Here is a 46,278-nt window from a genome sequence, read left to right on the forward strand (position 1 = left end):
AATCCGCACCGACGATTTCGACCGGGTGAAGGCATGCCTCCTCAAGGTGACCGAGGAGCGCGCAGCGATCGTGCGCGATCCGGATTTCGACTGTCTCGCGGCCAACACCGCAGCGGGTGCGCTGGTCTGTGCGGACCCGTCGCTGGCGCTTGCCGAGACCGAATTGAACAGCCAGGTGCTCAGACTGATCGGCAAGCTCGATCCGACAGCGGCACGCTTTGCCTTCGCCGAATATGGCCGGTGGACGCGGGAGCGCGATCGCAAATGCAATCTGGTCGGCAAGGAGAACGTGCCGCTCGGGGAGCTCGAGTCGGCGGAGGACTGTCTCGCCGGCTATCTCAAGCACAAGGCCGGCGAGATTGGCGCGGCGAAAGGCGATCCGAAAAAGGTGTTCGGCCGACAGGTCGTAGCCCGCTTGCCCGACACCGACGCCGTCGACTTCTGCGCCGCGCGAATCCACGCGGCCAATTCCTGCGGCAACTTCCTCCGCATCAACCGCGTCTACGCGCTCGACAGCCAGGTGACCGAGCAGGAGGCGCAGGTCACGGGCGAGATCGAGATGGTTGTGCTGGCGCCCTTCACCATGTGCAGCAAGGTCGCGTCCGCCTGCACGGGCACCTGCTGGGACGCCAGGACGGGTCGTCCACAGCCTGGCGGCGGCAACAAGGAGCGCTCCTCAGACGCCTTCAACGTCACACGCCGCCTCAGGATCCAGCGCACTTTTGCGTTTGTGAAAGCCGCCGACGGCTGGCGCTGCCGGGAAGACGAACTGGCCCCGGTGAATTCCGGCACCGCGGGTGGGGGATCGTGAATCGTCCTTAAAGAACGCCGACGCTTCGCATCGGCTATGGTGCCGGATGAGGGCAAGACTGTTCGCGAGGAGGGAACCTCTCACCCGGCTCGCCGCTTCGCGGCGATCCACCCTCTCCCGCAAGGGACGAGGGTGCACCGTTAGCGCCGCAAGAGCGATCCGATCAAAACATCAGATTGTCCTTCACCAGGACCCAGCGGCCGCCCTTGACCTGCTGCACCTGGGTGATGGTGTTGGCGAGGTGGTCGGTCTTGGAGAACTTGGTCGGCGGCGAGTTGAAGATGTCGAGGAACTTGTCGCCCGATTCCAGCGCGTCCAGCATCTTCTGGCCGGTCAGATCCTTGCCCGCCTTGTTGGCGTAGAACGCAAACGTCGTCACCGCGTTGTAGCCGATGATCGCCTGGGTGTTGGCATCGGTGTTGAACATCTTCTTGTAGTTGACGAGCCAGTCGTGGACCTTGCCCTTGGCGGTGTCCTCGTAGGGAATCTCGAAGCCTGACGCTGCATAGAGGCCCTCGACGGCGTCCTTGCCGAGTGCCGGCACTTCCAGCACGTTGGTCGGCGTCGCCCCCAGGAAGGTGACGTCCCAGCCGAGCTTCTTCGCCTCCGTCATCGCGCCGATGGTTTCGCGGATCACGGTGCCGAGCACGACGAGGTCGCAGCCGTCCGACTTCATCTTGGCGATCTGCGCGCTGAAGTCGGAGGCGCCGCGCTTGTAGCTCGTCACCGACGCCGGCTGCAGCTTCATGGCCGTCAATTGCTGGGTGAACCCGTCGAGAACGTTCTTTCCGTACTCGTCGTCCTGATGCATGATGCAGGGCTTCCCAAAATTCTTCCACTCCACCATGTACTTCAGCGCGGCGCGCGTGCTCTCGACGTAGGGCAAGAGGTTGTTGAACTTCAGCCGCTCCTGCGGCTTGGCCGGGTCGAACTTGAAGGTGAACTCGGCGGCGGTCAGCGGGAAGAGCTGGAGCACGCCGGCATCGAACAGGATGTCCTGCGCGGCCAGCGTCGGCGCCGATCCCATCGAGCCGATCATGACGAAGATCTTGTCGCGCTCGACCATCTTCTGCGAGGCCAGCACGCCCTTCTTCGGATCGTAGCCGTTGTCTTCAAGGATCATCCTGATCTTGCGTCCCTGGACGCCACCGGCCGCGTTGATTTCCTCGACGGCCATCTTCATGCCGTTGGAGACCGGCACGCCCCAGACCTTGATCGGCCCTGAAAGATCCTGATGGGTCCCGATGACGATCTCGGAGGCCGAGATGCCTTCATTGGTGACCTTGGTCTGCGCTGCGGCGGGCAGACTGGTGAGCACCACCGCGCCTACCGCAAAGCCGAACGCTCTCGACGATCTCGACATTGACGTCTCCTCTCCTTGGGGCCCGCATGATGCGAAGGGTGGGGGCCATCACTCCTTCGCTGTTTTTCGAACGAGATTGTTCAAGCCACCGCCCGCGCGAGATACATCGCCTCGATATCGGCGGCATAGCGCTTGTTCACGAAGCCGCGCTTCAGCTTCATGGTCGGCGTCAGCTCCTCGTCCTCCGGAGTGAGCTGGCGTTCGATCAGATAGAATTTCTTGATGGTTTCGACGCGGGCGAAATTGGCGTTGACCGCTTCGATCTCACGCCAGATCAGGTCCTGGATCTCCGTCGCGCGGCACAGGCTAGCATAATTGGTGAATGGGATGTCGTGGTCCTGGGCGAATTTCTCGACATTCTCCTGGTCGATCATCACGAGGCAGGTGAGGTACGGCCGCTTGTCGCCGATCACCACGGAATCCGAGATGTAGGGCGAAAATTTCAACTGGTTCTCGATCTCGGAAGGCGTGATGTTCTTGCCGCCGGAGGTGATGATGATGTCCTTCATCCGGTCGGTGATGCGGACGAAGCCTTCATTGTCGATGGTGCCGACGTCGCCGGTATGCAGCCAGCCGCGATGGTCGATGGTCTCGGCTGTCCTCTCCGGCTGGTTCAGATAGCCCATGAACAGGAAGTCGCCCTTGATCAAGATCTCGCCGTCGGGCGACAGCGCGACCTCACCCCACGACACAGCCTTGCCGACCGAGCCAAGCTTGATCCGCTCCGCCGGCATCATGGTCGCGACGCCGCAATTCTCGGTCTGCCCGTAGAGCTCGTGGATGTCGATTCCGAGCGCGAGATACCAGCGGATCAGATCCGGTGCGATCGGCGCCGCGCCGGTGAAGGCGACGCGGCAACGGTCGAGCCCGATCATGCGGCGGATGTTGCGGAATGCGAGCCGGTAAGCGATGCCGTTGGCGATGCGCAACGACAGCGGCGGCGCCTTTCCTTCGATCCTGCAATCGACCATGCGATAGCCGATGCCGATGGCGCGGCGGTAGACCCATTGCTGGAACGGCGTCGCATCCTTTAGCGCGATGGTGATGGCGGAATAGAATTTTTCCCAGATGCGCGGCACCGCGAGGAAGATGGTCGGCTGCACCTCGCGCAGATTGTCAGGCACGGTCTCCGGACTTTCGGCAAAGTTCATCACCGAGCCGAGCGCGACCGAGATGTAATAGCCGCCGATCCGTTCGGCGACGTGGCAGAGCGGCAGAAAGATCAGCCGATCGTCGTCCTCCCGCGCCGGGATGAAATCGTTGGCGTGCCGCATCTGATGCGTGACGCTGCGGTTGGCGTGCATGGCGCCTTTGGGCGGCCCCGTGGTGCCCGATGTATAGACGAGAACCGCGAGATCGCCCGCGTTGCGGCTGTCGACCATCTCCTGCCACAGCGCCTCGCGGCCCGCCATGTAGTTGCGCCCGAGCGCGCGAAACTCGTCGAGCGACATCACCATGTCGTCGGAGAACCCGCTGAGGCCCTCCATGTCGAACACGATGACCTTTTGCAGAGACGGACAGCGCGCGCGGCAGGCCAGCACCTTGTCGAGCTGCTCCTCGTCCTCGGCGAAAATCACTTTGGTCCGGGAATCATTGACGAGGTATTCGACCTGGGACGACGCGTCGGTCGGATAGATTCCGGAGGAGACGCCGCCGGCGCATAGAATGCCCATGTCGGCATGGACCCATTCCGGCACGGCGTTGGCGATGATGGAGGCGACGTCGCCAGGCGTGAAGTCGATGGCGTGCAGCGCGTAGGCGATCTCCTTCGAGATCTCCAACCATTCGCGCCAGCTCGTCGGCTGCCAGATCCCGAATTTCTTCTCGCGTATAGCCGGCCTATCGCCCCGCGTCTCCGCGGCGCGCAAAAAGCTTTTCGCGATGGTGTCAGCGACCGTCAGCACCGCCTGTCGGGCCATGCACGTCTCCTCCTTGTCGCGCTCCCCTCCGCTGCCTGCCTTGCCGGCGGTCTATTGTTACGGGCGGGTATCCTGATCTAACGCCAAGTCTTGCTCTAACACCAAGTCTTGCTCTAACGCCTGCTTTAACGCCAAGTCTTCTTCTTTTTCCAGCGCCGCTCGCCTCGCGCGCCCGCTTCCTTGGCGCCAAGGTAGAATTCCTGGATGTCCTGGGAATGCATCAAGCGGTCGCAGGTGTCGTTCATCACGATCCGGCCGATCTCCAGCACATAGCCGTAGTGCGCCGTCTCCAGCGCAACCTTGGCGTTCTGCTCGACCAGCAGGATCGACATGCCCTGCTCCTCGTTGACCCGGCGGATGATGGAGAAGATCTCCTTCACGAGCAGCGGCGACAGGCCGAGCGAGGGCTCGTCGAGCAGCAGCAGCGTCGGCCGGTTCATCAGCGCGCGGCCGATCGCGAGCATCTGCTGTTCGCCGCCGGAGAGCTGTCCGGCCGGTTGGTTGATGCGCTCCTTCAAACGCGGGAAATAGCCGTAGACACGCTCCAGATCTTCCGCAACGCCCTCACGATCCCTACGCGGATAGGCGCCCATCATCAGATTCTCGCGCACGGAGAGGAACGGAAACACCTCGCGTCCCTCCGGCACGTGGCTGAGGCCGAGCCGCACGATTCTGTCCGCCTCCATGCGTTGGATCGGCCTGCCCATGAACTCGATGGCGCCCTTCTGCGGATCGAGAATGCCGGAGATGGTCTTCAGCACCGTGGTCTTGCCAGCGCCGTTGGCGCCCAGCAGGGTGACGATACGGCCGCGCGGCACCTCCAACGAGATGCCGCGGATCGCCATGATCGGCCCGTAATAGCTCTCGATGTTGGAGAGCTTCAAGATGATATCGGGCGTGACGGCGGCGTCCATGCGTCAGGCTCCCAAATACGCGGCGACGACGTCAGGGTGCTGCTGCACTTCGGCGGGGGAGCCCGTGGCCAGCACCCGGCCGTAGTTCAGCGCAATGACGCGGTCGGAGACGCGGTTGACCAGCGACATGTCGTGCTCGACCATGAGCACGGTGACGCCGAGATCGTTCTTCAGGTCGCGGATCCAGAACGACATGCCGTCGGTCTCCTCGACGTTGAGGCCCGAGGACGGCTCGTCGAGCAGGATCAGCTTGGGCTCCGAGCACAGCGCACGCGCAAGCTCGATCACCTTGCGCACGCCATAGGGAAGGCCGGAGATCAGCTTGTCGCGATAAGGCTCGAGATCGAGGAACTCGATCACCTGCTCGACCCGGCGGCGATGCAGCTTCTCGCCCGCGCGCACGCTTGGCAGGAACAACAGCTCCTGCCAGAGCTGCGTGGTTGAATGCCGGTGGCGGCCGACCAAAAGGTTCGACAGCACGGTGGCATTCTCGAACAGCTCGATGTTCTGGAAAGTGCGGGCGATGCCGAGCCTTGCGATGTCGTAGGGCGGCTGCTCGGTGATGTCCTGGTCCTCGAAGAAGATGCGGCCCGAGGTCGGCCGGTAGATCCGCGAGATCAAATTGAAGATCGAGCTCTTGCCGGCGCCGTTGGGTCCGATGATCGAGAGGATCTCGCCCCTCTCCACCGCGAACGACACCGCATCGACCGCCTTCAGCCCGCCGAAATGCAGCGACAGATTCTCTGCGCGAAAATAGCTCATCGGTTGCGCTCCGACTTCACATAGATCTTCTGCCGCTTGAAGGTGGCGCGCTTGTAGAGTGGGAACAGCTGGAAGAAGAGTTTTATCTTCAGCCAGCGGCCGTAGAGCCCGAGCGGCTCGAACAGCACGAACAATACGATAATGATGCCGTAGATCGCGCCTTTCAGGCCATTGAGCGAGGCGAAGGCCGCGACCTTGGACTGAATGTTGGCCGCGCCTTGCGTGCCTGCTCCGAACATCGCGGCAATGCCGGCGATGATGCCGGGCATGTCGTCCTTGAGGTAGGTCAGGAACGGATCGATCATCACGATGAAGATCGCCCCCAACACCGCGCCGTGCAGGCTGAAGGTGCCGCCGATCAGGATCACGATGATGAACTCGATCGAGAGCTGCAGCGTGAACATCTCCGGTGAGATGAAGGAGAGCTTGTGCGCGAACAGCACGCCGGCGAAGCCGGTGATCGCCGCCGAGATCGCAAAGGATTTGACTTTGTACAGCGCGACATTGACGCCCATGCTCCGCGCCGCGGTCTCGCTGTCGCGGATCGCGACGAAGGCGCGCCCGGTCGGCGAACGCAGCAAATTGAGCGTGCCGACGATGGTCAGCACCAGCAGGGCAAGGCAGAGGAAATAGAAGGTCGGGCTGTCGCGCGAGACTGTGACGCCGAACAGCGCCACCGCCTTGATCCGCATGCCCTCGTTGCCGTTGGTGACGCTCTCCCAGCGCGCCAGGATCTCTTCGACGATGAAGGCGAAGGAGATGGTGGCGATGACGAGATAAATGCCTTGCAGCCGCAGCGCGGGGAAGCCGACCAGCGCACCGATCAGACCGGTCAGGAGCCCGGCCGCGAGGAAATAGACCGGGAACGGCACTCCATATTTCTGCAAGTACGCCGCCGTATACGCGCCGATCGCGAGAAACGCCGCATGGCCGAGCGAGGCCTGCCCGGTGAAGCCCGTCAAAATCAGCAGCGCCACACCGACGGTCGCATAGATGCAGACGAAGACGAGTTGGCTCATCAGATAGCTGGAGAGCACATAGGGCGCGATCAGCAGCACGGCCAGCAGGAGACCGTATGAGACGAAATAGCCCGAATGCGGGAACAGCTTGATGTCGTCTTCATAGTCGGTCTTGAACAGGAAGCGCATGGCGTTCAGACCTTCTTGCGGACGTGACGGCCGAACAGGCCTTCGGGCTTCAGCAGGAGCACGGCGAGCAGCACGATGTAGGGCGCGACGTCCTTCCAGCCCTCGACCAGATAGAAGCCGGCCATGCTCTCGATGACGCCGATCAGGACGCCGCCGACGACGGCGCCGGGGATCGAGCCGAACCCGCCGAGCACGGCGGCCGGGAACGCCTTCAGGCCAAGCACCAGACCGACATTGGAATGGATGAAGGTGATCGGCGCCAGCAGCACGCCGGCGCAGGTCGCAACCGCAGCGCTGATCGCCCAGACGATCGACACCACGCGCTTGACCGGGATGCCCATGTAATAGGCTGCCAGCATGTTCTCGGAACTGGCGCGCATCGCGGTGCCGAGCATGGTCTTGTTGAAGAACAGCCAGAGCAACGTGCAGAGGATGACGGTGGCCGCGATCACCGAGAGCTTGTCGTAGGCCAGCACCAGCGCGCCGATCCGCAGCACGCCCTGGCTGAACGGCGTGTCGATCTTGAAATCGTCGGTGCCCCAGATCATGCCGGCGACCGAGCGCAGGAAATAGCCGAGCCCGATGGTGGCCATGATGATGGAGAATTGCGGATAGCCGAGGATCGGCCGCACCACCACGCGCTCGGCCAGCATACCGAACAGCGCCATCGCCGCCACCGCGCCGGCAAAGCCGACCCAGTAGTTCAGGCCCAACATGCCGATGAAGGTGAAGGCAAAGAAGCCGCCCAGCATCATCAAATCGCCCTGGGCGAAATTGACGACCTCGGTGGCCTTGTAGACGAGCACGAAACCGAGCGCGATCAGGCCGTAGACGCAGCCGAGCGCAACACCGCTGACCAGCTGCTGAACGAAATCCAGCATCGCCGCGCATCCTCCCGATACAACCGGCGGTTCTTCCTGACCGCCTTGCCGCATCTTGTGTTCAGTCGCTACGCAGTCGTTTTCGCGCCATTCGTCCCTTGGCCAATTCAGCCTGAACCGCCAAGCGCTGTCAACAAACGGTGACTTGCCTTTAGTCCAATCCGGATGACGGAATTTGCGGCAGCGCGATTCACGGTGCCGAAACATCTTCGGATCATGGTCGCGGGCGATGCAAAACCGCAAGGTGTGGCCCATGAAGCCGGACGACTCGGCGCTCGAAGTCCTGGGGTTAACGAAGCGTTTTGACCGCCTGGCGGTCGATAGCCTCGATCTCACCATCCATGCCGGCGAATTCTATGCGCTGGTCGGCCCCAACGGCGCCGGCAAGACCACCACTTTGCGCATGATTGCCGGCTTGCTGCGGCCCGATGCCGGCGCGGTCTCGATCTTCGGCATCGATGCGCTCCAAAACCCCGTCGCCGCCAAGCAGGTGATGGCGTGGGTCTCCGACGAGCCCATGATCTACGACAAGCTCACCCCGCTCGAATATCTCGAATTCGTCGCCGGTCTGTGGGGCATCGCACCGTCGGTCTCGGAACCGATCGCCGAGGGGCTGCTCGCCTCGCTCGGGCTCGAGCCGCACCGGCACGAACGCTGCGAGGGCTTTTCCAAGGGCATGCGCCAGAAGGTCGCTCTCGCCGGCGCACTGGTGCACGATCCCCGCCTCATCATTCTCGACGAGCCGCTGACGGGACTGGACGCCGTCTCCGCCCGCCACGTGAAGGGATTGCTGAGCGATCGCGTGCGCAGCGGCTGCACCGTCATCATGACCACGCATATCCTCGAGGTCGCCGAACGCATGGCCGACCGCATCGGCGTGATCGCAGCCGGGCGCCTGGTCGCGGAGGGCACGCTGACCGAGCTGCGCCAGCAGAACGGCCACGCCGATACCAGCCTGGAAGATCTCTTCATCGCGCTGGTGACGCTGCAGGAAGCCGCATGAGTTCGGCCACCGCGCTCTCCTGGTTTGCCCGCCACGAGCTCCGGCTCGCCTGGCGCGAATGGTTCGCCATGATGACCGGCGGGCGGCGCAAACGGGCGCGTGTCGCGGTGATCGGCCTGCTGTTGTTCGCGGCGCTGCTGCACGTGCCGGCCTGGGCGGTGATCGGCCGCTTCGCGGACCTGGAACTGCCGCTCGACAAATCCTCGCTGATCGTGATTTCGGCGACCATCTTTCTCGCCTGGACGCTGATGCTGTCACAGGCGATCGAATCGGTGACGCGGGTGTTTTACGCCCGCGCCGATCTCGACCTCATCATGTCCTCGCCCGCGACGCTGGCCAATCTGTTCTCGGTGCGCATCGCCGCGATCGCACTCACCGTCACGGTGATAGCGCTGCTGTTCTCGACGCCCTTCATCGACGTGCTGGTGTTCGGGGGCGGCGCACGCTGGCTTGCGGCGTTCGGCCTCGTCGTCGCCATGGGCCTGTCGGCTGCGGCGATCGCGATTGCCGTCACCATCCTGCTGTTCCGCCTGATCGGCCCGGCGCGGACACGGTTCGTCGCGCAGATCCTCGCCGCGATCATCGGCGCCGGCTTCGTGATCGCGCTCCAGGTCGCGGCAATCATGTCCTACGGCACGCTGTCGCGCTTCACCATCCTGACCTCGGGTAGCGTGGCTGACCATGCCCCCGACGTCGACAGCATCTGGTGGTGGCCGGCGCGCGCGGCCATAGGCGACAGCGAAGCGCTGCTGCTGCTTCTGGCGCTCGGCCTCGTGCTGCTCGGGAGCGTCATGGCGATCTTCTCGGGCCGCTTTGCAGACACCGCGATCGATGCCGCCGCCTATGGCGCGTCCGGCCGCACAAGCGCGAAGGAGCGCCCGTTCCGCGGCGGGTCGCGGCAGCACGCGCTGCGGCGCAAGGAGTTTTCGCTGCTGTGGCGCGATCCCTGGCTGATCTCGCAGACCCTGATGCAGCTGCTCTATCTGGTGCCGCCGGCGCTGCTGCTCTGGCGCAGCTTTGCCGACAGCTCCGCGGCGCTGACGCTGATCACGCCCGTCATCGTCATGGCGGCGGGACAACTCGCCGGCGGGCTCGCCTGGCTGACGATCTCGGGCGAGGACGCGCCTGATCTGGTCGCGACCGCGCCGCTAACTTCGTCCAGCGTCATCCGCGCCAAGATCGAAGTGGTGCTGATCGCGATTGCCGTCATCTTCTGCCCGCTGATCGCCGCGCTCGCTTTCATCTCGCCATTCCAGGCCGCGGTCAGCGCCGGCGCGGTCATCGTCAGCGCGGCGTCCGCGACCGCGATCCAGCTCTGGTTCCGGGTGCAGGCCCGGCGCAGCCAATTCCGCCGCCGCCAGACTTCCTCCCGGCTTGCGACCTTCGCCGAGGCGTTCTCCTCGATCGGCTGGGCTGCCAGCGCAGCGCTGCTGCTCGCGCTGCCCATCGCCGGTCTCGTCAGCGGCCTGATCACCGCTAGCCTGGTCGCCATCACCTGGAAGTTCAGCCCAAGGCGGGAGTAGAGCCGGCTTGGCCTACCTAGCGCTCACTTGAAAGTAAGGCGATATTGCCTTACTTAAGCTTATCAGCGAGCGAGGATCCCCCATGGGCACGCTTACCGTCACGGTAAAGGGACAGGTCACGTTGCGGAAAGACCTCCTGGAGCACCTTGGTGTGCATCCGGGCGACAAGATTTCGATAGAAAAGCTTCCTGGGGGGCGAGTTGAGGTGAAAGCAGTTCGGCCCACCGGGAAGATCTCGAATGCCTTCGGCTTCCTGAAAGGAAAGACGAACGGTCGATCGCTCTCGATCGAGGAGATGAACGCGGTCATTGCTGACGGCTGGGCCGGCAAGCGATGAAGATAACACCCGACACCAACGTCTTGGTGCGGGTGTTGGTCGGAGATGATGCCGAACAGGGCAAGTTGGGCGAAGCCCTTCTGGAGAACGCGGACCTAATAGCCATCTCGATCCCCGCATTATGCGAGTTAGCTTGGGTCCTCTCACGAGGCTACAAAACCTCTGCTGGAAATATCGCGGCTTCGATCCGGCACTTGATCAATGCCTCCAATGTAGTCGTCAACCGGCCCGTAGCTGAGGCTGGATTAGCGCTCCTCGACGCCGGGGGCGATTTTGCCGATGGCGTCATCGCCCACGAAGGCAACTGGCTTGGGGCCGATACTTTCGTGTCGTTCGACAAAAAAGCCGTGAAACTGATCGAAGCGAGCGGCGGAATGGCGCGGCTCGCCAGCACCACATGACGCGAGGATAATTCGTAGATACACTCATCAGATCGTCGATAAGCGGCGGACGGTTCCTGATGTCTCGACTATTGCTGACGGTCTGTGCGCTTCTCGGTTGGCTGGTAACACCTGCCTTCGCCCAGCAGCCTCAGCGCAGCGAATGCCTGGCGATGGCGAATGCGGCCCCCCGCGTGACGCCTGTCGCGTTGCGGCAGGCCGCGGCCTCGGCTGAAGTCCAGATCACCTATGCCGGCCATTCCACCTATTTCATCGACACGCCCGGCGGCTTGCGCATCGCCACCGATTATAGCGGCGCCTATCAGGTGGGACGGCGCCCGATGTCGCCACCATGAACCGGGCCCACAGCACGCATTATTCTCTATATCCCGATAGGCGCATTCCTCATGTGCTGCATGGCTGGGGCGAGGACGGCAAGCCGGCGCTGGTTTCGGAGCGCATCGGCGACACCTTCATCCGCAATGTCACCACCGACATCCGCCGCTATTTCGGCGACGATTCCGGCGCCGACATGATCCGCGACGGCAATTCGATCTTCATCTTCGAGGTCGCGGGCCTCTGCATCGGCCATCTCGGCCATCTCCACCACAAGCTCGACGACAGCCATTTTGCCCAGATCGGGCGGCTCGACATCGTAATGGTGCCGATCGACGGCACCTACACTATGTCGCTCGACGGCGTCTCCGAGATCACCAAGCGGCTGCGCGCCTCGGTGGTGCTGCCGATGCACCGCTTCGCGACCCCGCTCGACGAGTTTATGCGCCTCATCGGCCAACAGTTCGAGATCGACCGGCGCATGGAGCGAAGTTTCCGGATGTCGCGGGATGCGCTGCCGTCGAAGCCGACGGTGATTATCCTCGACGGCGTCTGACGCGCAATTTTCTCCAAGCCGGCCATCGGCCGGCCGTGCTGGTCTCCTGAGCAGAGGAGATCGACATGACAGACTTTGCGAGATTATTGCATGCGGACGGACCGAACCCCGAGCACGCGGCGGCGCTCCAGCTTTATGGCCGCTTCGTCGGCGATTGGGACGCCGAGATCAGCGCCCATGGCCCCCACGGAACGAAACACACCGCGCCCGGCGAAATCCATTTCGGCTGGGTGCTGGAGGGCCGCGCCGTGCAGGACGTCTGGATCATCCCGCGCCCGACAGGCAGCCCGGCCTTGCCGATCGCCGGCAATTGGTACGGCACCACGCTGCGGGTCTACGATCCGACCATCGACGCATGGCGGATTTCCTGGTTCGATCCCGGCCGTAGCGTGTTCCGCCAACAGATCGGCCGTCCGCGCGGCGAGGACATCGTGCAGGAAGGCACGACCGAAGCCGGCGACCTGACGCGCTGGAGTTTTACGGAGATCACCGAGGATTTCTTCCACTGGCTCGGCGAGGTCAAGCCGGCCACCGCAACCGACTGGCGGCTGGTGGTCGATGTGAGGGCGAAGCGGCGCAAGGGCTGACGACAGCGCCGCTGTGCCCGCGATGACGGGTGCGGTTGCGCAACGCGCGCTGCTACGTGCGAGGACGAGGTGCTAGGCTCCCAGAACAAGAAGCATACATCAGGGGAGCGAACGCCGATGGCTGCAAGCAGTCTGCCCGCCAACACGAGCGGGCTATTCGTCGAGCCGCGCGAGGACTGGCTCGCGCTGCATCAGGAGGAGATCATCGATCCCTTACGGCCGATCGTCGATCCCCATCACCATCTCTGGAATCGTGGGCACCGCTATCTGATCGAGGAGATGGCAGCCGATGTCGCCTCCGGCCACAACATCATCGCCACCGTCTATGTCGACTGCCGCTCGATGTATCGCGCGCACGGGCCGGAAGCATTCCGGCCCGTCGGCGAGGTCGAGTTCGCCAACGGCGTGGCCGCGATGAGCGCGAGCGGCGGTTACGGCAAGGCCGCGATCTGCGCCGGCATCGTCAGTCACGCCAATCTTCTGCTCGGCGACGCCGCAAAGCCGGTGCTGGAGGCCGAGATCGCCGCGGGCAACGGTCGCTTCCGCGGCATCCGGCATTCCTCGGCCTGGGACGAAGACCCCGCCGTCGCCGGCATGTATGCGAACCGGCCGAAGGGATTGTTGCAGGACCCGACGTTCCGCAAAGGCTTTGCCTGCCTCGCGCCGCTGAACCTCAGCTTCGATGCCTGGCTGTTTCATCCGCAGATCGGCGAGCTGACCGAACTTGCCCGCGCCTTCCCCGACACCAGGATCGTGCTCGATCATTGCGGCGGTCCGGCCGGAATCGGCCGCTTTGGCGGGCGGCGCGAGGAGGTGTTTCCGCAGTGGCGCGCCTCGATCCGGGAGATCGCGAAATGCGAGAACGTGGTGGTGAAGCTCGGCGGGCTCGCAATGTGTTTGCTCGGCCACGACTTCCATTTACGCGACAAGCCACCGTCGTCCGAGGAGCTTGCCGCGGCATGGCGGCCCTATGTCGAGACTTGCATCGAGTCATTCGGGGTGAAGCGCGCAATGTTCGAGAGCAATTTCCCGCCGGACAAAGGCCAGTGCAGCTACCAGGTGATCTTCAACGCCTTCAAGCGCATCGCCGCGCCCTTGAGCGAGACCGAGAAGACGGCGCTGTTCTCGCAGACCGCGAGCGACTTCTACCGGCTCGACTTGCCTTGAAAAGGTTTGTGTCATGACGGAAAGAGGGGCCGGGATGTTGATCCCGACCCCTCTTCCGTCGTAGCCGCTGGGAAGCGTCCTTGAAACTGTTTGAGCTCTAACCGGCGCCCATCAGCGAGGCGGGGCGGCGCTCGCCGGCGGAGACGAACATCCGCTTGAGCCTGTTGACGACGCGGATCAGGAAACCGATCATCGCGGGATTGGTCTTGCGGCAGAAGGCGATCTTCTTGACGTGGCCTTCGACGTGCCACTTGGCATGCGCGCCGTCGCGGAAGAAAATGACGTCGCCTGGGCCGTAGCGCTTCGGCGGCATGCCGTCGCTTTCGAGCACGATCGATCCTTCCATGATCATGATCGTCTCGTCGATATCGTAGTACCAGTTGAAGCGCCCTTCGGTGCAAGCCCAGATGATGGTCGAAGCGGTACCATCGGAGCTGGTGGACAGGACGCGCGAGCGCGACACCGGATTGCCCTCGATGATCCAGGACGGCTCGATCGGCCGCAGCTCGAGGTCCACACTGCAACTACCGATTTCAATCAATGAGCGCGACATCTTTTCCTCTGGGATAAAATATGACCGGCCGGGGCTCGGCCCGGATTGTTTCAAAAGATGTTGGAACGCTAATAGCCGGCTTTTAATTCTTTCTTACGCGGGCCTCGACAATCAGCCGCAAGTTGCAGACCCGAAGCGGTTAACGTCGCGATTCCCCTGCATTTTCGTGCACATGAACCCACTTTTTCCGGGGTGCGACAAAGTGCGCGAACGTGACAATCGAAGGAGCCATGCCGATGCCCCTCACCCCGGAGGTCCTGATAGCCCAAGGCGAAGCCGTCGCCTGGCTCGGCAGCCTCGACGTCTCCTTCACAACCGACGAGGAGCCCTGGTTCACCGTCGACGGCATCGACAGCCCCCGGCAGATCGGCAGTGACGGCTCCGGCGGCGCGTTCGTGCTGCTGCCGTCGCAGAATGTGCTCTACGTCTCATCGGAATGCCGCGCGGGAATTATCGCGGAGAGTTTCGAGGCTTTCGTGCAGCTCGTCATCGCGCGCCCCTATTGGCTCGACATCCTCAAATTTTCCGCCGGCGGCGATCTCCCGGAGATGCGGCGTGCGGCCGATGAGCTGGAGGCGACGCTCGACGACCAGGACGACGTCAACGAGGCCCGCGAGGAAATCCGCAGGGGCCTCGACCTGCCCGACTCGAGCGATCCGGTCGGTGCGCTCTACGACGCGGTGGCGGCTTCCGACGCCATCGTCCGGGCCACCGACGGCAGCCCGTTCACGCCGCTGTTCAACCGCTTCAGCATCGACAACAGCCCGATGCTGCGCAACGCGGCGGCGTGAGAGAGGCTTGAGGGTACTTGTCCGGCCTGCATGGTTCGAGACGCGCCGTAACGCGGCGCTCCTCACCATGAGGGTCTAAGATGTCGCAACGAAGCAAGACCTCATCCTGAGGAGCCCGCCAAAGGCGGGCGTCTCGAAGGATGGGCCGCAAGACGCGTTACTTCGCCCATTCGCCCTTGCGAAACACCGGCACCTTGCTTCCGTCGGCGAGAATGCCGTCGATGTCGGTCTCGGCCGAGCCGATCATCCAGTCGATATGGATCAGGCTCTGGTTGCCGCCCTGCGCGGCGATTTGCTGCGGCGTGAGCTGCGCGCCGTTGACGAAGCACTTCGAATAGCATTGGCCGAGCGCGATGTGCGAGGCCGCATTCTCGTCGAACAGCGTGTTGTAGAACAACAGCCCGCTCTGCGAGATCGGCGACGAATGCGGCACCAGCGCGACTTCGCCGAGACGGCGCGCGCCCTCGTCGGTGTCCAGCACCTTGTTCAGCACCTCCGCGCCGCGCGAGGCTTTTGCGTCGACGATCCTGCCGTCCTCGAAGCGCACCGCGATGTTGTCGATCAGCGTGCCCTGGTAGGACAGCGGCTTCGAGCTCACGACATGGCCGTAGACCCGCCGGCAATGCGGCGTGGTGAAAACCTCTTCAGTCGGAATGTTGGCGTTGCAGCTGATTCCGTTCTTGGACAGCGAGGCGCCGCCCTCCCACTCGTGTCCGTCGGCAAGCCCGATGGTGAGGTCGGTGCCGGGACCTGAATATTGCAGCGCGCGAAAATGCTGGCCATTGAGCCAGTTGGTGCGTTCACGCAGCACCGCATTGTGGCTCGCCCAATTGCCCATCGCGTCCTCGCGGTCGACGCGCGAAGCGGCAAAGATCGCATCCGCCAGCTTGCCGATCGCAACGTCTTCGGGATCGTTCGGAAACACCTGCTTCGCCCAGGACGGGCTGGGATAGGCGATGATGTTCCAGTTGGTGTCGAAATTGACGATTTTCTCCAGCGCCGGCTGATAGGCCATCGAATTGGCCTTGCTGGCGCGCGCCACCTTGGACGGATCTTCGTCCGACAGCAGCATCGGATTGTCGCCGACGATGGCGAGCCGCGCCGTGTTATTGGAGAATGCCTTCGCCATGCCATCATAGAGCCAGTTGGCGGCGCGATCGAAGCTGTTGTCGTGGCCGTGGCGGTAGCGCGCCAGCGTCATCTCTTCGTCGGAGAGTATCGGCGTCACAATGCCGGCGCCGGCTTTGTAGGCATGCACGGCGATCCGCCGCACCAGCGGCAACGCGATCGCGGGCGCCGTCAAGAGCACATCCTGGCCCGGCCGCAAGCCCAGGCCCACCTTCACCGCCACCTCGGCCAGCCGGTCGAGCTTCACGGGATCGATGGGAGAGGAGGTGATGCGTTGATCAGTCATGCCAGATCCTCTGCCGAACGTCTCTCACTCAATCTAAGTCTAGCATTGCGAGACACAAGTGTGCGAGTGCCTTGCGACACGCCAAAGATACGCAGTTTCATGCATTTTGGTTTTCAACGCGTTGCCGATTTCAGCACCCGGTCGACCATGGCGGGAGCAAGGCCGAGGTAATTTTTCGGTGATGTGAGCGCCTCGATCGTGGCACGGTCGATTCTGGCAGCGACACGGGCGTCGGACGAGAGCGCGTCCGCCAGCGTCAGGCCGTTCTCATTGGCGAGCCGGCAGGCGTCATAGACCACGTCATGCGCCTCCTGCCGCCCGATCTGCGGCGCGAGCCCCATCATGACCGCTTCGGCCACGATCAGACCGCGGCTGACGCCGAGATTCTCGTTCATCTTGCTTTCGTCCACGATGAGGCCGGCGAGCGCGAACTTCGCCTGGTACAAGGCGCCGGCGGTCAGCACGAAGCTTTCCGGGATCGCCATCCATTCGGCGTGCCACGGCCCGGTGGCGCGCTCGAAATCCTGCACCATGGCATCCAGCATGAGGCCGGCGTGCTGGCGCACCGCCTTGGACGCAGCGAGCATCAGTTCCGAGGAGATCGGGTTGCGCTTCTGCGGCATGGTCGAAGAAGCGCCGCGCCCCTTGACGAAGGGCTCGTAAACCTCGCCGAATTCGGTCGAGGCCATGATCATGATGTCGAGCGCGATCTTGCCGAGCGAGCCGGTGACGAGTGCGAGAAAGTTCACGGTCTCGGCAAAGCCGTCGCGTGCGACGTGCCAGGTCGAGGCGGGAACGCCGAGCTTCAGCTCGGCGCAGAGCGCTTCCTGCACCTCAAAGCCCTTGTCGCCGAGCGAGGCCAGCGTGCCGGCCGCGCCGGCGAACTGGCCGACCAGGACGCGCGGCTTCAATTGTGCCAGACGTTCGGCGTGGCGGTCGAACATCGCAAGCCAGATCGCGGTCTTGTAGCCGAAGGTGACCGGCAGTGCGTGCTGGAGATGGGTGCGGCCCGCCATCGGCGTGTCGCGGTAGCGCTTCGAGATGTCAGCGAGGATCTTGCGCAGGGCGGCGACGTCCTGTTCGACGATCTCAAGCCCGGCGCGCAGTTGCAGCACCACGGCGGTGTCCATGATGTCCTGCGTGGTCGCACCCCAATGCACATAGCGGCCGGCCTCGCCGCATTGCTTCACCATCTGATGCACCAGGGGCAAGATCGGATAGCCGACGACATCGGTCTCCTGCCGCAACAGGTCGAAATCGAGTGCGGCAACATCGGTCTGCGCCGCGATCTGATCGGCGGCATCCTGCGGGATCACCCCGCACTTCGCTTCCGCCTTCGCCAGCGCCACTTCGACCTCGGCATAGCGCGCGACCGTCGCAACGTCGGAAAACACCTCCCGCATCTGCGGCGTACCGAAGGCATCGCGGAACAAGATGGAATCGAGCACGGTGGTCGAGGCGGGAAAAGCGGGCATGAGCGTTTCTTCGTGGTTTGTGTTCTGTGTGAGGCAGCTTACGCAGACGGAGCTGTTCGGCAATGGACAAAGCCCCCTACTCCCGTCATTCCGGGGCGGGCGTAGCCCGGTGCATCCGGTCGCGACCATCCGGCTTTAATCGCCACATTCTCGTTGAAGTTGCATTCCTCCTCATAAACCGCATGGCAGCCATCACGCGATCGTGGTGAACCGGGCAGGCCCCTCGGCGGACTCACAGACTTCAGTCAAATCCGTTTTGATTTTATTATTGCCGATGTCATTGTAAGGTCTGAGTCTTCGACGTGCAGTTTCTGTTCCGGGATCATCTGCTCGATACCGACTTGCGCGAACTGAGCCGCGAGCAGGTTCCAGTTGCCGTGGAGCCGCAGGTCTTCGATCTCGTCGTCCACCTCATGGAGAACCGCGACCGGGTGGTCAGCAAGGACGAGCTTATCGACAAGATCTGGCACGGGCGCAGCGTCTCCGAATCCACTCTGACCAGCCGGATCAATGCGGCACGCAAGGCGGTCGGCGACAGCGGCGCGAGCCAGGCACTGATCCGTACCATCTCACGCAAGGGTTTTCGTTTCGTCGGCGATGTCGAGACCAAGCGTGGGGCGACCGCTCCGGAACCCGGTTTCGGCGCGAAGGTTCTGCAGGCCCCGCTCGCACTACCGGACCGGCCGGCGATCGCGGTGCTGCCCTTCACCAACATGAGCGGCGACCGCGAGCAGGATTATTTCTCCGACGGGATCAGCGAGGACATCATCACAGCGCTGTCGAAGCTGCGCTGGTTCTTCGTCGTCGCGCGCAACTCCTCCTTCGTCTACAAGGGCCGCGCCGTGCACATGCACGAGGTCGCGCGAGATCTCGGCGTGCGCTACGTGCTCGAAGGCAGCGTGCGGCGGAGCGGCGATCGCGTGCGCATCTCCGCGCAGCTCAACGACGTCTCGACCGGCAGCCATCTCTGGGCCGAACGATACGATCGCGAGCTTGCCGACATCTTCGCCGTGCAGGACGAGATCACCGAGGCGATCGTCGCCGCGATCGAGCCGCAGCTCTATACCGCCGAAAGTTTTCGCGCCCAGCAGAAGCCGCCGGGAAGCCTGGATGCCTGGGACCTCGTGATGCGCGCCTTGTCGCATTACTGGCGCATCACCCGCGAGGACAATGCCGCCGCGCAAGAACTGCTCGAAAAGGCCGTCGCGCTCGATCCCGCCTATGGCAAGGCGCTCGGCCTGCTCGCGACCAGCCACATCTTCGGCGCGCATATGGGCTGGGCCGGCATGGCCGCGACCGTGCCGGTCGCCGAGCGCGCGGCGCTCGCGGCGGTGGAGGCCGATCGTGAGGATGCCTGGGCCCATCACGGCCTCGCTTATACTTATCTATTCCGCCGCCGTTTCGACGACGCGCTGGCGGAATTCGAGCTGACGCTGGAGCTCAATCCGAACTTTGCGATGGCGCACGCCTTCCACGGCGTGACGCTGTGCTACGCGGGACGATGGCAGGACGGCGATGCCGCCGCGCGCCGCGCGCTGCGGCTCAGCCCGCGCGATCCGCTCGCGGCGATCTATTGCGGCGTTGCCGCCTATGCCCGTTTCATCGGCCACGACTACGAAGGCGCCACGCAGATGGCGCGCGAATCGATGCGGCAGCGCGCCGATTTCGTCGGCGCGCATCGCGTGCTGACGGCCGCCGCCGGAATGTCAGGGGATCCCGCGCTCGCGGCTTCCGCACTGGAAGGCCTGCGCCGCGCCCAACCCGGCATCTCGCTCGCCTGGGTCACGCGCGAGCTGCCGATGCTGCGGGAAGTGGATCGCGAGCATTACCTCGAAGGATTGCGGCGCGCAGGGATGAGGTAGCTAACCTCTCCTCTCCCGCTCGCGAGGAGAGGAGAGGAGAAGGGCACCGCTACTCCTGCATCATCTCGCCGCTGCCGCCGAACTCGGCCGGAAAATCCTTCAGCTTGGGCAGGCCGTCGCGCATCGGCAGCACCGTCTCGGCGTAATTGACGTGAACGCCGGGCGCGAATGCCAGCGTAGGGATGGTGGCGGTGAAGACATCGACCAGGCCGAGCGGCGGATGGTTGGTCATGAGATGGCCGCCGCACTTCCGGCAATATTTGCGCTGGCTGAGCGGTGTCTTGGTAAAGGTCTCGACGTTCTGTGCGCCTTCGGTGATGCGCACGGCTTCGGGCTTCCACAGGCTGAAGGCGTTCACCGGTCCGCCCGACCACGAGCGGCAGGAGCGGCAATGGCAATAACCCATCGCCTCCGGCGCGTCCGTGACCTCGATTGTAACCGCGCCGCAGAAGCAGCTTCCGACATGTTTCATTTGGTCGTCTCCGTTGATGAAGGTTTAAATTCCTCTCCCCGCTCCTGTTTGCCGGTAACTCGGCAGAACGGATGCGGGGCCGCGACGAGCTTTGCTCGCACTGATAGCATCGGGGTGGGGGGGATTCACCCCGAGAAACGTTGAAGGCCGGGTCGGCAAGCTCCGTTACGCGCCTCGGCGCCGCCGCGCATCCTCCGTTCGGCCGACGCGGCGGAAATGCGCGCCAACTATACTGACTTGCGCCAGGGAATAAGCATCGACACACGTTGTTTGTACTGCCGATACTCGTCGCCGAAGAGATCGACGAGGTCGTGCTCCTCCAGCGCAATGCCGACGAAGATGTAGAGCGTGGTCACGGCGGCGAACAGCAGATGGCCCGCGGTCATGACCGGCGCCGCCCAGAACGCGATGATGAAGCCGAGATAGATCGGATGGCGAACGAACTTGTAGAGCAGCGGCGTCTTGAAGCGCGCCGGCGACGCCTCCCTGCCGACGAGATGATTGGTCACCTGATGCAATCCGAACAACTCGAAGTGATTGATGATGAAGGTCGAGGTGAACACCAGGACCCAGCCCGCCAGCGACAGCGTGACGATCGTCACAGCAAGATCCGGGTTCGCGACGTCCCATATGACCGTGGGCAGCGGACGCCACTGCCAGAACAGGAGCAGCAATGACAGGCTCGCAAACAGCACATAGGTGCTGCGCTCGACCGGCTTGGGGACGTACTGCGTCCACCATGCCTTGAATTGCTGCCGCGCCATCACGCTGTGCTGGACCGCAAACAGGGCCATCAGGAGCAGATTGATGATGACGGCCTCGGCCGCGGGCGTGTCGGTCCCGGTATCGATGGTCTTCGGCACCACCAGCCCCATGACGAAGCCGATGGCGTAGAGAATGGTGACGAAAAACACGAGATACGCCGCAATTCCGTACAGAAAAGCGATGAACCTGAAAATGCGTGAGCCCGCAACCGGGCCGACGGGATGAACTTGATGATCAATTTGGGTCATAAACAGCTCCGTTGTGCCAAAACGCCGGCACTTCATTGGTCGCTGCACCATGCCGCATCGGAGTGCCGAAGACTTTTGCGGACGGTTGATTTTCGCCTGAGACGACTTTGATTTTTGCTTGAGACGACAGAAACGTGCGATTTCGCTTTGAAAACAACCTGCTCGACGGCGACCTGCGGGAACTGACCTGCAGCGGAGCCGCCGTTCCGTTGCAGCCGCAGGTGTTCGATCTCCTGCTCTATCTGGTGGCGCAGCGCACCCGTGTGGTCAGCAAGGATGACCTGATCAGCCAGATCTGGAGCGATCGGATCATTTCGGACTCCGCCCTGAACAGCCGGATCAACGCCGCGCGCAAGGCGCTCGGTGACGACGGTGCGAGCCAGCGGCTGATCAAGACCATTCCGCGCAAGGGCTTTCGTTTCGTCGGCGAAGTCCGGGAAGAATTGGCAGTCGCCCCGCCGTCCGCTGAGCCCGTCGCTGCCCTGCCGCGTGCCCAGACGGAGCGTCCGGCGATTGCAGTGCTCGCTTTCGAGAACATGAGCGGCGATCCCGCACAGGACTATTTCGGCGACGGGATCAGCGAGGACATCCTCACCGCGTTGTCGAAGCAACGCTGGTTCCTGGTGATCGCCCGCAACTCGTCCTTCACCTACAAGGGACGCGCGGTCCACATCCGGCAGATCGCCCAGGAGCTCGGCGTCCGCTACATCGTCGAAGGCAGCGTGCGCAAGGCGGACAACCGGGTGCGCATCACCGCGCAGCTCAACGACGCCACAACCGGCAGCCATCTCTGGGCCGAGCGCTACGACCGCGAGCTGGTCGATGTGTTCGCCGTGCAAGACGAGATCACCAACGCGATCGCCGCGGCGATCGAGCCGCAGATTCACGCAGCGGAAAGTTTTCGCGCCCATCGCAAGCCCCCTGCGAGCCTGGACGCCTGGGACCTGCTGATGCGGGCGCTGTCGCATTACTGGCGCGTGACGCGGCGGGATCACGAGACCGCGCGGACGCTGCTGGAGCGTGCGGTCGAGATCGACCCGAACTACGGCCAGGCGCTGTCGGTGCTCGCGGCGAACCACATGTTCGGCGTGCATCTCGGCTGGACCGAGCTTGCCGTGGTGGCGCCGGCGGCGGAGGCCGCCGCGCTCGCCGCGGTGCGCGGCGACCATGAGGATGCCTGGGCGCATGCCGCGCTCGGCAGTGTCTGCTTCTCGACACGAAGACTTGCGGACGCACTGTCCGAGTTCGAGCAGGCGCTCGCGCTCAATCCGAACTTCTCGCTGGCGCAGAGCTATTACGCGCTGGCGCTGTCCTATGCCGGGCGGCCGAAGGAATCGTTCGAGGCAGCGCAGAGGGCAATGCGGCTCTCGCCGCGTGATCCGTCCCTGGCGATCTATCACGGCATCGCCGGCTATGCCCGCTTCACGGAGCGGCGCTATGGCGAGGCCATCGCGCTCGCGCGCGAGGCGATCCGCCACCGCGGCGACCTCACCGGCGCCTACCGCGTGCTCGCGGTTTCTGCCGGCATGACCGGCGACGGCGTGCTTGCGGAGATGGCGCTGAGCGAGCTCCGCCGCACCCAGCCCGGCATCTCGCTGCATTGGATCGCGACGCAATTGCCGTGGGCCAACGAGGCCGATCGCGAGCACTATATGGAGGGATTCCGGCGAGCGGGCTTGCGTTAGACGATCCGCATGCCGGGTCTACGTCGGGCTTCCGGCGCAGATGGACGACGACGTCGAGAGCCGCGCAATCTCGTGGCCCGGGAGCGCCTCGGGCATTTTGGTGAAGGTCTGGCCCTGGCCTGAGGCGCAGATGCGCTCGCGCGACGGCCCGCAGCGCTCGAGCCGGATGCGGGCGCGGCCGTCCTCGACCAGCCGGGTCCCGCCCGGATCGGGCGGCGCTGCGGCGCCGGCTTGGCCGCCAAAGGCCATCACGGGACGCGCTGTACATTTTTTGTGCGAACACTGTCGAGACTTTCATCTTGCGGCGCCGAATGGGACTATGTGAGCCTCGATAGCGGATGGGGACTGGGATGGGCCGGCCGCAGCTTAGCGCGCCACGACGTGCGAAGCGTTCGCGGCTGGTCTCGCTTGAGAAAGATACGACATGTCGAAACGAGTGTTGCTTGGACTCCTCCTGGCCTGCGGCCTCACGGCCCCGGCGCTGGCGCAAGAGCCGAAAACAGGGGGCGCGATCAATGTCGTGATCCAGCCCGAGCCGCCCGGCCTGATGATGGCGATGGTCCAGAACGGCCCGGTGCAGATGGTGGCGGGCAACATTTTCGAAGGCCTGCTTCGCTACAGCCCCAAGCTCGAACCGCAGCCGGAGCTCGCCGAGAGCTGGAGCGTCAGCGAAGACGCAAAAACCTACACCTTCAAGCTGAGGAAGGGCGTGACCTGGCATGACGGCAAGCCCTTCACCGCCGCCGACGTGCTGTTCTCGGTCGAGATGCTGAAGCAGACTCATGCGCGCGCCCGCAACAACCTCGCGCAGGTCGACAAGGTCGAGGCACCCGACGACACCACGGTGGTGTTCACACTGAAGCAGCCGTTCGGTCCGTTCCTCGGCATCTTCGAGGTCGGCTCGATGCCGATGGTACCGAAGCATCTCTATGAAGGCACCGACTGGAAGACCAATCCCTACAACAACGCCCCTGTCGGCACCGGCCCCTTCATGTTCAAGGAATGGCAGAAGGGCTCTTTCATCCGCCTGGTCAAGAACCCGAACTATTACGAGAAGGGCAAACCCTATCTCGACGATATCTACTGGCAGATCATTCCCGATGCCGCGGCGCGCTCCGTGGCGTACGAGACCGGCAAGGTCGACGTACTGCCCGGCGGCTCGGTCGAGAATTTCGACGTGCCCCGTCTCTCCAAGCTGAAGGACACCTGCGTCACCGGCGCCGGCTGGGAGTTCTTCTCGCCGCTGGCCTGGCTGTGGCTCAACAACCGCCAGGGTCCGCTCGCGGACAAGCGGGTGCGGCAGGCGATCATGTATGCGATCGACCGCGAGTTCGCCAAGGACGTGATCTGGAACGGGCTCGGCAAGGTTGCGACCGGCCCATCGGCCTCGACCATCAAATATTACACCGACGACGTGCCGAAGTACCCCTACGATCCCGCCAAGGCCAAGGCGCTGCTGAAGGAAGCCGGCTACAAGGGCGAGAAGATCCGCCTTCTGCCGCTCGCCTATGGCGAGACCTGGCAGCGCTGGGGTGAAGCCGTGAAGCAGAACCTCCAGGACGTCGGCATGAACATCGAGACTATCGCCACCGACGTCGCCGGCGGCAACCAGAAGATCGGCGACTGGGACTACGACATCGCCTTCACCTATCTCTACCAATATGGCGATCCCGCGCTCGGCGTCGGCCGAAACTACGTCTCAAGCGCCATCGCCAAGGGCCAGGTGTTCAACAACGTCGAGGGCTACTCCAACCCGGAAATCGACAAGCTGTTCGCCGACGGCGCGGTGGCGACGCCCGACTCCAAGCGCAAGGAGATCTACGAGAAGGCGCAGAAGATCCTGGTCGAAGACGTGCCGGTGGCCTGGATGCTCGAGCTGCAATTCCCGACCATTATGCGCTGCAAGGTCAAGAACCTGATCACCACGGGCATCGGGGTCAATGATGGCTTCAAGGACGCGTGGCTCGACAAGTGAGGAGACGCGCTCCGAACTCCCCTTACCTCTCCCGCTTGCGGGAGAGGTCGCTACGCTCGAAGAGCGTAGCGGGTGAGGGTTCTCTCCACTTGGCAATCCCTCTGCGGAAATACCCTCTCCCCTACCCTCTCCCGCGAGCGGGAGAGGGGGCGCACCGCTGTTGCCGCTGCGTTCAACCTGATCTGATCGCCATCTAACAATGCTCTCTTTCATCGCTCAGCGTGTCCTGAAGGGCGTGATCGTCCTGCTCGCGATCGTCGTCCTCAATTTCTTCCTGATCCGGCTTGCGCCCGGCGACCCCGCGGTCGTGATGGCCGGCGAGGCCGGTGCAAGTGACCAGATCTTCGTCCAGCAGCTCAGGCAGAAGTTCGGCCTCGACAAGCCGCTGCCCGAGCAGCTCTTCGTCTACGTCAAGGGCGTCGTGACGCTCGACCTCGGCTTCTCCTTCCGCCAGCAGGCACCAGTGTCGAAGTTGATCCTGGAGCGGCTGCCGGCGACGCTGTTGCTGACGCTGACCGCGTTCGCGATCTCGCTGATGCTCGGCATCCTGTTCGGCACCTTCGCGGCGCGCTTCGCGGGGACGTGGCTCGACACCGCCATCACGATCTTCGCGCTGATCTTCTACGCCATGCCGCTTTTCTGGGTGGCGCTGATGGGCATCCTGTTGTTCTCGGTCGCTGTCGATTGGCTGCCGAGCTTCGGCTACGAGACCGTCGGCGCCAATTTCACCGGTCTTGCCCATGTGGTCGATGTCGCAAGGCACCTGATCATGCCGGCGATGACGCTCGGCCTGTTCTTCATGGCGACCTACACCCGCATGACGCGCGCCTCGATGCTGGAGGTGAAGCGGCTCGACTTCGTCAAGACCGCGCGTGCGAAAGGCCTGTCCGATGCCGTGATCCAGCGCCGCCACGTGCTCCGCAACGCGCTGCTGCCCGTCGTGACGCTCGCCGGCGTCCATTCCGGCACGCTGATCGGCGGCGCCGTCATCACCGAGACCGTGTTCGCCTGGCCGGGCATCGGACGGCTGATGTACGACGCCCTGCTGCAGCGGGACTACAATCTACTGCTTGGTGTCTTCGTGATCTGCTCCGCCATGGTCCTGACATTCAATCTCATCACCGACCTGGTCTATCGCCTGGTCGACCCGCGCATCGAATTCACCGCATGAAACAGTTCTGGAAATCGATGCTGAGGAGCCCGAGCGGCGTCATCGGGCTCATCATCCTGCTTCTTGCGATCGCACTCGCGGTGTTCGGTCCGATGCTGTTCCCGAACTCGCCCTGGCGCATGGTGCAGCGGCCGTTCCTGCCGCCGTTCACGCTCTCGACCGTGCCGCTCGGCACCGACGCGCTCGGCCGCGACGTGTTCGCCGGCATGATCTTTGGCGCTCGCGTCTCGCTGCTTGTGGGCCTTGTCTCCACACTGGTGGCTCTGGTCGTCGGCCTGCCGATCGGCGCCATGGCCGGCTATTTCGGCGGCAAGGTCGACGACGCCTTGATGCGCTTCACCGAATTCTTCCAGACCATTCCGAGCTTTGCGCTCGCGATCGTGCTGGTCGCGATCCTGCAGCCCTCGATCTATTCGATCGTCGCCTCGATCGCATTGGTGAGCTGGCCGCCGGTCGCGCGTCTCGTCCGCGGCGAGGTGCTGTCGCTGCGCACGCGGGAGTACGTCCAGGCCGCCGTGGTGACTGGCCAGAGCAACACCTGGATCATCCTGCGCGAAATCCTGCCGAACACGCTGTCGCCGGTGATTGTGCTGGCCTCGCTGATGGTGGCGACCGCGATCCTCCTGGAATCCTCGCTGTCGTTCCTCGGCCTTGGCGATCCCAATCTGATCTCCTGGGGCTACATGGTCGGTGCCGGCCGCACCGTGATCCGCCAGGCCTGGTGGATCACCGTGTTTCCCGGCGTCGCGATCCTGATCTCGGTGCTCGGCCTCAATTTGATCGGCGAAGGCCTCAACGACGCGCTCAATCCGCGCTTGTCGCGGGAGGGACGCTAGAGATGACCGCACCGCCCGCCGTCTCCATCAAGAATCTGCGGATCGCGCTGCCCAAGGGCGCCGAGCGTCCCTTCGCTGTCGACGGCGTCTCGCTCGACCTGCGGCCCGGCAAGATCGTCTGCGTCGTCGGCGAGTCGGGCTCCGGCAAATCGATGTGCGCGCATGCGCTGATGGGTCTGTTGCCGGACACGGTCTCCGTCACCTCCGGCGAGATCCAGTTCGAAGGCCGCGACCTGCTCAAGCTGGATGACGACGGCTGGCGCGATCTGCGCGGCCGCCGGCTCGCGATGATCTTTCAGGAGCCGATGACCGCGCTCAATCCGTTGATGCGGATCGGCGACGAGATGGCGGAGATGTTCGAGGCGCACGGCCTGCTCACCCCGAGGGAGCGGCGCGCAAGGGCACTGGCGCTGGCGCGGGAGGTCGGCCTGCCCGACCCCGAGCGCATCGTGCGCGCCTATCCGCACCAGCTCTCCGGCGGCCAGCGCCAGCGCGCCATGATCGCGATGGCGCTGGCGCTCGAACCGGCGGTGCTGGTCGCCGACGAGCCGACCACGGCGCTCGACGTCACGACGCAGGCACAGATCCTGAAGCTGATCCGCAACCTCCAGCGCAACCGCAACATGGCGGTGATGTTCATCACCCATGATTTCGGCGTGGTCTCCGACATCGCGGATCAGGTCGTCGTGCTCCGCCACGGCAAGGTCGTGGAGGAAGGTCCCGCTGCAACCGTTTTCAACGCGCCGCAGCACGACTACACCAAGGCGCTGCTCGCCGCCGTGCCGTCGATGGATCCGCCGGCGCGCGCGCCGCTGGACGATCAGGCCAGAGCGGTCGAGGTGATCGGACTGGACAAGACTTACGTCACCTCGGGCGGCTGGTTTCGCGAAGACCGCCGCGTCGATGCCGCGCGCGCGGTCAATTTCAACATCCTCAAGGGCGAGACGCTCGGTCTCGTCGGCGAATCCGGCTCCGGCAAATCGTCGGTGGCGCGGCTCGCGATGCGGCTGATCGAAGCCGACCGCGGCACGGTACGGATCGGCGAGACCGATCTCACCTCACTCTCGGGCAAAGCGCTGCGCGCCGAGCGACATCGCATCCAGATGATCTTTCAGGATCCGTTCGCCTCGCTCAATCCGCGCCGCAAGGTCGGTCACATCATCGCCGACGGTCCTATCGCGGCGGGCACCGATCCGAAAGTGGCATTCGACCGCGCCCGCGATCTGCTCAGGATGGTCGGCCTCGATGCCGGCGCGCTCGAGCGCTATCCGCATGAATTCTCCGGCGGCCAGCGCCAGCGCATCGGCATTGCGCGCGCGCTCGCGCTCGAGCCTGAGATCATCGTCGCCGACGAAGCCGTCTCCGCGCTCGACGTCTCCGTGCAGGCGCAGGTCTTGAAGTTGCTCGAAGACCTCAAGGCACGCCTCGGCCTCTCGATGCTGTTCATCACCCACGATCTGCGCGTCGCAGCCCAAATCTGTGACCGGATCGCGGTGATGCAGCGCGGCGCCATCGTCGAGTTGAAAACGACCGCGCAGCTGTTCGCCGCGCCCGAGCATGCCTATACGCGCGAGCTGCTGGCGGCGGTACCGGGACGCGAGGAGCGCACGCCGGCGGCGTGAGACGAGCGGTATTCCGCTCTGGCGCCGATACTCGGCCGGATCGTCCTAGGAACAGGGCAGTCACGCGCTTGTTATTGCTCCATCAGCGTTGCTCCGGCTTCAAAGCGGCAAGCGGCGTCCTACATGCATGACATGACACACGTCATCTAATGATGACGTACCGACCAAGTTTTGGAGCGATCATGGGCGAAGTCATTCAGTTTGTCTCGAAATCGGAGCGCGAGCGAGAGCGCCTCATTCGAGAAGCACGCGCGATCTACGACAGCATCTTCCCGCCGGCTGATCCGGTCAGCGACCAGTCGAGCGGAGGTACTGCGCGTCGCAGCGACGGAGGCAATTTCGCGTGATCAAGATCATCGCCGTGCTCTGCAACCTCGCCTCTCCGGCGAATTGTCATGAGCAAACCGTCACCACGTCCGATTTCGCCGAGGTCTCGATGCAGTCCTGCCTGATGGGCGCACCGCAGCTCGCCGAATGGATGAACCAGCATCCGGCCGAGCGCCTCGCCGGATGGCGCTGCGTGATCGGCCAACAGGGCCGCAGGGGCGCCTGAGATCGCAGGGACCGGATCGAACGCCGCGGTCCGGTTGAACCGTGACGGCGGCGCATCTCCAAGCTAGGATGGCATTTATCTGCCTGGCCAAGGGGAAGCCGGATGGAGGTCGCAAGCCTCGTTCTTCCTGTTTTCGCGATCATCGTCACCGGCTGGCTCGCCGGAGAACTCGGCTATCTCTCCCGCTCGCTTGCCGATGCCCTGGTGCATTTCGCCTACAACGTCGCGATGCCGGCGCTACTGATCGTGACGATCGCCCAGGAGCCGGCACGCAATCTGCTGGAATGGCGCTTCCTGCTCGCGTTCGGCGGCGGGTCCCTGATCTGCTTTGCGCTGGTGTTCCTGGTGGTCCGCACGGGTGGCAAGCGCGATCTCGCCAGCAGCACCATCCATGGCATGGCCGCGGCGATGACCAATACCGGCTTCGTGGCCCTGCCGATCCTGCACGCGATCTACGGCCAGCCCGCCGTCCTGCCCGCAGCGGTGGCGACGGTGTTCGTGGCCGGCGTGATGTTTCCGCTCACCGTCGTCCTGCTGGAGAGGGACGCGCGCGGCCCCGCACATTCCGCCGGACTGGTGAAGCAAATCCTGCTCAATCCGATGGTCCTGTCGACCCTCATTGGTCTCGCATGGGCGATCACCGGCCTGCCAATTCCAGCGCCGGCCATCGCCTATCTGAACATGATTGCCGCCGCGCTCACGCCCTGCGCGCTGTTTGCCATCGGACTAGGTCTGTCGGTCGAGGGACTGCGGTCGAACCTGAAGGCATCGTTCGCGCTCGCCGCCGTGAAACTGGTGGTGATGCCGCTGATCGTCTACGGACTCTGTGTGGTTTTGAGCCTCAGCCCGCTCGACACGGTCGCCGCCGTCATCTGCGCGGCAGTACCGACGGCGAAGACCGTGTATGTGCTGGCGCACGAACACAAGGTCGAGGAAAAGCTGGTCGCTGCCACGGTCTCGGTCACGACGATGCTGTCGGTCGCGACATTGCTGGTCGCGCTCTATCTTCTCTCTGGCCTCGCGACCGGCACACGGTGACCGGTATTGGACGTTCCCTATCTGAGGGGCGGGTTGGTGTTGTTCCAGGTCGGGACCGTGTTGGTGACGCCGACCGATGGCGTATTATACGTGCCGATTGACGGCGCCGTGACCGTCCCGACCGACTGCCCGGTCGACCCATAGGTCCTGGGCTGTGCCGCCGGCGATCCGGCGCTCCCATAGGTCGGAGCCACCACGCCGGTACTGTAAGATCGGCTCGAGCGGTGCTTTTTGGCTTCAGCCGCAAGCGGCGCGGCAAGCAGCCCGATCGCGACGAGTGCCGCAAGGGCGGGTTTGATGCTTGTCATGGCTGATCCCTTCATACGCTGCCGGCCCCTTGTGCCATTTGTTCACTCAATGGACGATTTCCATAGGCTCCCGTTCATAACTCCGTGCGCGGGCGAAGGTGCCGGAGCGCGACTGCCGTTTCCGCTCAGATCAATGCCGAACGTCCTGCGCAAGCTCGCTCCAGTCCAGGCATGGACGGCAGAAGATTCGCCTGCTAGCGGATTTCGGTGCCAGCACCGCGCCGAACGCGAAGAGGAAGTGCAATGTCTATTGCACGCCGGATCCCGCGCATTTCGCCACGTTCAACGAAATCTACGCCCGGCCCGGGCCGTTTGACATCGAGGTCGATTGCGTCGCGCTGGCGAGGTCACATGGATGACATCAGGGGCGGACTGCCTCGCCTTCGGATGGACCCGAATCAGCGCTAGTGCATTGACCTCAACGACTTCGCGCATTGAGGTGACATGACCGGCCCCGAACTGAAGCAACTCCGCAACGACCTCTCCGAGGCGCTTGAGCGCAAGCTCACCGCGGCCGACATGGCCCGGCTTTGCGGATTGCCGGAGCAGGGCGGCGTCGACACCATCCGACGCTGGGAGGTGAGCGGCCCGACACCATCGGCAACCAAGGTGCTGCGCGTGCTCGCGATGGCGAGCGAGCGCCATCCGATTCTGGAGAAGTTCGACGTCTTCGATCGCCATGACGTGCGCGAGCAAGACCGGCCCGCAAAGCGCGCTGCATTCCGCGAACAGATGCGCGATGAGGCGCGGCGCCGTCTTGGTTAATGAGACACGCGCGCAAGTTACCGGAACAGCGCTGGATTAAGTCTTCCTTCACCACTTCTTAAGCCGGCATTAAGCACGAAAATCATTTACAGGCCAATAAGTTAGGTTGGCTGCCGCTGTGCCATGCATGTGACAGCATTTTCGTCAAAAGCGAGCTATCTGCAAAACCAACGACGGCGCGGAAAGCGCGCCTGCCGGGGACCGAAGTGTTGGAGTTTGGACTATGAAGAAGATTCTGTTTGCGACCGTTGCGCTGCTCATGGTGGGCGCTGCTGCGCCGGCGATCGGTGCCGATCTCGGTAACCGCAATTATTACAAGGCGCCCGCGCCGGCCTATGCCGCGCCGATCTACAACTGGACCGGTTTCTACATCGGTGCGCATCTCGGTGGCGCATTCTCCAGCGACAACAATTTCAACGGCCTCTCCACCGGCAACAACGGTAACGGCCGTTTCCTCGGCGGCTTGCAGGCCGGTGCGGACTGGCAGTTCCACCCGAATTTCCTGGTCGGTGTCGAAGGCCAGTATTCCTGGCTCTCCGGTAGCGTCGGCGCGGTGTTCCCGGGCGGCGTCGCCTACACCAACGACCAGCGCGGCCTCGGCTCGATCACCGGCCGCGTCGGCTACACCTGGGGTCCGGGCCTGCTCTATGTGAAGGGCGGCTACGCCTACTCCGACAACAACGAGAAGGTCACTGTCGGCGGCACCCCGGCGCCCTTCGTCATCGCTGGCGATCACCGCAACGGCTACACCGTCGGCGCCGGCCTCGAATACATGTTCGCCCCGAACTGGTCGGCCAAGGCCGAGTACCAGTACTACAATTTCGGCGACGCGCACTTCATCGGAGGTCCGCTGGCGGGCTCCGGCAACTTCACCACCGACGACCACACCATCAAGGCGGGCGTCAATTACCGCTTCAACTGGGCCAACTCGGCGGTCGCGCGCTACTGAACGGTTACCAAGACCTTATCGTGATGAAGGGCCGGCATTGTTGCCGGCCCTTTTTTTTCGCTGTGCGGAACGCGCGCAACCAATTGAGCAACTTGCGAATTTTTAACCCGCTCCAAGGATACTCCGCGGCGAAAACATAAGATCATGGGTGGGGGAATTTCGATGGCGATCCGTCTTGGTGGCATTCTTGGCCCTGTCCTTGGCCGTTTCAAGCCCCGCTTCAGGATGCCGAAATGGGGCGTGCGCGGCAGCCTGTTCACGGCCTTCGCAGTGATCGCAGGCATGGGCCTCCTGATCGCCGCAGGCGCCGGCTTCGTCTTCAACCATCTCGGCAGCACCATGATGGACCTGAGCGGCCGCGACATTCCGCGCCTCTCCGCGAGCCTTCAACTCGCATCGCAAAGCGCAACGCTCGCGGCGCAGGGGCCCGGCCTCCTGGCATCGCCGTCCGACGAGGCGCTGAACGAACGCACCAAGAAGGTGCAGGAGATTCAGCAGCTCGCCATGGCCAAGCTTGGCGAGATCATCGAGCTCGGCGCCGACAAGCAGATCGCGACCGCACTGCGCGACACCGCCAAGAGCATCGACGAGGCGACCCAGAGCCTGGTGTCGGCCGCGCGCGAGCGGCTCGATACCGGCGCGCTGCACGACAAGCAGTATGAAGCGCTGCGCAAGGCGCAGCTCACCTTCGTCGGTGCGGCCGGTCCTGCCATGCTGGACGCGCAAACGCGCCTGAACGCGATTCTCGGCGCGGCGGAAGTTTCCGCCGATGATGCCACCGAAGCCGCCCGCACCGTCTCCCAGGTCGCGACCATCTCCGCCAACGGGAATCTGATGGCCGCCGACATGATGGCGGCGCTGTCGGCCAACAATAGCGACACGCTGGAGGCGATCGAGAAGGAGTTCAAGGCGACGCGCGACCGCGTCAAGTCGAACCTCGAGGACCTGCCGAACATGACCTCGATGCAGGCGGTGCGCGACACCGTACAAAAGCTGTTCGCCTTCGGCGAGGGCAAGACCGGCGTGTTCAAGATCCGCCAGAAAGAGCTCGACGCCATCGACTACGGCCAGACCATTCTAGACGAGACCCGCAAGCTCAATGTCGGCCTCGGCATCAGCGTGCAGCAGCTCGTCGAGGGCGTGCAGAAGGAGACCAACGCGTCGACCTTCCAGGCGCGGCAGGAGATCTCGCTGGCGACGACCGCGATGCTGGCGCTCGGCGCGCTGATGCTGGTCGGCTCGGCGTTGTTCGTCTGGCTCTACGTCGGCCGCAACATCCTGCGCCGGATCACAGGCCTCCAGCACGCCATGCAGCTGCTCTCGGCCGGCGATCTCGACACCGAGATCGCGCGCGCGAAGCAGAATGACGAGATCGGCACGATGACGGATACGCTTCAGGTGTTCCGCGACAGCATGATCGAAGCCCGGACCCTCGCCGGCGAGCAGGACAAGGATCGGCTCGCCAAGGCCGAGCGCGCCGAGCGCATGGAGGCGAAGATCGCCGAGTTCGAGGGCACGGTGCGCTCCGCGCTCGACAATCTCGCGCAGTCGGCCAATTCGATGCAGACGACCGCGCAGAGCATGTCGAACACCGCCGACCAGTCCAACGCGCTGGTGAACGCGGTGGCATCTGCCGCGGAGGAAACCTCGGTCAACGTGCAGACCGTGTCATCAGGCACCGAACAGCTGTCGTCCTCGATCCAGGAGATCAGCAAGCAGGTGATCACCTCCGCCGAGATCGCCAGGAAGGCCGTCGACGAAGCCGGTTCGACGGACGCCACGGTGCAGAGCCTTGCCGACAGCGCGAGCCGCATCAACGTCGTGGTCGATTTGATCCAGACCATCGCCTCGCAGACCAATCTGCTCGCCCTCAACGCCACCATCGAGGCCGCGCGCGCGGGCGAGGCCGGCCGCGGCTTCGCGGTGGTCGCCTCCGAGGTGAAGAGCCTCGCGAGCCAGACTGCCAAGGCAACGGAAGAGATCCGCACCCAGATCGCCAGCATGCAGCAGGTCACCACCTCGGCAGTCGGCGCGATCCAGGGCATCGGCCGGATCATCGGAGAGATCAACGACGTCACCACGACGATCGCCGCCGCGGTCGAGGAGCAGGGCGCGGCGACCCGCGAGATCGCCCGCAACATCCAGCATGCGGCCGGCGGCACCAGCGAGGTCTCCAGCAACATCGTCGGCGTCTCCACGGCTTCGGCGGAAGCCGGCGCAGCAGCGAACGAAGTGCTGGGCGCCTCCGACGCGCTCCGCCGCGAAGCCGACATGCTGCGCGGAGAGATCGACGCGTTCCTCAACAACATACGGGCGGCGTAAGCCGCCGCCGGCCTGTCGTGGCTCCATCCGGGTCACGGAAAAACCCTTGCGGTATGACGGCCATGCGACGGCCGCCGCGCGGCTTTTTTCGGCTGGCGCGCCGCAGCCAGTGGGTTTAAGCCGGTAGAATGAACGCAAAAACCGACACCGTGCAGTCCTCCGCCGAGGCCCTGCGCTATCCATGGGAACAGCATCCCGGCCCCGAAGAGGTCGTCGAGGTGAAGCCGGGCGTATTGTGGGCGCGGCTGAAACTGCCGTTCCGCCTCAACCACGTGAACATCTACCTGCTCGCCGACGGCGACGGCTATGCCATCGTCGACACCGGCTTCGGCAACGAGGAGACGATCGAGGCCTGGACCAAGCTGTTCGACGGGCCGCTGAAGGGCGTCAACATCACGCGCCTGATCGTGACCCATTCCCATCCCGATCATGTCGGTCTGGCCGGGTGGATCGTCGAGCGATTCAACTGCCCGCTGGTGATGTCGCAGGTCGAATATCTGCAATCGGTCTATCACCAGAACCGCGGCACGGAGGAGCGCCAGCAGGCGCAACGGCTGTTCTTCCGCCGCCACGGCATGGACGAGTCGCTCACCGAAAAACTGCTCGGCCGCGGCCAGGATTATCTCAAGCGCGTCTCGGTGCTGCCGCCGTCCTACCGCCGCATCTCGCATGGCGACGACGTCGTGATCGGCACGCGCCGCTTCAAGGTGATCACCGGCGGCGGTCACGCGCTCGACCAGGTGATGCTGTATTGCGCCGACGACAAGCTGTTCCTCTCGGCCGACCAGGTGCTGAGCAAGATCTCGCCGAACGTCAGCGTGTGGGCGGTCGAACCCGACCAGAACTCGCTCGGCGAGTATCTGGCCTCGCTCGCCAGCCTCACCACGACGCTGCCCTATGACGTGCTGGTGCTGCCGGGCCATGGCGTGCCGTTCTACGGGCTGAAGCCCCGCATCAAGCAGCTGGCCGATCACCACGAGGAGCGCTGCCGCCTGATCGCGGAAGCCTGCCGCGAGGTGCCGCAGACCTCGCGCGCCTTGGTGCCCGTCGTGTTCAACAAGCACGTGCTCGACGAACACCAGATGGGTTTTGCCGCCGGCGAGTTGGTCGCCCATGTCAACTACATGATCGTCGAGGGCCGGCTGACGGCGGAGACGAAAGACGGCGTGCTTCAATTCAGAACGAGTTGAGCGCTGACTTCAATTCAACTGATGGTGCAGAGCAACATTGCATCTCGCGCGAACTTGATCGGATCAAGTTTCAAATCGCACGATAGGGCATTTTGCCCAAATGCCCCGCAGGTCCAAATGTGGGATAGCGCATAGACATTAGAGCTGGAATAGCTCTAAGAAGATGCCGCCCTTTGGTCAGTTCCGTTGCAGGTTTGACGATGGATTACAGCCAGTTTTTCAATTCCGCCCTTGATCGCCTCCACACTGAGCGGCGCTACCGCGTGTTCGCCGATCTCGAGCGCATCGCCGGCCGGTTCCCGCATGCGCTCTGGCACTCACCCAAGGGCAAGCGCGACGTCGTGATCTGGTGCTCCAACGATTATCTCGGCATGGGCCAGCACCCGAAGGTGGTCGGCGCCATGGTCGAGACCGCGACGCGCGTCGGCACCGGCGCCGGCGGCACCCGCAACATCGCCGGCACGCATCATCCGCTGGTGCAGCTCGAGGCCGAGCTCGCCGATCTGCATGGCAAGGACGCCTCGCTGCTCTTCACGTCCGGCTACGTCTCGAACCAGACCGGCATCGCGACCATCGCGAAGCTCATTCCGAACTGTCTCATTCTCTCGGACGAGCTCAACCACAATTCGATGATCGAGGGCATCCGCCAGTCCGGCTGCGAGCGGGTCGTGTTCCGCCACAACGATCTCGCCGATCTCGAAGCGCTGTTGAAGGCTGCGGGCCCGAGCCGGCCCAAGCTGATCGCCTGCGAGAGCCTTTATTCGATGGACGGCGATATCGCTCCGCTGGCAAAAATCTGCGATCTCGCCGAGAAGTACGGCGCGATGACCTATGTCGACGAAGTCCACGCCGTCGGCATGTACGGCCCGCGCGGCGGCGGCATCGCCGAGCGCGACGGCGTGATGCATCGCATCGACATTCTCGAAGGCACGCTCGCCAAGGCGTTCGGCTGCCTCGGCGGTTACATCGCCGCCAACGGACAGATCATCGACGCCGTGCGCTCCTATGCGCCGGGCTTCATCTTCACCACCGCGCTGCCGCCGGCGATCTGCTCGGCCGCCACCGCTGCGATCAAGCATCTGAAGACGTCGAACTGGGAGCGCGAGCGCCACCAGGACCGCGCCGCCCGGGTCAAGGCGATCCTCAACGCCGCCGGCCTGCCGGTGATGTCGAGCGACACCCACATCGTGCCGCTGTTCATCGGCGATGCCGAGAAGTGCAAGCAGGCTTCCGACCTCTTGCTCGAACAGCACGGCATCTACATCCAGCCGATCAACTATCCGACGGTCGCCAAGGGCACCGAGCGCCTGCGCATCACGCCCTCGCCCTATCACGACGACGGCCTGATCGATCAGCTCGCCGAAGCCCTGCTGCAGGTATGGGACCGCCTCGGGCTGCCGCTGCGCGAGAAGTCGCTGGCGGCGGAGTAGGCGTTTTCCGTCGTCCTGACGGAAGCCAGGACGACATTGGGGCTGATGGCCTGCCGGGCACCTTAACGACAACCCCAGTTCCCGCGCCCGCACGGCATTTCGCTGTCGCCTGCCGCCGCCCAACGCGCTAGATTTACAGGGAAAATGAGATCGGGCGCTGCCAGCGCGCCCAGGGAGAAGCACGCTCGCCATGCTGCACGACTGGGGCGTGATCGCCGCCGCCTTCGGCTATATCGGCTTTCTGTTCCTGGTGGCGAGCCATGGCGACCGCCGCTCGCCGGCCGGGCGCGGCCGCGCCTCCGGGCTGATCTATCCGCTGTCGCTGGCGATCTACTGCACCTCCTGGACCTTCTTCGGCTCGGTCGGCTTCGCCACCCGCACGTCCACCGACTTCCTCGCGATCTATGTCGGCCCGATCCTGATGATCGGGCTCGGAGCCGGCGTACTCCGCCGCGTGATCCAGCTCGCGAAAGCCCACAACATCACCTCGATCGCCGACTTCATCGGCGCGCGCTATGGCAAGAGCCAGGCGGTGGCGGCGACCGTCGCGCTGATCGCGATCATCGGCTCGGTGCCCTATATCGCGCTCCAGCTCAAGGCGGTCGCCTCCTCGCTCGAAACCATCCTGGGCGAAGACCAGGCCTTCTCTCACATCCCCATCGTCGGCGACATGGCGCTGATGGTGACGCTGGCGATGGCGGCCTTCGCGGTGCTGTTCGGCACGCGGCAGACCGACGCCACCGAGCATCAGCACGGCCTGATGCTGGCGGTCGCAACCGAATCCATCATCAAGCTGGTCGCCTTCCTCACCGCCGGCATCTTCGTCACGTTCTGGATGTTCTCGCCGCACGAACTGATCGAGCGCGCCATGAAGACCCCGGAGGCGGTGCGCGCCATCAACTATTCGCCGTCGATCGGCAACTTCCTGACCATGACGCTGCTGTCGCTGTGCGCGATCATGCTGCTGCCGCGCCAGTTCCACGTCAGCGTGGTGGAGAATTCCTCGGACGCCGAGGTCGGCCGCGCGCGCTGGTTGTTTCCGCTCTACCTCGTCGCCATCAATCTGTTCGTGATCCCGATCGCGCTCGCCGGCCTCATCAGCTTCCCGTTCGGCACCGCCGATCCTGACATGTACGTGCTGGCGCTGCCGATGGAAGGCGGCGCGAATCTGCTCAGCGTCGCCGTCTTCGTCGGCGGCCTGTCGGCGGCGACCGCGATGGTAATCGTCGAATGCGTCGCGCTCTCCATCATGGTCTCGAACGACCTCGTGATGCCGCTGGTGCTGCAACGACGGCCGGAAGGACGCACCGGCGGCGCCGATTTCAGCGACTTCCTGTTGCGCTCGCGCCGGCTCGCGATCTTCGCCATCATGGTGATGGCCTACTTCTACTACCGCGCGCTCGGCAACACCCAGCTCGCGGCAATCGGCCTGCTGTCTTTTGCCGCCATCGCCCAGCTTGCACCAAGCTTCTTCGGCGGGCTGCTGTGGCGGCGCGCGACCGCGCGCGGCGCCATCGGCGGCATGCTGGTCGGATTCGCGGTGTGGCTCTACACGCTGTTCATCCCGAGCTTCATGGATTCCTCGACTTCGGGCATCCTGCTGCTCCAGCACGGACCGTTCGGGATCGAGGCGCTGCGGCCGCAGGCGCTGTTCGGCGCCGACCTGCCGCCACTGATGCACGGCGTCATCTGGTCGCTGTCGCTCAACATCCTCACCTATGTGCTGCTGTCGCTGGCGCGCCGGCCGTCTTCGATCGAGCTGGTGCAGGCCGATCTGTTCGTGCCCAACACGCTGGCGCCGATCTCGCCGAACTTCCGCCGCTGGCGCACCACCGTCACGGTGCAGGACATCCAGACCACGGTGGCGCAATATCTCGGGCCGGACCGCGCGCGGCATTCGTTCGAGGCATTCACCGCGCGGCGCAATGTGCGGCTGGAGCACGGGGCACCCGCCGATTTCGAGCTGTTGCAGCACGCCGAGCACCTGATCGCCTCCTCGATCGGCGCAGCCTCCTCGCGGCTCGTGATGTCGCTGCTGCTGCGCAAGCGGACGGTCTCCGCCAAGGCTGCACTCAAGCTGCTCGACGATTCCCATGCGGCGCTGCATTTCAACCGCGAGATCCTCCAGACCGCGCTCAACCATGTGCGTCAGGGCATCGCGGTGTTCGATGCCGATCTGCAACTGATCTGCTCCAACCGGCAGTTCGGCGATCTCCTCAACGTTCCCCCGCATTTCATCCAGTTCGGCACGCCGTTGCGTGAAATCCTCGAATTCATGGGCGTGAGCGAGCCGAACGATCCGGTCGAGCGCGAGGCCATGCTGGAACGCCGGCTCGCAGCTTACACCACCGACAGCGAGCCTTATCTGGAGCGCCTGCCCGATCGCCACATGGTGATCGAGATTTTGACCAACCGCATGCCCGGCGGCGGCTTCGTCATCACCTTCACCGACGTCACCCCCACCTTCGAGGCGGCCGCAGCGCTGGAGCGCGCCAATGCAACGCTGGAAAAGCGGGTGCGCGACCGTACCGAGGAGCTGACCCGGCTGAATTCCGAGCTGGCTCAGGCCAAGAGCGCGGCCGAAGACGCCAGCATCTCCAAGACGCGGTTCCTTGCCGCCGCCAGCCACGACATTCTCCAACCGCTGAACGCGGCGCGGCTCTATGTCACGAGCCTGGTCGAGCGCCAGCACAGCGGCGAGGAGACGCGGCTGGTCGAGAACATCGACGAATCGCTGCAGGCGATCGAGGAGATCCTCGGCGCGCTGCTCGACATCTCCCGGCTCGATGCCGGCGCGATGACGACCTCGATCTCGAGCTTCAAGATGGCCGATCTGATGCGTTCGCTGGAGATCGAATTTGCGCCGATCGCACGCGCCAAGAATTTGGAGCTCGCCTTCGTGCCCTGCTCGCTGCCGGTCGAGTCTGACCGCTTGCTGCTGCGGCGCCTGCTTCAGAACCTGATCTCCAACGCGATCAAATACACACCGCGCGGCCGCGTGCTGGTCGGCTGCCGCCGCCAAGGCCCCTCGCTCAAGATCTGCGTCTACGACACCGGCGTCGGCATCCCGCCGGTCAAGCGCAGCGAGATCTTCAAGGAGTTCCACCGCCTCGAGCAAGGCGCGCGGATCGCGCGCGGCCTCGGGCTCGGGCTGTCGATCGTCGAGCGGTTGGCACGGGTGCTCAATCACGGCATCGCCATCGACTCCAATGTCGGCGGCGGTTCGGTGTTTTCCGTGACGGTGCCGACGGCGAAGGCGATCACCCACACCGCCGCGGTGACGAGCGCGACGCCGCTGGCGCGCGCGCCGATCTCGGGCGCCCTCATTGTCTGCATCGAGAACGACGCGGCGATCCTCGACGGCATGCGCACGCTGCTGAAGGCGTGGGACGCCGAGGTGATCGCGGTCGCCGATCCCGAAGGCGCGATCGCCGCGATCGAAACTGCCGGCGGCCGCGTCACCGGCCTGCTGGTCGATTATCATCTCGACCGCGGCAACGGCATCGCCGCGATCCGCGACATCCGCCGCCGCTTCGGCGACGGCATCCCCGCAATCCTGATCACCGCCGACCGCAGCCCCGCCGTGCAAATGGCTGCGCGCGAGGAAAAGGTCGCGGTGCTCAACAAGCCGGTGAAGCCGGCATCGCTGCGCGCCCTGCTCGGCCAGTGGCGCACCCAGCAGATGGTCGCGGCGGAGTGACACGCCGCACTCACGGCGCGAGCCGCGTGAAGACGTAATCGCGGCTCCTGACGCGGGCTTCGTGGCAGGCAAAGCAGGTGCGATGCTGGGCCTCGTCGACCGGCTTGCCGTTGACGAAGCGGCCAAAACCCCAGCCGCCGGTCGAGGCATATTTTCTGGAATCCTTCACCATCACCTGGACGGTGGTGGGCTCTCCGGGAATCCTCGCGGACGAAAATTCGGGCGACTGTTTCCGCTTCCAGGCGCGTTTGACCAGAATGGTGCCGTCCGGGAACGGAAGCTTGTTGTCTTGATAAGCGTCGATCGCAGTCTTGTTGCCGACGATGGCACGCAGCTCGTCCAAGGGAGCCGCCTCCTCGGCCGGCGCGATCAGCTGCCACTGCTTGTAGCCGGGCGGGACAGCGAAGATCGGCGAGGCATCCGCCTGTTCCTCCGCGAAAGCGATCGTGACCAGATACGGCACGCATGTCAGGACAACGACAAGGAGGAGCACAGCCAGCACGATCATTGTCGTGTAGGACGGAAATTTGGTCTTTTCAGATTTCATCGTCATGACGCTTCATCAAGCTGAGATCACGTGTGAGACCTCGGCCCAGCCGCGCTGGACCGAGGTGTCGAGCAAAATCCTCAGGCGCCGCCGTCGGCATCGATGACGGCCTTGGCAAAGGCTTGTGGAGCTTCCTGCGGCAGATTGTGGCCGATGCCGCCGGTGACCAGACGATAGTCGTACCGACCGGAGAATCTCTTGGCATAGGCGCTCGCGTCGGGATGCGGCGCGCCGTTGGCATCGCCTTCCATCGTGATCGTCGGCACATCAATGACGGGAGCCGCCGCGAGCTTCTTTTCGAGTTGCTCGTATTTCGCTTCGCCCTGGGCGAGCCCGAGCCGCCAGCGGTAATTGTGGATCGTGATCGCGACATGATCCTTGTTGTCGAGCGCGGCCGCGCTGCGGTCGAAGGTGGCGTCGTCGAACTTCCACTGCGGCGAAGCGAGCTTCCAGATCAGTTTTGCGAAATCATGCGTGTACTTCTCGTATCCGGCGCGGCCGCGCTCGGTCGCGAAATAGAACTGGTACCACCATTGCAGCTCGGCCGACGGCGGCAGCGGCGCGTTGCCCGCGGCCTGGCTGGAGATCAGATAGCCGCTGACCGACACCAGCGCGCGGCAACGCTCCGGCCACAGCGCGGCGATGATATCGGCGGTGCGCGCGCCCCAGTCGAAACCGGCGACGACCGCCTTCTTGATGTCGAGCTTGTCCATCAGCGCAATGATGTCGACGGCCATGGCGGCGGGCTCGCCATTGCGGGGCGTCTCGCCAGAGAGGAAGTGCGTCGAGCCGTAACCGCGCAGATAAGGGATGATGACGCGATAGCCGGCCTTTGCCAGGATCGGCGCGACATCGACGAAGGCGTGAATGTCGTAAGGCCAGCCGTGCAGCAGGATCGCGACGGGACCGTTCGCAGGACCGGCCTCCGCGTAGCCGACGTTGAGGACGCCGGCATCGATCTGCTTGATCGCGCCGAACGACGCATTCGTCGCGGAGGAGCGCGGCGCTTCCGATTCGGCGCGGGCGAGGCCGATCACGCCAAGGCCGGCGGCGACGGTTCCCGCGGCGACGCCGAAAAACTGGCGCCGGTGCTGGTCAATGATCTGTTTCATGATGTTGCTACCTTGTTGATGGTTGGTTGGTGTTGGTGCGTCAGATCAGCGCGACCGTGACGTCGATGTTGCCGCGAACGGCCTTGGAATAGGGGCAGGTCTGGTGCGCCTCATCGATGAGGCCGCGCGCGATCTCGCGATCGAGACCGGGAAGGCTGACATCGAGGCGTGCCCTGAGCGAATAGGCGCCCTCCTCCAGCACGAGGTCGATCTCCGCGTCGATCGCGCATTTCCTTGGAAGCTGGATCTTCCGCTTGCGGGCCGCGATCTCCATCGCGCCCTCGAAGCAGGCCGACCAGCCGGCCGCGAACAATTGCTCGGGATTGGTGCCGCTGCCCGCGCCGCCCGGCGGCGACAGCTTGACGTCCAGGCGGCCGTCGGAACTGCGCGACATGCCGTCCTGTCGCCCGCCGCTGGTGTGGGTCCGGGCCGTGTAGAGCAATTTTGCCGCTTGGGTCATCGAGGTCTCCTTGCCGTCGCACAACTGACTAGCAGCGGCGGCCTCAGGACACCCGTTTGGACTTGTGAGAAGTTGTGAGGTCTCGGCTCGCACCCCTCGCAAGGCCTGCATCCGCGGTCTGATGCCGATGCAGGGACGGCCTTGCCGGATCGCGATCATCTGGCTATCCGGTTCATTCGAAGGATCAGGATTCCGCCATGACCGAGCCGGCCGGCACCGCAACGGGAACCCTGTCGTTTGGACCATTCACCGTGACGCCGCATGAAAGACTCGTGATGCGCGATGGCGTCGCGCTGCCGCTCGGTGCAAAGGCCTTCGACACGCTGATCGCGCTGATGTCGCGGCCGAACGAGGTCGTCAGCAAGTTTGATCTGATGGCGCTGGTGTGGCCCGGCATCACGGTCGAGGAAGCCAATCTGCGCTTTCACGTCGCGGCGCTTCGCAAGGTCCTTGGCGACGGCAAGGACGGCACCCGCTACATCGCCACACTCTCCGGCCGCGGCTATTGCTTCGTAGCGCCGATCTCGCGGGTGGAACTCCCGGCACAGCGGCGCGCCGCACGGCGAACGGAATTGCCGCCGGTCAAACTGCCGAACCGGCTGCAACGGATGGTCGGGCGCGACGATGAAGTCGCCGCCGTCTCCGACAGGCTGATCGGCTCGCGCTTCGTCACGATTGTCGGCCCGGGCGGCGTCGGCAAGACTGCCGTTGCGGTTGCGATCGCTCACGACCTGCTCGAAACATTCTCCGACGCCGCGCACTTTGTTGATCTTGCCGCACTGAGCGATCCCGATCTCGTGATCACCTCGATCCTGCTGATGCTCGGCCTGCCGGCGCAAACCGACGATCCCCTGCCCGCGCTGCTCGCCCATCTCCGGGACAAGCGGATGCTGCTGATCCTCGACAATTGCGAACACGTCGTCGCAGCCGCAGCGCCGCTGGCCGCCGAGATCTTCCACGCCGCACCGCATATCCATATCCTGGCGACGAGCCGCGAAGCGCTGCGCGTCGAGGGCGAGCAGGTCTATCGATTGGCCCCGCTTGCCGTTCCGCCCGACAATCCCGGACTGACGGCGGCCGCGGCGCAGACCTATCCCGCGCTTCAGCTCTTCCTCGAACGTGCCACGGCCGGCGGCGCGCAGATTGCGCTCGACGATGCCAACGCCGCAATCGTCGCCGGCATCTGCCGCAAGCTCGACGGCATGGCGCTGGCGATCGAACTCGCCGCCGGCCGGGTCGAAGCCTACGGCCTGGAGCAGACCGCGACGCTGCTCGACGAGCGCCTCAATCTGCTCTGGCAGGGCCAGCGCACGGCGCCGCCACGACAGAAGACATTGCAGGCGACGCTGGCCTGGAGCTATGGGCTCCTGTCCGACATCGAGCGCCTGGTGCTGCGCCGGCTCGCGGTCTTCGCCGGTCACTTCACCATCGACGCCGCACTGGAGATCGTGCCGGACCAACGGGTCGACCGCTCCCGCCTGTTCGACGCCATCGACGGCCTCGTGGCCAAGTCAATGGTCGCGCCGCGGCCGATCGGCGCCATGATGCGCTATCGTCTGCTCGACACGACGCGCGCCTATCTGCGCGATGTCGGGCCTGATGACGCATCGCTCGCCGCCCGCCACGCAACCTACTACCGGCGATGGCTGGAGCAGGCCGGTAGGACATGGGCCACGGTGCCGAGCGCCGACGAGCGCGCGATCCATTTCTCCGCGCTTCACAACGTCCGCGCCGCGCTGGACTGGTGTTTTGGCGTGAACGGCCATGCCGGCATCGGCGTTACACTCGCTGCTGCGGCGGCTCCCATCTTTCTCGCCATGTCGCTGCTGATCGAATGCCGGCGCTGGTCTGAACGGGCGCTGCTTGCAATCGATCCGTCCTCGCGTGGCAGTGCCGAGGAAATGCACATCCAGGCCGCGCTCGGACTGACCTTGATGTTCACGCGCGGCGGCAGCGAAGCGGCGCGTGCCGCCTTGAGCCGGAGCCTTGCGATCGCCGAGGCCCGCGGCGACGCGCCGAACCAGCTCCAGCTGCTCGGCCGCGTGCATATCTTCCACGAGCGGATGGGACAGTTCGACACCGCGCTCGGCTATGCGCAGCAAAGCCTCACGGTCGCCGAGACACTCGGCGAAGCCGCCTCGCTCGCCCTCGCCCATTCGCTGCTGGGTGTCTCCTTGCATCTGGCCGGCGAGCATCGCGACGCGTTGACCATGCTGAAGGCCGCTTGGCACGGGCCGGGCACGGAACGGATCAGCACCGTCTATGGCTTCGATCACCGCAACCGGGCCGGCATCTCGCTCGCGCGAGAGTTTTGGTTGCAGGGCCGCCCCGCCGATGCGTTGCAACTGGCCCGGCAGACGGTCATCGAAGCCGCGCAGATGGACCACCCGATCACGCTCTGCATCGCGTTGATCTGGGCGGTCTCGATTGATCTCTGGAGCGGAGATCTCGATGGCGCGGAAGAGAACATCGACCGCTTCATCGCCCATGCCGAATCGCGCTCGATGGGCCCTTATCTTGCGGTCGGCCGCGGCGTCAAAGGCGAGCTGGCGATCCGGCGCGGCGACGCAGCTAGCGGCGTCGAGACGATCGAGGCGTGCCTGCGCGAGCTCCACGGTGCCGGCTACGAGCTGCTCACCACGACGTTCAACATCGCGCTTGTGAACGGTCTTCTGGCGCTCGAGCAAGTCGAACAAGGTGCGCGCCTGCTCGACGATGCGATCAGCCTCGTCGATCAGAGCGGCGATCATCTGTACATGCCCGAGCTGCTGCGCATGAAGGGCAGGGTTCTCCTGGCCCGCCCGCAGCCCGATGCCGATCAGGCAGAAGCCCACTTCGTGCAATCACTGGAATTGAGTCGTCGCAAAGGCGCCAAAGCCTGGGAGCTGCGGGCCGCGATCGATCTTGCCGGATTCCTTGCCGAACGCGACCGGCGCGAGGAAGCGAAACGATTGCTTCAATCGGCGCTCGAAGGTTTTGTCGAGGGATCGGAGACTGCGGATATCAAAATAGCCAACGCTTTGCTGCAGACATTATAGGGCGCACCGCATCGTCATTGCGAGCAAGGGGCGGCATCGCCATCCTCCAATGCACATTGAACTCGCAGACACGCCTTCGAACTCGCAGACACGCCTTCGCGTCCTCGCGGCGCATTTCGCCCGAGCTTTGCTTCGTCGCTCCACCCTCTGGTCCAGGAGGGCGCAGGGAAGGCCGGGTGCCGGCTGGCACCCGCGGTCCGCTGCGCGAAAGTGTAGCGCAAGGAAACCGCACAGCAGCATACAGGTGTAGCCAAATCACTCGGCCTTCCCTGCGCAGTGGCTTTACGGCGTATGCCGTGCTCTCCCGGGA

39 protein-coding genes and 2 pseudogenes (1 of these 41 cut by a window edge) are annotated in these 46,278 nt (G+C 64.3%); 25 read left to right on the forward strand and 16 right to left on the reverse strand.

Translation table 11 applies throughout. The features are described from left to right. Positions 1 to 811 carry the 3' portion of a lysozyme inhibitor LprI family protein gene (locus IVA74_RS13635; protein WP_247344220.1) on the forward strand. It extends 314 nt beyond the left edge of the window, so only the last 811 of its 1,125 coding nucleotides appear in the window; the start codon falls outside the window, past its left edge; it ends in the stop codon at positions 809 to 811. 163 nt (positions 812 to 974) lie between these two features. On the opposite strand, the gene IVA74_RS13640 is transcribed toward IVA74_RS13635, so the two are convergent. From IVA74_RS13640 to IVA74_RS13665, 6 genes are all read right to left on the reverse strand, one after another. Further along, positions 975 to 2,174: an ABC transporter substrate-binding protein gene (locus tag IVA74_RS13640; protein ID WP_247344223.1), complete on the reverse strand. Its 1,200-nt coding sequence runs from the start codon at positions 2,172 to 2,174 to the stop codon at positions 975 to 977. Positions 2,175 to 2,254: 80 nt separating this feature from the next. Continuing rightward, positions 2,255 to 4,093 carry an AMP-dependent synthetase/ligase gene (locus IVA74_RS13645; RefSeq protein ID WP_247344227.1) on the reverse strand — a complete coding sequence of 613 codons (1,839 nt, stop codon included), beginning with the start codon at positions 4,091 to 4,093 and terminating at the stop codon, positions 2,255 to 2,257. A 125-nt stretch (positions 4,094 to 4,218) separates the two neighbouring features. Then, complete coding sequence (locus IVA74_RS13650) at positions 4,219 to 5,007, reverse strand: ABC transporter ATP-binding protein (RefSeq protein WP_247344230.1); 789 nt, start codon at positions 5,005 to 5,007, stop codon at positions 4,219 to 4,221. 3 nt (positions 5,008 to 5,010) lie between these two features. Beyond that, on the reverse strand, positions 5,011 to 5,769 hold the full coding sequence (locus tag IVA74_RS13655) for an ABC transporter ATP-binding protein (RefSeq protein WP_247344232.1): 759 nt from the start codon (positions 5,767 to 5,769) through the stop codon (positions 5,011 to 5,013). Further along, positions 5,766 to 6,917: a branched-chain amino acid ABC transporter permease gene (locus IVA74_RS13660; RefSeq protein WP_247344235.1), complete on the reverse strand. Its 1,152-nt coding sequence runs from the start codon at positions 6,915 to 6,917 to the stop codon at positions 5,766 to 5,768. The genes IVA74_RS13655 and IVA74_RS13660 overlap by 4 nt, the downstream gene beginning before the upstream one ends. 5 nt (positions 6,918 to 6,922) lie before the next feature. Next, positions 6,923 to 7,798 (reverse strand): branched-chain amino acid ABC transporter permease, encoded by an 876-nt coding sequence (locus IVA74_RS13665; protein ID WP_247344238.1) that lies wholly within the window; start codon positions 7,796 to 7,798, stop codon positions 6,923 to 6,925. Between the two features lie 253 nt (positions 7,799 to 8,051). On the opposite strand from IVA74_RS13665, the gene IVA74_RS13670 reads away from it, so the two are divergent. The 7 genes and pseudogenes from IVA74_RS13670 (at position 8,052) to IVA74_RS13700 (ending at position 13,687) form a co-directional block, all read left to right on the forward strand. After that, on the forward strand, positions 8,052 to 8,801 hold the full coding sequence (locus tag IVA74_RS13670; protein WP_247344241.1) for an ABC transporter ATP-binding protein: 750 nt from the start codon (positions 8,052 to 8,054) through the stop codon (positions 8,799 to 8,801). Further along, positions 8,798 to 10,324: a permease gene (locus IVA74_RS13675; protein WP_247344244.1), complete on the forward strand. Its 1,527-nt coding sequence runs from the start codon at positions 8,798 to 8,800 to the stop codon at positions 10,322 to 10,324. Before IVA74_RS13670 ends, IVA74_RS13675 begins: the two co-directional genes overlap by 4 nt. A gap of 82 nt (positions 10,325 to 10,406) precedes the next feature. Beyond that, positions 10,407 to 10,661 carry an AbrB/MazE/SpoVT family DNA-binding domain-containing protein gene (locus tag IVA74_RS13680; RefSeq protein WP_247344246.1) on the forward strand — a complete coding sequence of 85 codons (255 nt, stop codon included), beginning with the start codon at positions 10,407 to 10,409 and terminating at the stop codon, positions 10,659 to 10,661. Continuing rightward, positions 10,658 to 11,062 carry a type II toxin-antitoxin system VapC family toxin gene (locus tag IVA74_RS13685; protein WP_247344249.1) on the forward strand — a complete coding sequence of 135 codons (405 nt, stop codon included), beginning with the start codon at positions 10,658 to 10,660 and terminating at the stop codon, positions 11,060 to 11,062. Before IVA74_RS13680 ends, IVA74_RS13685 begins: the two co-directional genes overlap by 4 nt. Positions 11,063 to 11,121: 59 nt before the next feature. Next, a pseudogene (locus tag IVA74_RS13690) lies at positions 11,122 to 11,933 on the forward strand (MBL fold metallo-hydrolase). Between the two features lie 65 nt (positions 11,934 to 11,998). Next, positions 11,999 to 12,520, forward strand: coding sequence for a hypothetical protein (locus IVA74_RS13695; RefSeq protein ID WP_247344251.1), 522 nt, complete (start codon positions 11,999 to 12,001; stop codon positions 12,518 to 12,520). A 117-nt stretch (positions 12,521 to 12,637) separates the two neighbouring features. Further along, the gene (locus tag IVA74_RS13700) at positions 12,638 to 13,687 is read left to right on the forward strand and encodes an amidohydrolase family protein (protein WP_247344254.1); all 1,050 of its coding nucleotides are present in this window, start codon (positions 12,638 to 12,640) and stop codon (positions 13,685 to 13,687) included. A gap of 97 nt (positions 13,688 to 13,784) precedes the next feature. Here the strand turns inward: IVA74_RS13700 and IVA74_RS13705 are convergent, their stop codons facing one another. Then, the gene (locus IVA74_RS13705) at positions 13,785 to 14,240 is read right to left on the reverse strand and encodes a cupin domain-containing protein (RefSeq protein WP_247344256.1); all 456 of its coding nucleotides are present in this window, start codon (positions 14,238 to 14,240) and stop codon (positions 13,785 to 13,787) included. Between the two features lie 236 nt (positions 14,241 to 14,476). Between IVA74_RS13705 and IVA74_RS13710 the strand changes: the two genes are divergently transcribed. Continuing rightward, a complete protein-coding gene (locus IVA74_RS13710) occupies positions 14,477 to 15,031 on the forward strand; it encodes a hypothetical protein (protein WP_247344259.1) in 555 nt (184 codons plus the stop codon). Positions 15,032 to 15,188: 157 nt separating this feature from the next. On the opposite strand, the gene IVA74_RS13715 is transcribed toward IVA74_RS13710, so the two are convergent. Next, on the reverse strand, positions 15,189 to 16,445 hold the full coding sequence (locus IVA74_RS13715) for an aminopeptidase (RefSeq protein WP_247344261.1): 1,257 nt from the start codon (positions 16,443 to 16,445) through the stop codon (positions 15,189 to 15,191). Between the two features lie 113 nt (positions 16,446 to 16,558). Continuing rightward, positions 16,559 to 17,920, reverse strand: a complete 1,362-nt coding sequence (gene pcaB / locus IVA74_RS13720) for a 3-carboxy-cis,cis-muconate cycloisomerase (protein WP_247344264.1) — start codon at positions 17,918 to 17,920, stop codon at positions 16,559 to 16,561. Between the two features lie 302 nt (positions 17,921 to 18,222). Here pcaB and IVA74_RS13725 point away from each other — a divergent pair, with 302 nt between their 5' ends. Further along, the gene (locus tag IVA74_RS13725) at positions 18,223 to 19,782 is read left to right on the forward strand and encodes a winged helix-turn-helix domain-containing protein (protein WP_247344266.1); all 1,560 of its coding nucleotides are present in this window, start codon (positions 18,223 to 18,225) and stop codon (positions 19,780 to 19,782) included. A gap of 49 nt (positions 19,783 to 19,831) precedes the next feature. On the opposite strand, the gene IVA74_RS13730 is transcribed toward IVA74_RS13725, so the two are convergent. Together IVA74_RS13730 and mddA are read right to left on the reverse strand one after the other, a co-directional pair. Then, a complete protein-coding gene (locus IVA74_RS13730; RefSeq protein WP_247344269.1) occupies positions 19,832 to 20,254 on the reverse strand; it encodes a GFA family protein in 423 nt (140 codons plus the stop codon). A gap of 227 nt (positions 20,255 to 20,481) precedes the next feature. Continuing rightward, on the reverse strand, positions 20,482 to 21,267 hold the full coding sequence (mddA, locus tag IVA74_RS13735) for a methanethiol S-methyltransferase (RefSeq protein ID WP_247344272.1): 786 nt from the start codon (positions 21,265 to 21,267) through the stop codon (positions 20,482 to 20,484). Positions 21,268 to 21,401: 134 nt separating this feature from the next. Here mddA and IVA74_RS13740 point away from each other — a divergent pair, with 134 nt between their 5' ends. Continuing rightward, the gene (locus IVA74_RS13740) at positions 21,402 to 22,952 is read left to right on the forward strand and encodes a winged helix-turn-helix domain-containing tetratricopeptide repeat protein (RefSeq protein ID WP_247344275.1); all 1,551 of its coding nucleotides are present in this window, start codon (positions 21,402 to 21,404) and stop codon (positions 22,950 to 22,952) included. A gap of 126 nt (positions 22,953 to 23,078) precedes the next feature. Here the strand turns inward: IVA74_RS13740 and IVA74_RS13745 are convergent. Then, positions 23,079 to 23,201, reverse strand: a pseudogene (locus tag IVA74_RS13745) (DUF2147 domain-containing protein); the annotation flags it as partial. 175 nt (positions 23,202 to 23,376) lie between these two features. Between IVA74_RS13745 and IVA74_RS13750 the strand changes: the two are divergent. From IVA74_RS13750 to IVA74_RS13780, 7 genes are all read left to right on the forward strand, one after another. Continuing rightward, the gene (locus tag IVA74_RS13750) at positions 23,377 to 24,927 is read left to right on the forward strand and encodes an ABC transporter substrate-binding protein (protein ID WP_247344278.1); all 1,551 of its coding nucleotides are present in this window, start codon (positions 23,377 to 23,379) and stop codon (positions 24,925 to 24,927) included. 199 nt (positions 24,928 to 25,126) lie between these two features. Then, positions 25,127 to 26,098: an ABC transporter permease gene (locus tag IVA74_RS13755; RefSeq protein WP_247344280.1), complete on the forward strand. Its 972-nt coding sequence runs from the start codon at positions 25,127 to 25,129 to the stop codon at positions 26,096 to 26,098. Then, positions 26,095 to 26,934 carry an ABC transporter permease gene (locus IVA74_RS13760; protein ID WP_247344285.1) on the forward strand — a complete coding sequence of 280 codons (840 nt, stop codon included), beginning with the start codon at positions 26,095 to 26,097 and terminating at the stop codon, positions 26,932 to 26,934. The genes IVA74_RS13755 and IVA74_RS13760 overlap by 4 nt, the downstream gene beginning before the upstream one ends. A gap of 2 nt (positions 26,935 to 26,936) precedes the next feature. Beyond that, the gene (locus IVA74_RS13765) at positions 26,937 to 28,556 is read left to right on the forward strand and encodes an ABC transporter ATP-binding protein (protein WP_247344288.1); all 1,620 of its coding nucleotides are present in this window, start codon (positions 26,937 to 26,939) and stop codon (positions 28,554 to 28,556) included. Between the two features lie 182 nt (positions 28,557 to 28,738). After that, positions 28,739 to 28,903: a hypothetical protein gene (locus tag IVA74_RS13770; RefSeq protein ID WP_247344290.1), complete on the forward strand. Its 165-nt coding sequence runs from the start codon at positions 28,739 to 28,741 to the stop codon at positions 28,901 to 28,903. Next, on the forward strand, positions 28,900 to 29,109 hold the full coding sequence (locus IVA74_RS13775; RefSeq protein ID WP_247344293.1) for a hypothetical protein: 210 nt from the start codon (positions 28,900 to 28,902) through the stop codon (positions 29,107 to 29,109). Before IVA74_RS13770 ends, IVA74_RS13775 begins: the two co-directional genes overlap by 4 nt. A gap of 102 nt (positions 29,110 to 29,211) precedes the next feature. Beyond that, positions 29,212 to 30,147, forward strand: a complete 936-nt coding sequence (locus tag IVA74_RS13780; protein ID WP_247344296.1) for an AEC family transporter — start codon at positions 29,212 to 29,214, stop codon at positions 30,145 to 30,147. A 17-nt stretch (positions 30,148 to 30,164) separates the two neighbouring features. Here IVA74_RS13780 and IVA74_RS13785 read toward each other — a convergent pair whose 3' ends face one another. Beyond that, on the reverse strand, positions 30,165 to 30,455 hold the full coding sequence (locus tag IVA74_RS13785; protein WP_247344298.1) for a hypothetical protein: 291 nt from the start codon (positions 30,453 to 30,455) through the stop codon (positions 30,165 to 30,167). Positions 30,456 to 30,899: 444 nt separating this feature from the next. On the opposite strand from IVA74_RS13785, the gene IVA74_RS13790 reads away from it, so the two are divergent. The 6 genes from IVA74_RS13790 (at position 30,900) to IVA74_RS13815 (ending at position 40,811) form a co-directional block, all read left to right on the forward strand. Next, positions 30,900 to 31,220, forward strand: a complete 321-nt coding sequence (locus tag IVA74_RS13790) for a hypothetical protein (protein WP_247344301.1) — start codon at positions 30,900 to 30,902, stop codon at positions 31,218 to 31,220. Between the two features lie 223 nt (positions 31,221 to 31,443). After that, positions 31,444 to 32,169: an outer membrane protein gene (locus IVA74_RS13795; protein WP_247344304.1), complete on the forward strand. Its 726-nt coding sequence runs from the start codon at positions 31,444 to 31,446 to the stop codon at positions 32,167 to 32,169. Positions 32,170 to 32,331: 162 nt separating this feature from the next. Further along, positions 32,332 to 34,491, forward strand: coding sequence for a HAMP domain-containing methyl-accepting chemotaxis protein (locus IVA74_RS13800; protein ID WP_247344306.1), 2,160 nt, complete (start codon positions 32,332 to 32,334; stop codon positions 34,489 to 34,491). A gap of 128 nt (positions 34,492 to 34,619) precedes the next feature. After that, positions 34,620 to 35,681 (forward strand): MBL fold metallo-hydrolase, encoded by a 1,062-nt coding sequence (locus IVA74_RS13805; RefSeq protein ID WP_247344308.1) that lies wholly within the window; start codon positions 34,620 to 34,622, stop codon positions 35,679 to 35,681. Positions 35,682 to 35,881: 200 nt separating this feature from the next. Further along, positions 35,882 to 37,111, forward strand: a complete 1,230-nt coding sequence (hemA, locus tag IVA74_RS13810) for a 5-aminolevulinate synthase (RefSeq protein ID WP_247344311.1) — start codon at positions 35,882 to 35,884, stop codon at positions 37,109 to 37,111. Positions 37,112 to 37,301: 190 nt separating this feature from the next. Then, on the forward strand, positions 37,302 to 40,811 hold the full coding sequence (locus tag IVA74_RS13815; RefSeq protein ID WP_247344314.1) for a PAS domain-containing hybrid sensor histidine kinase/response regulator: 3,510 nt from the start codon (positions 37,302 to 37,304) through the stop codon (positions 40,809 to 40,811). 10 nt (positions 40,812 to 40,821) lie between these two features. On the opposite strand, the gene IVA74_RS13820 is transcribed toward IVA74_RS13815, so the two are convergent. The 3 genes from IVA74_RS13820 to IVA74_RS13830 form a co-directional block, all read right to left on the reverse strand. After that, entirely contained in the window at positions 40,822 to 41,319 is a 498-nt protein-coding gene (locus tag IVA74_RS13820) for a cytochrome P460 family protein (protein WP_247344367.1), read from the reverse strand. A 119-nt stretch (positions 41,320 to 41,438) separates the two neighbouring features. Next, complete coding sequence (locus tag IVA74_RS13825; RefSeq protein ID WP_247344317.1) at positions 41,439 to 42,470, reverse strand: alpha/beta hydrolase; 1,032 nt, start codon at positions 42,468 to 42,470, stop codon at positions 41,439 to 41,441. Positions 42,471 to 42,510: 40 nt separating this feature from the next. Further along, positions 42,511 to 42,930 carry an organic hydroperoxide resistance protein gene (locus IVA74_RS13830; protein WP_247344319.1) on the reverse strand — a complete coding sequence of 140 codons (420 nt, stop codon included), beginning with the start codon at positions 42,928 to 42,930 and terminating at the stop codon, positions 42,511 to 42,513. 197 nt (positions 42,931 to 43,127) lie between these two features. On the opposite strand from IVA74_RS13830, the gene IVA74_RS13835 reads away from it, so the two are divergent. Further along, entirely contained in the window at positions 43,128 to 45,968 is a 2,841-nt protein-coding gene (locus IVA74_RS13835; RefSeq protein WP_247344323.1) for a winged helix-turn-helix domain-containing protein, read from the forward strand. The last annotated feature ends 310 nt before the right edge of the window (positions 45,969 to 46,278 follow it).

The organism is Bradyrhizobium sp. 132, from assembly GCF_023074185.1.
Taxonomy (GTDB): domain Bacteria; phylum Pseudomonadota; class Alphaproteobacteria; order Rhizobiales; family Xanthobacteraceae; genus Bradyrhizobium.

Excerpts from the sequence above, each read along its gene's own strand:
- IVA74_RS13705 (WP_247344256.1), bottom strand. The coding sequence starts at position 14,240 with ATGTCGCGCTCATTGATTGAAATCGGTAGTTGCAGTGTGGACCTCGAG.
- IVA74_RS13780 (WP_247344296.1), top strand. The coding sequence starts at position 29,212 with ATGGAGGTCGCAAGCCTCGTTCTTCCTGTTTTCGCGATCATCGTCACC.
- IVA74_RS13685 (WP_247344249.1), top strand. The coding sequence starts at position 10,658 with ATGAAGATAACACCCGACACCAACGTCTTGGTGCGGGTGTTGGTCGGA.
- IVA74_RS13730 (WP_247344269.1), bottom strand. The coding sequence starts at position 20,254 with ATGAAACATGTCGGAAGCTGCTTCTGCGGCGCGGTTACAATCGAGGTC.
- IVA74_RS13715 (WP_247344261.1), bottom strand. The coding sequence starts at position 16,445 with ATGACTGATCAACGCATCACCTCCTCTCCCATCGATCCCGTGAAGCTC.
- IVA74_RS13785 (WP_247344298.1), bottom strand. The coding sequence starts at position 30,455 with ATGACAAGCATCAAACCCGCCCTTGCGGCACTCGTCGCGATCGGGCTG.
- IVA74_RS13680 (WP_247344246.1), top strand. The coding sequence starts at position 10,407 with ATGGGCACGCTTACCGTCACGGTAAAGGGACAGGTCACGTTGCGGAAA.
- IVA74_RS13665 (WP_247344238.1), bottom strand. The coding sequence starts at position 7,798 with ATGCTGGATTTCGTTCAGCAGCTGGTCAGCGGTGTTGCGCTCGGCTGC.
- IVA74_RS13830 (WP_247344319.1), bottom strand. The coding sequence starts at position 42,930 with ATGACCCAAGCGGCAAAATTGCTCTACACGGCCCGGACCCACACCAGC.
- IVA74_RS13750 (WP_247344278.1), top strand. The coding sequence starts at position 23,377 with ATGTCGAAACGAGTGTTGCTTGGACTCCTCCTGGCCTGCGGCCTCACG.
- IVA74_RS13710 (WP_247344259.1), top strand. The coding sequence starts at position 14,477 with ATGCCCCTCACCCCGGAGGTCCTGATAGCCCAAGGCGAAGCCGTCGCC.
- IVA74_RS13695 (WP_247344251.1), top strand. The coding sequence starts at position 11,999 with ATGACAGACTTTGCGAGATTATTGCATGCGGACGGACCGAACCCCGAG.
- IVA74_RS13805 (WP_247344308.1), top strand. The coding sequence starts at position 34,620 with ATGAACGCAAAAACCGACACCGTGCAGTCCTCCGCCGAGGCCCTGCGC.
- IVA74_RS13640 (WP_247344223.1), bottom strand. The coding sequence starts at position 2,174 with ATGTCGAGATCGTCGAGAGCGTTCGGCTTTGCGGTAGGCGCGGTGGTG.
- IVA74_RS13655 (WP_247344232.1), bottom strand. The coding sequence starts at position 5,769 with ATGAGCTATTTTCGCGCAGAGAATCTGTCGCTGCATTTCGGCGGGCTG.
- IVA74_RS13800 (WP_247344306.1), top strand. The coding sequence starts at position 32,332 with ATGGCGATCCGTCTTGGTGGCATTCTTGGCCCTGTCCTTGGCCGTTTC.
- IVA74_RS13790 (WP_247344301.1), top strand. The coding sequence starts at position 30,900 with ATGACCGGCCCCGAACTGAAGCAACTCCGCAACGACCTCTCCGAGGCG.
- pcaB (WP_247344264.1), bottom strand. The coding sequence starts at position 17,920 with ATGCCCGCTTTTCCCGCCTCGACCACCGTGCTCGATTCCATCTTGTTC.
- IVA74_RS13645 (WP_247344227.1), bottom strand. The coding sequence starts at position 4,093 with ATGGCCCGACAGGCGGTGCTGACGGTCGCTGACACCATCGCGAAAAGC.
- IVA74_RS13650 (WP_247344230.1), bottom strand. The coding sequence starts at position 5,007 with ATGGACGCCGCCGTCACGCCCGATATCATCTTGAAGCTCTCCAACATC.
- IVA74_RS13815 (WP_247344314.1), top strand. The coding sequence starts at position 37,302 with ATGCTGCACGACTGGGGCGTGATCGCCGCCGCCTTCGGCTATATCGGC.
- IVA74_RS13825 (WP_247344317.1), bottom strand. The coding sequence starts at position 42,470 with ATGAAACAGATCATTGACCAGCACCGGCGCCAGTTTTTCGGCGTCGCC.
- IVA74_RS13795 (WP_247344304.1), top strand. The coding sequence starts at position 31,444 with ATGAAGAAGATTCTGTTTGCGACCGTTGCGCTGCTCATGGTGGGCGCT.
- IVA74_RS13835 (WP_247344323.1), top strand. The coding sequence starts at position 43,128 with ATGACCGAGCCGGCCGGCACCGCAACGGGAACCCTGTCGTTTGGACCA.
- IVA74_RS13675 (WP_247344244.1), top strand. The coding sequence starts at position 8,798 with ATGAGTTCGGCCACCGCGCTCTCCTGGTTTGCCCGCCACGAGCTCCGG.
- mddA (WP_247344272.1), bottom strand. The coding sequence starts at position 21,267 with ATGACCCAAATTGATCATCAAGTTCATCCCGTCGGCCCGGTTGCGGGC.
- IVA74_RS13670 (WP_247344241.1), top strand. The coding sequence starts at position 8,052 with ATGAAGCCGGACGACTCGGCGCTCGAAGTCCTGGGGTTAACGAAGCGT.
- IVA74_RS13660 (WP_247344235.1), bottom strand. The coding sequence starts at position 6,917 with ATGCGCTTCCTGTTCAAGACCGACTATGAAGACGACATCAAGCTGTTC.
- IVA74_RS13765 (WP_247344288.1), top strand. The coding sequence starts at position 26,937 with ATGACCGCACCGCCCGCCGTCTCCATCAAGAATCTGCGGATCGCGCTG.
- IVA74_RS13820 (WP_247344367.1), bottom strand. The coding sequence starts at position 41,319 with ATGATCGTGCTGGCTGTGCTCCTCCTTGTCGTTGTCCTGACATGCGTG.
- IVA74_RS13760 (WP_247344285.1), top strand. The coding sequence starts at position 26,095 with ATGAAACAGTTCTGGAAATCGATGCTGAGGAGCCCGAGCGGCGTCATC.
- IVA74_RS13770 (WP_247344290.1), top strand. The coding sequence starts at position 28,739 with ATGGGCGAAGTCATTCAGTTTGTCTCGAAATCGGAGCGCGAGCGAGAG.
- IVA74_RS13755 (WP_247344280.1), top strand. The coding sequence starts at position 25,127 with ATGCTCTCTTTCATCGCTCAGCGTGTCCTGAAGGGCGTGATCGTCCTG.
- hemA (WP_247344311.1), top strand. The coding sequence starts at position 35,882 with ATGGATTACAGCCAGTTTTTCAATTCCGCCCTTGATCGCCTCCACACT.
- IVA74_RS13700 (WP_247344254.1), top strand. The coding sequence starts at position 12,638 with ATGGCTGCAAGCAGTCTGCCCGCCAACACGAGCGGGCTATTCGTCGAG.